Annotated in this window: 52 protein-coding genes and 1 tRNA gene; 3 read left to right on the top strand and 50 right to left on the bottom strand. The window is 71.8% G+C overall.

Annotation, left to right across the window (positions count from 1 at the left end; genetic code table 11):
- The 5 genes from ABEB16_RS00500 to ABEB16_RS00520 all read right to left on the bottom strand — a co-directional run.
- Positions 1-537: GNAT family N-acetyltransferase (locus ABEB16_RS00500; protein ID WP_345710323.1), on the bottom strand; the 537-nt coding region annotated here is incomplete at its 3' end.
- Positions 538-592: 55 nt separating this feature from the next.
- Positions 593-1,966 (bottom strand): phosphoglucosamine mutase, encoded by a 1,374-nt coding sequence (gene glmM, locus ABEB16_RS00505; RefSeq protein WP_345710324.1) that lies wholly within the window; start codon positions 1,964-1,966, stop codon positions 593-595.
- 141 nt (positions 1,967-2,107) lie between these two features.
- The gene (gene rpsI / locus ABEB16_RS00510; protein ID WP_345710325.1) at positions 2,108-2,608 is read right to left on the bottom strand and encodes a 30S ribosomal protein S9; all 501 of its coding nucleotides are present in this window, start codon (positions 2,606-2,608) and stop codon (positions 2,108-2,110) included.
- Positions 2,609-2,646: 38 nt separating this feature from the next.
- Positions 2,647-3,090: a 50S ribosomal protein L13 gene (gene rplM / locus ABEB16_RS00515; RefSeq protein WP_345710326.1), complete on the bottom strand. Its 444-nt coding sequence runs from the start codon at positions 3,088-3,090 to the stop codon at positions 2,647-2,649.
- Positions 3,091-3,248: 158 nt separating this feature from the next.
- Entirely contained in the window at positions 3,249-4,931 is a 1,683-nt protein-coding gene (locus ABEB16_RS00520; RefSeq protein ID WP_345710327.1) for an ABC-F family ATP-binding cassette domain-containing protein, read from the bottom strand.
- Between the two features lie 247 nt (positions 4,932-5,178).
- On the opposite strand from ABEB16_RS00520, the gene rsgA reads away from it, so the two are divergent.
- Complete coding sequence (gene rsgA, locus ABEB16_RS00525; RefSeq protein ID WP_345710328.1) at positions 5,179-6,324, top strand: ribosome small subunit-dependent GTPase A; 1,146 nt, start codon at positions 5,179-5,181, stop codon at positions 6,322-6,324.
- Positions 6,325-6,373: 49 nt separating this feature from the next.
- On the opposite strand, the gene ABEB16_RS00530 is transcribed toward rsgA, so the two are convergent.
- The 45 genes from ABEB16_RS00530 to ABEB16_RS00750 all read right to left on the bottom strand — a co-directional run bounded on the left by ABEB16_RS00530 (position 6,374) and on the right by ABEB16_RS00750 (position 40,952).
- Positions 6,374-6,847 (bottom strand): SixA phosphatase family protein, encoded by a 474-nt coding sequence (locus ABEB16_RS00530; RefSeq protein WP_345710329.1) that lies wholly within the window; start codon positions 6,845-6,847, stop codon positions 6,374-6,376.
- 40 nt (positions 6,848-6,887) lie between these two features.
- Entirely contained in the window at positions 6,888-7,754 is an 867-nt protein-coding gene (gene truA / locus ABEB16_RS00535) for a tRNA pseudouridine(38-40) synthase TruA (protein WP_345710330.1), read from the bottom strand.
- Between the two features lie 68 nt (positions 7,755-7,822).
- Entirely contained in the window at positions 7,823-8,419 is a 597-nt protein-coding gene (gene rplQ / locus ABEB16_RS00540) for a 50S ribosomal protein L17 (RefSeq protein WP_345710331.1), read from the bottom strand.
- A 65-nt stretch (positions 8,420-8,484) separates the two neighbouring features.
- Positions 8,485-9,498, bottom strand: coding sequence for a DNA-directed RNA polymerase subunit alpha (locus ABEB16_RS00545; protein ID WP_345710332.1), 1,014 nt, complete (start codon positions 9,496-9,498; stop codon positions 8,485-8,487).
- Positions 9,499-9,673: 175 nt separating this feature from the next.
- The gene (rpsK, locus tag ABEB16_RS00550) at positions 9,674-10,081 is read right to left on the bottom strand and encodes a 30S ribosomal protein S11 (RefSeq protein ID WP_345710333.1); all 408 of its coding nucleotides are present in this window, start codon (positions 10,079-10,081) and stop codon (positions 9,674-9,676) included.
- A gap of 115 nt (positions 10,082-10,196) precedes the next feature.
- Complete coding sequence (gene rpsM, locus ABEB16_RS00555; protein ID WP_345710334.1) at positions 10,197-10,577, bottom strand: 30S ribosomal protein S13; 381 nt, start codon at positions 10,575-10,577, stop codon at positions 10,197-10,199.
- Between the two features lie 167 nt (positions 10,578-10,744).
- Positions 10,745-10,858, bottom strand: a complete 114-nt coding sequence (gene rpmJ / locus ABEB16_RS00560; protein ID WP_009740505.1) for a 50S ribosomal protein L36 — start codon at positions 10,856-10,858, stop codon at positions 10,745-10,747.
- A 70-nt stretch (positions 10,859-10,928) separates the two neighbouring features.
- Entirely contained in the window at positions 10,929-11,150 is a 222-nt protein-coding gene (infA, locus tag ABEB16_RS00565) for a translation initiation factor IF-1 (RefSeq protein ID WP_012084955.1), read from the bottom strand.
- Between the two features lie 162 nt (positions 11,151-11,312).
- Entirely contained in the window at positions 11,313-12,143 is an 831-nt protein-coding gene (gene map / locus ABEB16_RS00570; protein WP_345710335.1) for a type I methionyl aminopeptidase, read from the bottom strand.
- A 46-nt stretch (positions 12,144-12,189) separates the two neighbouring features.
- Positions 12,190-12,765 (bottom strand): adenylate kinase, encoded by a 576-nt coding sequence (locus tag ABEB16_RS00575; protein WP_345710336.1) that lies wholly within the window; start codon positions 12,763-12,765, stop codon positions 12,190-12,192.
- Positions 12,762-14,063: a preprotein translocase subunit SecY gene (secY, locus tag ABEB16_RS00580; RefSeq protein ID WP_345710337.1), complete on the bottom strand. Its 1,302-nt coding sequence runs from the start codon at positions 14,061-14,063 to the stop codon at positions 12,762-12,764. The genes ABEB16_RS00575 and secY overlap by 4 nt, the downstream gene beginning before the upstream one ends.
- 184 nt (positions 14,064-14,247) lie before the next feature.
- Positions 14,248-14,700, bottom strand: coding sequence for a 50S ribosomal protein L15 (rplO, locus tag ABEB16_RS00585; RefSeq protein WP_345710338.1), 453 nt, complete (start codon positions 14,698-14,700; stop codon positions 14,248-14,250).
- 2 nt (positions 14,701-14,702) lie between these two features.
- A complete protein-coding gene (gene rpmD, locus ABEB16_RS00590) occupies positions 14,703-14,885 on the bottom strand; it encodes a 50S ribosomal protein L30 (protein WP_345710339.1) in 183 nt (60 codons plus the stop codon).
- Positions 14,885-15,517 (bottom strand): 30S ribosomal protein S5, encoded by a 633-nt coding sequence (rpsE, locus tag ABEB16_RS00595; RefSeq protein WP_345710340.1) that lies wholly within the window; start codon positions 15,515-15,517, stop codon positions 14,885-14,887. The genes rpmD and rpsE overlap by 1 nt, the downstream gene beginning before the upstream one ends.
- 28 nt (positions 15,518-15,545) lie before the next feature.
- The gene (gene rplR, locus ABEB16_RS00600; RefSeq protein WP_345710341.1) at positions 15,546-15,923 is read right to left on the bottom strand and encodes a 50S ribosomal protein L18; all 378 of its coding nucleotides are present in this window, start codon (positions 15,921-15,923) and stop codon (positions 15,546-15,548) included.
- 3 nt (positions 15,924-15,926) lie between these two features.
- Positions 15,927-16,466, bottom strand: coding sequence for a 50S ribosomal protein L6 (gene rplF / locus ABEB16_RS00605; protein ID WP_345710342.1), 540 nt, complete (start codon positions 16,464-16,466; stop codon positions 15,927-15,929).
- A 13-nt stretch (positions 16,467-16,479) separates the two neighbouring features.
- Positions 16,480-16,878 (bottom strand): 30S ribosomal protein S8, encoded by a 399-nt coding sequence (rpsH, locus tag ABEB16_RS00610; protein WP_345710370.1) that lies wholly within the window; start codon positions 16,876-16,878, stop codon positions 16,480-16,482.
- Between the two features lie 97 nt (positions 16,879-16,975).
- Positions 16,976-17,161, bottom strand: coding sequence for a type Z 30S ribosomal protein S14 (locus ABEB16_RS00615; RefSeq protein ID WP_345710343.1), 186 nt, complete (start codon positions 17,159-17,161; stop codon positions 16,976-16,978).
- A 2-nt stretch (positions 17,162-17,163) separates the two neighbouring features.
- Positions 17,164-17,736 (bottom strand): 50S ribosomal protein L5, encoded by a 573-nt coding sequence (gene rplE, locus ABEB16_RS00620; protein ID WP_345710344.1) that lies wholly within the window; start codon positions 17,734-17,736, stop codon positions 17,164-17,166.
- Position 17,737: 1 nt separating this feature from the next.
- A complete protein-coding gene (gene rplX, locus ABEB16_RS00625) occupies positions 17,738-18,115 on the bottom strand; it encodes a 50S ribosomal protein L24 (protein WP_345710345.1) in 378 nt (125 codons plus the stop codon).
- A 1-nt stretch (position 18,116) separates the two neighbouring features.
- Positions 18,117-18,485, bottom strand: coding sequence for a 50S ribosomal protein L14 (gene rplN, locus ABEB16_RS00630; protein WP_345710346.1), 369 nt, complete (start codon positions 18,483-18,485; stop codon positions 18,117-18,119).
- 109 nt (positions 18,486-18,594) lie between these two features.
- Positions 18,595-18,888 carry a 30S ribosomal protein S17 gene (rpsQ, locus tag ABEB16_RS00635; protein WP_345710347.1) on the bottom strand — a complete coding sequence of 98 codons (294 nt, stop codon included), beginning with the start codon at positions 18,886-18,888 and terminating at the stop codon, positions 18,595-18,597.
- The gene (gene rpmC / locus ABEB16_RS00640) at positions 18,885-19,139 is read right to left on the bottom strand and encodes a 50S ribosomal protein L29 (RefSeq protein WP_345710348.1); all 255 of its coding nucleotides are present in this window, start codon (positions 19,137-19,139) and stop codon (positions 18,885-18,887) included. Before rpmC ends, rpsQ begins: the two co-directional genes overlap by 4 nt.
- Positions 19,139-19,558 (bottom strand): 50S ribosomal protein L16, encoded by a 420-nt coding sequence (gene rplP, locus ABEB16_RS00645; protein WP_345710349.1) that lies wholly within the window; start codon positions 19,556-19,558, stop codon positions 19,139-19,141. Before rplP ends, rpmC begins: the two co-directional genes overlap by 1 nt.
- 2 nt (positions 19,559-19,560) lie before the next feature.
- Complete coding sequence (rpsC, locus tag ABEB16_RS00650; RefSeq protein ID WP_345710350.1) at positions 19,561-20,412, bottom strand: 30S ribosomal protein S3; 852 nt, start codon at positions 20,410-20,412, stop codon at positions 19,561-19,563.
- On the bottom strand, positions 20,412-20,792 hold the full coding sequence (gene rplV, locus ABEB16_RS00655) for a 50S ribosomal protein L22 (RefSeq protein ID WP_345710351.1): 381 nt from the start codon (positions 20,790-20,792) through the stop codon (positions 20,412-20,414). Before rplV ends, rpsC begins: the two co-directional genes overlap by 1 nt.
- Before the next feature lie 94 nt (positions 20,793-20,886).
- Positions 20,887-21,168, bottom strand: coding sequence for a 30S ribosomal protein S19 (gene rpsS / locus ABEB16_RS00660; RefSeq protein WP_345710352.1), 282 nt, complete (start codon positions 21,166-21,168; stop codon positions 20,887-20,889).
- A gap of 16 nt (positions 21,169-21,184) precedes the next feature.
- Positions 21,185-22,021 carry a 50S ribosomal protein L2 gene (gene rplB / locus ABEB16_RS00665; protein ID WP_345710353.1) on the bottom strand — a complete coding sequence of 279 codons (837 nt, stop codon included), beginning with the start codon at positions 22,019-22,021 and terminating at the stop codon, positions 21,185-21,187.
- 42 nt (positions 22,022-22,063) lie between these two features.
- Positions 22,064-22,375 carry a 50S ribosomal protein L23 gene (gene rplW, locus ABEB16_RS00670; protein ID WP_345710354.1) on the bottom strand — a complete coding sequence of 104 codons (312 nt, stop codon included), beginning with the start codon at positions 22,373-22,375 and terminating at the stop codon, positions 22,064-22,066.
- A complete protein-coding gene (gene rplD / locus ABEB16_RS00675; protein WP_345710355.1) occupies positions 22,372-23,100 on the bottom strand; it encodes a 50S ribosomal protein L4 in 729 nt (242 codons plus the stop codon). The genes rplW and rplD overlap by 4 nt, the downstream gene beginning before the upstream one ends.
- Positions 23,101-23,104: 4 nt before the next feature.
- On the bottom strand, positions 23,105-23,764 hold the full coding sequence (rplC, locus tag ABEB16_RS00680; RefSeq protein ID WP_345710356.1) for a 50S ribosomal protein L3: 660 nt from the start codon (positions 23,762-23,764) through the stop codon (positions 23,105-23,107).
- 13 nt (positions 23,765-23,777) lie between these two features.
- Positions 23,778-24,086, bottom strand: coding sequence for a 30S ribosomal protein S10 (rpsJ, locus tag ABEB16_RS00685; protein ID WP_012084982.1), 309 nt, complete (start codon positions 24,084-24,086; stop codon positions 23,778-23,780).
- Positions 24,087-24,452: 366 nt separating this feature from the next.
- Entirely contained in the window at positions 24,453-25,646 is a 1,194-nt protein-coding gene (tuf, locus tag ABEB16_RS00690; RefSeq protein ID WP_345710357.1) for an elongation factor Tu, read from the bottom strand.
- Between the two features lie 115 nt (positions 25,647-25,761).
- The gene (gene fusA / locus ABEB16_RS00695) at positions 25,762-27,864 is read right to left on the bottom strand and encodes an elongation factor G (RefSeq protein ID WP_345710358.1); all 2,103 of its coding nucleotides are present in this window, start codon (positions 27,862-27,864) and stop codon (positions 25,762-25,764) included.
- 77 nt (positions 27,865-27,941) lie between these two features.
- On the bottom strand, positions 27,942-28,412 hold the full coding sequence (rpsG, locus tag ABEB16_RS00700) for a 30S ribosomal protein S7 (protein ID WP_345710359.1): 471 nt from the start codon (positions 28,410-28,412) through the stop codon (positions 27,942-27,944).
- Positions 28,412-28,786 carry a 30S ribosomal protein S12 gene (gene rpsL, locus ABEB16_RS00705; RefSeq protein WP_345710360.1) on the bottom strand — a complete coding sequence of 125 codons (375 nt, stop codon included), beginning with the start codon at positions 28,784-28,786 and terminating at the stop codon, positions 28,412-28,414. Before rpsL ends, rpsG begins: the two co-directional genes overlap by 1 nt.
- A gap of 271 nt (positions 28,787-29,057) precedes the next feature.
- A complete protein-coding gene (locus ABEB16_RS00710; RefSeq protein WP_345710361.1) occupies positions 29,058-32,945 on the bottom strand; it encodes a DNA-directed RNA polymerase subunit beta' in 3,888 nt (1,295 codons plus the stop codon).
- A 93-nt stretch (positions 32,946-33,038) separates the two neighbouring features.
- The gene (gene rpoB / locus ABEB16_RS00715) at positions 33,039-36,524 is read right to left on the bottom strand and encodes a DNA-directed RNA polymerase subunit beta (RefSeq protein ID WP_345710362.1); all 3,486 of its coding nucleotides are present in this window, start codon (positions 36,522-36,524) and stop codon (positions 33,039-33,041) included.
- 406 nt (positions 36,525-36,930) lie between these two features.
- Complete coding sequence (rplL, locus tag ABEB16_RS00720) at positions 36,931-37,320, bottom strand: 50S ribosomal protein L7/L12 (RefSeq protein WP_345710363.1); 390 nt, start codon at positions 37,318-37,320, stop codon at positions 36,931-36,933.
- 96 nt (positions 37,321-37,416) lie between these two features.
- Positions 37,417-37,971, bottom strand: coding sequence for a 50S ribosomal protein L10 (gene rplJ / locus ABEB16_RS00725; RefSeq protein ID WP_345710364.1), 555 nt, complete (start codon positions 37,969-37,971; stop codon positions 37,417-37,419).
- 326 nt (positions 37,972-38,297) lie between these two features.
- Positions 38,298-39,014: a 50S ribosomal protein L1 gene (rplA, locus tag ABEB16_RS00730; RefSeq protein ID WP_345710365.1), complete on the bottom strand. Its 717-nt coding sequence runs from the start codon at positions 39,012-39,014 to the stop codon at positions 38,298-38,300.
- Between the two features lie 94 nt (positions 39,015-39,108).
- Positions 39,109-39,540 carry a 50S ribosomal protein L11 gene (gene rplK, locus ABEB16_RS00735; protein WP_345710366.1) on the bottom strand — a complete coding sequence of 144 codons (432 nt, stop codon included), beginning with the start codon at positions 39,538-39,540 and terminating at the stop codon, positions 39,109-39,111.
- A gap of 121 nt (positions 39,541-39,661) precedes the next feature.
- Positions 39,662-40,555, bottom strand: coding sequence for a transcription termination/antitermination protein NusG (gene nusG, locus ABEB16_RS00740; protein WP_345710367.1), 894 nt, complete (start codon positions 40,553-40,555; stop codon positions 39,662-39,664).
- A gap of 41 nt (positions 40,556-40,596) precedes the next feature.
- The gene (gene secE, locus ABEB16_RS00745) at positions 40,597-40,833 is read right to left on the bottom strand and encodes a preprotein translocase subunit SecE (protein WP_425560064.1); all 237 of its coding nucleotides are present in this window, start codon (positions 40,831-40,833) and stop codon (positions 40,597-40,599) included.
- A gap of 46 nt (positions 40,834-40,879) precedes the next feature.
- A tRNA-Trp gene (locus ABEB16_RS00750) sits at positions 40,880-40,952 on the bottom strand.
- A gap of 144 nt (positions 40,953-41,096) precedes the next feature.
- Between ABEB16_RS00750 and ABEB16_RS00755 the strand changes: the two genes are divergently transcribed.
- Together ABEB16_RS00755 and ABEB16_RS00760 are read left to right on the top strand one after the other, a co-directional pair.
- Positions 41,097-42,323, top strand: coding sequence for a pyridoxal phosphate-dependent aminotransferase (locus ABEB16_RS00755; protein WP_345710368.1), 1,227 nt, complete (start codon positions 41,097-41,099; stop codon positions 42,321-42,323).
- Between the two features lie 106 nt (positions 42,324-42,429).
- Positions 42,430-43,395: an ABC transporter ATP-binding protein gene (locus ABEB16_RS00760; protein ID WP_345710369.1), complete on the top strand. Its 966-nt coding sequence runs from the start codon at positions 42,430-42,432 to the stop codon at positions 43,393-43,395.
- Positions 43,396-43,427 lie beyond the last annotated feature (32 nt).

The raw sequence follows: 43,427 nt of genomic DNA on the forward strand, positions 1-43,427 counted from the left end.
CTGGCGGCGCGCCTCCACGAGCGCGACGGGCAGTCCCCAGCGCTCCGCGGCGAGCGCGCCGGGCGGGGTCCCCTCGACCTCCACGGGGTGGGCCACGCCCACCCGCAGCCGGGTGCGGCCCTCGGCGCGGGCCAGCTCGCAGGCGCGGCGCACGAGGGCGCTGCCCGCGCCGCGGCGGCGGTGGGCGGGGGCCACGGCCACCTCCAGGTCGGCGACGTGGGTGTTGTCGACGAGCTGGAGGTCGAGGCGGGCGGCTCCCACGGCCTCACCCGCGGGGCCGAGGGCGAGCAGCAGGTGGGTGGCGGTGAGGCCGTCGTCGCTGTGCAGCTCCGCCTCGGCCTCGTCGCGGCTGTCGAGCCCCGGGTCGGGCCGGCCGGCCGAGGACCCCGCCACGTGCTCGGCCCACCACGTGCCGAACCAGCGGGCCGTCCACGCCTGAAACCCCGGCGAGCCGGTGCGGGCGGTGACGACCTCGCGGACGAGGGACCCCGGCGGGGCCGTGGCGGCGGTGGCGGCGCTCGGCGCCGAGGTGCTCACCGCTCCAGTACGGCACCGCGCGCCCGGGCCCCGCCACGGGTTTTCGGTGCGGGCCTCAGCCGACGCGCTGCAGGCCCAGGCGGTGCCGGACGACGTCGGCGAGCCGGTCGGCGACGTGCTGGGCGTGCTCGGGGTCCGCGGCCTCCACCATGACCCGCACCAGCGGCTCGGTGCCCGAGGGGCGCAGCAGGACGCGGCCGGTGGCGCCCAGCTCCGCCTCGGCGTCGCGCACGGCCGCCAGCACCCCGGGGTCGGAGGCGGCGCGGCCCTTGTCGACGCCGGAGACGTTGACGAGGACCTGCGGCAGGCGCTGCACGACGGCGGCGAGGTCCTCCAGCGAGCGGCCGGTGCCGGCCATCCGGCCCAGCAGCTGCACCGCCGTCAGCAGGCCGTCGCCGGTGGTGGCGTGCGCGGGCAGCACGACGTGCCCGGACTGCTCGCCGCCGATGCTGTAGCCGCCCTCGCTGATGGCCTCGAGGACGTAGCGGTCGCCCACGGCGGTCTCCACCAGGTGCACGCCCTCGCGCTCCATCGCCAGCCGCAGACCGAGGTTGCTCATCACGGTCGCGACGAGGGTGCGGTCGGTGAGGGTGCCCGCCTCGAGCATGCCGAGGGCCAGCACCGCCATGATCTGGTCGCCGTCGACGACCTGCCCGCGGGCGTCCACGGCCAGGCAGCGGTCCGCATCCCCGTCGTGGGCGATGCCGGCGTCCGCGCCGAGGCCGACCACGGCCTCCTGCAGCGCACCCAGGTGGGTGGAGCCGCAGTCCTCGTTGATGTTGTAGCCGTCCGGTGCCGCGGACAGCGCCGTGACGCGCGCCCCCGCGGCCCGCAGCACGCGGGGGGCGACCTCGCTGGCGGCGCCGTTGGCGCAGTCCACGACGACGTGCAGGCCCTCGAGGCGGCCGGGCAGGGTGGCCAGCACGTGCGCGGCGTAGGTGTCGGCGGCGGCGCGCTCGACGTCGCCGCCGCGGGCGACCCTGCCGACGCCCGCCGCGGTGGGCCGCGCACCGGGGCCGGTGCCCAGCCGGCGCTCGATCTCGTCCTCGACGCTGTCGGGCAGCTTCGCCCCGCCGCGCGCGAAGAACTTGATGCCGTTGTCCGGCATGGGGTTGTGGGAGGCGGAGAGCACGGCCCCGAAGTGGGCGCCGCGGGCGGCGACGAGGTGGGCGACCGCCGGCGTGGGCAGGACGCCGACGTCCTCGACGTCCACGCCGGCGCTGGCCAGGCCCGCGACGACGGCGGCGGACAGGAACTCCCCCGAGGCCCGGGGGTCGCGCCCCACCACCGCGCGGGGACGTCCCCGGCGCGCCGGGTCCCCGGGCGCGAGGACGCCGGCGGCCGCCACGGCCAGCCCCAGCGCCAGTTCGGCGGTCAGGTCCACGTTCGCCAGGCCCCGCACGCCGTCGGTGCCGAACAGTCGGCCCACGCCGTCCTCCTCCGTCTCGGTGTGCAACGACGACGAACGGCCCCGGGTAGCCCCCGGGGCCGTTCGTCGTCTCGCGGCTCGGCCGCGGGCACCGCCCGGCTCTGGGCGGTCGTGCCGGTCCGTCGGGACCGGCACGGTGGATCAGCGCTTGCTGTACTGCGGCGCCTTGCGGGCCTTCTTCAGACCGGCCTTCTTGCGCTCCTTGACCCGGGCGTCGCGGGTGAGGAAACCGGCCTTCTTCAGCGACGGGCGGTTGGCCTCGACGTCGATCTCGTTGAGGGCGCGGGCCACGCCGAGGCGCAGGGCGCCGGCCTGGCCGGACGCGCCACCGCCGTGGATGCGCGCGATGACGTCGAAGGAGGCCTCGAGCTCGGTGACCCGGAACGGCTCGTTGACGAGCTGCTGGTGCACCTTGTTCGGGAAGTACGACTCCAGGTCGCGGCCGTTGATCGACCAGCGGCCGGTGCCCGGCACGATGCGCACGCGGGCGATGGCCTCCTTGCGGCGGCCGGTGGCCGCGCCGGGGGCGATGATGCTCGAACCACCGGTGCGCGGCTGGACCGACTCGGTGGTGTAGGTGCCGGTGAAGTCGTCGGACTCGGTGATGTCCTCAGCGACGTCGTCGGTCGTGATCTCGGACACGGTTCTCCTCAGTCAGTTCGCAGCGGGCGCGGAGTGGCTCACTGCGCGACCTGGGTCAACTCGTACGGCTGCGGCTTCTGCGCAGAGTGCGGGTGCTCCGGACCGGCGTAGACCTTCAGGTTCTTGAGGATCTGACGGCCCAGCGCGTTCTTCGGCAGCATCCCCCGGATCGCCTTCTCGACGGCCTTCTCCGGGCTCTTCTCCAGCAGCTCCGTGTACCGGGTGGCCTTGAGGCCACCGGGGTACTGGGAGTGGCGGTACGCCAGCTTCTGGTCGCGCTTGGAGCCGGTCAGGGCCACCTTGCCCGCGTTGACGATGATGACGAAGTCGCCACCGTCGACGTGGGGCGCGAACGTCGGCTTGTGCTTGCCGCGCAGGAGGATGGCGCTCTGCGACGCCAGGCGGCCGAGCACGACGTCTTCCGCGTCGATGACGTGCCAGCGACGCTCGACGTCGCCGGGCTTCGGGGTGTACGTGCGCACAGGCCTGGCCTTCGTTCTCGATGCGGTCATCGGGGGCGCCCGGCGGGAACCTGGGGTTCCACACCTGTGGGCACAACGACATCCGACGATACCCGCCGCGTGCACCGGGGGTCAAAACGCGCGACCGCGGGGGGCGCTCGCGCGGGCGGGCGGGCACCTCAGCGGGCGCGCACCACCCGGCGCTCGTCCCAGACCGGCTCGGGCGCCTCCCGGACCACGCCGTCGGCGCCGAAGACGAGGAAGCGGTCGAAGCCGCGGGCGAACCAGCGGTCGTGCGTGACGGCCACCACGGTGCCCTCGAAGCGCTCCAGCGCGGCCTCCAGCGCCTCCGCGGAGTGCAGGTCGAGGTTGTCCGTGGGCTCGTCGAGCAGCAGCAGCGTCGCGCCGGACAGCTCCAGCAGCAGGATCTGCAACCGGGCCTGCTGGCCGCCGGACAGCTGCTCGAAGCGCCGCTCGGCCGCCGCCGCCAGCCCGTAGCGGTCCAGCGCCCGCGCCGCGGCCTCCTGCCCCATGCCGGCGCGGTGCTCGTCGCCGCGGTGCAGGACGTCCAGCAGCGTCCGCCCGCTCAGGTGGGGCTGCTCGTGCGTCTGGGCGAACCAGCCCGGCCGCACCCGGGCACCGAGGCGCGCGCTGCCCCGGTGCGCGACCGGCGCCACCTCCACCCCCGCCACCGGGCGGTGCCCGGTGTCCGGGTCGCTGCCGCCGGCGGCCAGCAGCCGCAGGAAGTGCGACTTGCCCGACCCGTTGGAGCCGAGCACCGCCACGCGGTCGCCCAGCCACAGCTCGGCGTCGAAGGGGCGCATCAGCCCGGTCAGCTCCAGCCGCTCGCAGACGACCGCCCGCTTGCCGGTGCGCCCGCCGTGCAGGCGCATCCGCACGTCCTGCGCGGCCGGCGGCGCCTGGGGCGGGCCGGCCTCCTCGAAGCGCTGCAGCCGGGTCTGGGCGGCCGCGTAGCGGGAGGCCATCCCGTCGTTGAACTTCGACCGCTCGCGCAGGGTGACGACGAGGGTGCGCAGCTTGACGCGCTCCTCGTCCCAGCGCCGGCGCAGCTCCTCCATCCGCTCCCCCCGTGCGGTGCGGGCCGCCGCGTAGGTCGCGAACGAACCGCCGTGCACCCACGCCGTCGCCCCCAGCGCGCCGGGCTCGAGGGTGGCGATGCGGTCGGCGGCCGCGGCCAGCAGCTCCCGGTCGTGGCTGACGAGCAGCACGGCCTTCGCCGTGGCCCGCAGCTGCTCCTCCAGCCAGCGCTTGCCGGGGACGTCGAGGTAGTTGTCGGGCTCGTCGAGCAGCAGCACCTCGTCGTCCCCGCGCAGCAGCGCCTCCAGCACCAGCCGCTTCTGCTCCCCGCCGGACAGGGTCCGCACGAGCCGGTGCTGGCAGCGCTCGAACGGCACGCCGAGGGCCGCCGTCGTGCACTCGTCCCAGCGCACCTCCGCGTCGTAGCCGCCGGCGTCGGCGAAGTCGGCGAGCGCCTGCGCGTAGCGCAGCTGCTCGCGCTCCTCGTCGCGCTCGAGCATCGCCAGCTCGGCGGCCTCGACGGCCTCGGCCGCCGCCCGCAGCGGGGGCGGGGCCACGGAGACGAGCAGCTCCCGCACGCTCGTGGCGTCGCGCACGGATCCCACGAACTGGCGCATGACGCCCAGGCCGCCGGAGCGGACGACCGAGCCCGCCTGCAGCGGCTCGTCGCCCGCCACCAGCCGCAGCAGGGTCGTCTTGCCGGTGCCGTTGGGGCCGACGAGCGCGGTCGTCGTGCCCTCCGCGACCCGGAAGGACACCTCGTGCAGCAGCGGACGGGAATCGGGCAGCTCGTGGCTGACCGCCTGGATGTCGACGTGGCCCACCCCGGGAGTGTGTCGGGCGGCGGGCGCGCGCCGCACCGGGGTTGCGATCCGCGGGGCAGCGCCGGGGGGACCGGCGGAAAACCAGCTGACGGACGGGTGGTGCGCGTCCTAGCGTCGGCGGGGTCCGGGACCGCCGGGCGTCCGGAGCGAGGGGGTGGCAGCCATGACCGTCGTCGTGCTCGACCGCGCCCCCGAACCGCCCGCCCGCCGCTGAGACCGCGGCGGGCCCCACCTCCCGGAGCCCACCGTGCAGTTCCCGCAGACCTCCAGCGCTTCCCGCACCACCAGCACCTCCAGCGCCCTCGGCGCTCCCCGCGCTCCCGGCACCGAGCCGCCCGCGGCCGTCGAGCTCGCCCGCTACGGCTGGGACGAGGCCCGCCGCGAGGAGCTGAGCGCCCTCGCCCCGCCGCCGGGGGTCGTCCCCGGTCGCGTCGTGCGCCTGGACCGGGGCCGCTGCGAGGTGGTCACCGCCGCCGGCGCCGTGCGCGCCGAGGTGCCCGCCGCCCTCGCACCGGACCCGGTGAGCGCCCCCGCCACCGGCGACTGGGTCCTCCTCGACCCCGGCGCCGGCCCCCGCGTCACGGCCGTCCTGCCCCGGCGCGCCGTCCTCGTCCGCGCCGCGACCGCCGGGCACTCCCACGGGCAGGTGCTGGCCGCCAACGTCGACGACGTCGTCGTGGTCGCCCCGCTCGACGAGCGGCTGCGGCCCGGACGCCTGGAGCGGCTGCTGGCGCTGGCGTGGGAGAGCGGTGCCCGCCCGCTCGTCGTGCTCACCAAGGCCGACGTCGCGGCCGACCCCGAGGCCGCGGTCGCCGAGGCCGCGCTCACCGCACCGGGTGCCGAGGTGCTCGCCGTCAGCGCCACCACCGGCGCCGGCACCGGCGAACTGGCGAGGCGGCTGCGGGGCACCGCGGTGCTGATCGGGCCCTCCGGCGCCGGCAAGTCCAGCCTGGCCAACGCCCTCCTCGGCCACGAGGCGCTCGCCGTCGGGGCGGTGCGCGAGGGCGACCGCCGCGGCCGGCACACCAGCGTGCGGCGCGAGCTCGTGCCGCTGCCCGGCGGCGGCGCGCTCGTCGACACCCCCGGACTGCGCTCGGTGGGGTTGCAGGAGGCCGCCGCCGGCCTGCAGCGGGTCTTCGCCGACGTGGAGGAGTTCAGCGCGGACTGCCGCTTCTCGGACTGCGGGCACGCCGGTGAGCCCGGCTGCGCGGTCCTCGCGGCCGTGGACGCCGACGTCCTGCCCCGGCGACGGCTCGACAGCTACCTCGCCCTGCAGCGGGAGGAGGCCCGGGCCAGCGCCCGCACCGACCAGCGGCTGCGGGCCGAGGAGCGGCGCCGGCACCGGGTCCTGGCGCGCGAGCAGCGCCGCCTCCGCACCGAGCGGGGGCGCTGACCGCCCGGCACCCGGGCCGGGCGGTGGACCGGTCGGCGGGCGGCGGGGCTCAGGCGCGGGCGGTGTGCACCGCGACGAGCTCCGCTTCCCGCGGCCCGGCGTCGGCCCAGTCCGAGGGCACCGCGACGACGGCGATACCCGCGGTGCGCAGCTCCAGCACGTGGTCCGTGAGGTCCTCCACGAGGGCGCTCAGGCCGGGGTTGTGCCCCACGAGCACCACCGGCCGCGGCTCGTCCAGGCCGCGCACCACGTGCAGGAGGTCGCCGAGGGACGCCTCGTAGATCCGCTCCTCGTCGACCACGGGCGGCACCTCGTCCCACTCGCCGACGAGCCCGGCGGTGGTCTCCTGCGCACGCCGGGCCGGGGAGGTCACGAGCAGGCCGGGCGCATCGACGTTGTCGCGGAGCCACGCACCGGCGGCCGCCGCGTCGCGGCGGCCGCGCTCGGACAGCGGCCGGGCGACGTCGGGGACGCCGGGCGGGTTCTGGGCCTGCGCGTGGCGCACGACGACGAGGGTGGGCACGGCACCAGCCTGCCGCATCCGCCGTCCCGGTGGAGCGGTCTCAGGTGCTCTCGCGCGCCGGGCCGCCCCCGCCGCCGGTGGGCGGCAGGAGCCGCACCGCGCGCGCCTGCCGCGCGCGGGCGGCCAGCTCCGACCCGACCGGGTAGTCCACCCGCTGCAGGCACAGCCCGTGGGCGGCCACGACGGCGACGGCGGGGTCGCGGCGGCGCGCCGCCAGCACCCGCGCGGGCCACCCGGTGTCGCGGCGGCCCTCCCCCACGGGCAGCAGCGCCCCCACGAGGGCCCGGACCATCGAGTGGCAGAAGGCGTCGGCCCGGACCTCGGCGACGAGCAGGCCGTCGTCCGCGCGCCGCCAGGAGTAGTGCAGCAGGGTGCGGATGGTCGTGGCCCCCTCGCGGGGCCTGCAGAAGGCCGCGAAGTCGTGCAGGCCGACGAGCGCGGCCGCGGCGGCGTCCATGGCTGCGGCGTCGAGGGGGCGCCGGTGGGCCAGCACGTCGTGGCGGCGCAGCGGTGGTGCGCCCGCGGGGTGGTCGCTGACGCGGTAGGCGTAGTGGCGGCGCAGCGCGGAGAAGCGGGCGTCGAAGCCGGCGGGGGCCTCCGCCGCGGCCTGCACGCGGACGTCGGGGGGCAGCACACCCGCCAGCCGCCGCACGAGGGCGTCGGCCGGGGTGCGCTCGGAGCGGCCCGGCACGGCCTGCCAGCTCGCCGCGGGCACGTCGGCGTGCACCACCTGCCCGGTGGCGTGCACGCCGGCGTCGGTGCGGCCGGCGACGACGAGCCGCACCGGCTCGGGCAGCCGCAGCACCCGCTGGAGGCCGTCGGTGAGGACGCCCTCGACGGTGCGCAGCCCGGGCTGGGCGGCCCACCCCGCGAAGGCGGTGCCGTCGTAGCCGAGGTCCAGGCGCACGCGGACGAGCCCGCCGCTCCCCGGGCTGGGGAGGGCGGGCTCGCCGGGGTGCTGCTCGGCGGGGCTGCTCAGGCCTTGCCCTCGCCGTCCTCGGGCAGGGTGTCGGGCTGCGCGACGCCACCCGCCTCGGCGTCCGCACCGGGCTCGGTGTCGGCCGTCGTGACGGTGCCGGTGTCCTCGCCGACCTCGTCACCGGGCGAGGCCGCGGTGCTCGGCTCGGTGGCCTGCCCGCCGCTCTCCTCGGCGGGGGTGACCGCCGAGGCGGTGGCGCGCTCGGCCTCGCGCACGGTGGCCTGCTTCGCGCTCAGGGGCTCCAGGACGAGCTGGATGACCGCCATGGGCGCGTTGTCGCCCTTGCGGGTGCCGATCTTCACGATGCGGGTGTAGCCACCCTCGCGCTGCGCCACGGTGGGGGCGATCTCCGTGAACAGCTCGTGGACGACGCCCTTGTCGCGGATGGTCCGCATGACACGGCGGCGGGAGGCCAGGTCACCGCGCTTGGCGTGCGTGATCAGGCGCTCCGCGAAGGGGCGCAGGCGCTTGGCCTTGGCCTCCGTCGTGGTGATGCTGCGGTGCTCGAACAGCTGGGTCGCCAGGTTGGCGAGGATGAGCCGCTCGTGCGCCGGCCCGCCGCCGAGCCGCGGACCCTTCGTGGGGGTGGGCATGGTTGTCGATCTCCTCGGGTGCTTCCGGCTGCGCCCGGGTCAGGCGCCTCCAGCTGGGCGGACGGTCAGAGCTGCTCGTCCTCGGCGAAGGACGTGTCGTCCTCGTCGAAGTCGTTGACGACGGCGCTCGGGTCGAACCCGGGCGGGCTGTCCTTCAGGTGCAGGCCCATCCCGGCGAGCTTGGCCTTGACCTCGTCGATGGACTTCTGCCCGAAGTTGCGGATGTCGAGCAGGTCGGCCTCGCTGCGCGAGACGAGCTCCCCGACGCTGTGGATGCCCTCGCGCTTGAGGCAGTTGTAGGACCGGACGGTGAGGTCCAGCGCCTCGATCTCCAGCGCGAGGTCGGCGGCCAGCGCCGCGTCGGTCGGCGAGGGCCCCATGTCGATGCCCTCGGCGTCGACGTTGAGCTCCCGGGCGAGGCCGAACAGCTCGGTGAGGGTCTTGCCGGCCGAGGCGACGGCGTCGCGGGGGGCGATGGAGCGCTTGGTCTCCACGTCGACGACGAGGCGGTCGAAGTCGGTGCGCTGCTCGACGCGGGTGGCCTCGACCTTGTACGTCACCTTGAGCACCGGGGAGTAGATGGAGTCGACCGGGATGCGGCCGATCTCCTGCTCACCGGACTTGTTCTGCTGCGCCGAGACGTAGCCGCGACCGCGCTCGACGGTCAGCTCCAGCTCGAGCTTGCCCTTGGCGTTGAGCGTGGCGATGTGCAGCTCGGGGTTGTGGACCTCCACGCCGGCGGGCGGGGCGATGTCCGCGGCGGTGACGGCGCCCGGACCCTGCTTGCGCAGGTACATCACGACCGGCTCGTCGTGCTCGCTGGAGACCACGAGGTTCTTGATGTTGAGGACGAGCTCGGTGACGTCCTCCTTGACCCCGGGGACGCTGGTGAACTCGTGGAGCACGCCGTCGATGCGGATGCTCGTGACCGCGGCACCCGGGATGGACGACAGCAGCGTGCGGCGCAGCGAGTTGCCCAGGGTGTAGCCGAAGCCCGGCTCCAGCGGCTCGATGACGAACCGGGAGCGGTAGTCACCGATGACGTCCTCGGTGAGCGTGGGGCGCTGTGCGATCAGCACGGCAGTTCCTTCCCGCGGACGTCCGCCATATGACGTCCCGCGAACCCGCACGGCATCGGTCCACCGGCGGGGTACTGCAACGCGGCAGGGGGTCGCCCGGCTGGGCGACCCCGACTGCGCAGCGGGACGGCGGGCACCGGTCCGGGCCCGACGACGCCCCGCTGCGCGGTGCGCCTCAGACGCGGCGGCGCTTGGGCGGGCGGCAGCCGTTGTGCGGGCTCGGCGTGACGTCCTGGATGGCGCCGACCTCCAGGCCGGTGGCCTGCAGCGAGCGGATCGCGGTCTCGCGGCCGGAGCCCGGCCCCTTCACGAAGACGTCGACCTTGCGCATGCCGTGCTCCTGCGCACGGCGCGCGGCGGCCTCGGCGGCCATCTGCGCGGCGAAGGGCGTCGACTTGCGCGAGCCCTTGAACCCGACCTGGCCGGCGGAGGCCCAGGCGATGACGGCACCCGTCGGGTCGGTGATGGAGACGATGGTGTTGTTGAACGTGCTCTTGATGTGGGCGTGGCCGTGGGAGACGTTCTTCTTCTCCTTGCGGCGCGGCTTGCGCGCGCCGGAGGCCGTGCGGGTCTTGGGGGGCATGCGATGTACTCCAGGGGAACGACGTGGCAGGTCCGCGCGGTCGGCGTGACCTCGGGTCGGCGAGCACCGGGCTCGGCGCCCGGGTCTCGGAGGAGGCGGCAGCAGCCGCCCGCTGCTACTTGCGGCCCGCCTTCTTCTTGCCGGCCACGGTGCGCTTGGGGCCCTTGCGGGTGCGTGCGTTGGTCTTGGTGCGCTGCCCGCGCACCGGCAGACCGCGGCGGTGGCGCAGGCCCTCGTAGCTGCCGATCTCGACCTTGCGGCGGATGTCGGCGGCCACCTCGCGGCGCAGGTCGCCCTCGACGCGGTAGTTGGCCTCGATGTGGTCGCGCAGCCTGACCAGGTCGTCGTCCCCGAGGTCGCGCACGCGCGTGTCCGGGCTGACGCCGGTCGCGGCGAGCGTCTCCTTCGCGCGGGTGCGCCCGACGCCGAAGATGTAGGTGAGCGCGATCTCCGCCCGCTTCTCGCGGGGCAGGTCCACGCCGACGAGACGTGCCATGTGGGTTCCTCTTCCATCACGGAGGTCTGCCGCAGCACCGCTCCCGCCCTCGTCCGGCGGGTCCCCGGCCTCCGACCGGGGGTGTCACCCGACCTGCCGGTCGGGTGGGTGCTGCGCTCTGGTGGTGCTGGACCGTCAGCGGTCCGCTGCCGCGGTCCGCTGCGGCGTCAGCCCTGGCGCTGCTTGTGGCGCAGGTTCTCGCAGATGACCATGACGCGCCCGTGGCGGCGGATCACCTTGCACTTGTCGCAGATCTTCTTGACGCTGGGCTTGACCTTCATCACGTCTCCGGTCGTGCCACCGCCCCGCTCCGCCCGGGTCGGGGCGTGCGGGGGGAGGCGGCCAGTGGGGTCACTTGTAGCGGTAGACGATGCGCCCGCGGGACAGGTCGTAGGGGCTGAGCTCGACGACGACCCTGTCCTCGGGGAGGATGCGGATGTAGTGCTGACGCATCTTCCCGGAGATGTGGGCGAGCACCTTGTGGCCGTTGCTCAGCTCGACGCGGAACATCGCGTTCGGCAGGGCCTCGATCACGGTGCCTTCGATCTCGATGACGCCGTCCTTCTTCGGCATGTCCTCCGCTTTTCCGTCGGGTTCCTCAGGTGCTCTGTCTGGACTCGCACCCGTGCCGAGGAGCAGGCGAACCGTTCGAGCGGCAGACAGGGCGGACCGAGGATCTAGTCTAGGGGACGCGCGACGAGAGGCGAAATCGCAGCCGGACGGCGGTGCGGCGGATCAGCCGGCGCCGGCCAGGGACGCGATGCGGACACCGCGGGCCGCCAGCTCCGCCGCACCGCCGTCCGGCGCGGTGAGCACCCACAGACCGTCCTCCAGGACGGCCACCGTGTGCTCCCAGTGCGCCGCCCGGGACCCGTCGGCCGTCACGACGGTCCAGTCGTCGGCGAGGACCTCGGTGTCCTCCGACCCGCGCGTGCACATCGGCTCCACCGCCACGCAGAGCCCCGGCTTGACGCGGGGCCCGCGCTCGCGCACCCGGTAGTTGAGGACCTCCGGGGCCTGGTGCATCGCCGTGCCGATGCCGTGACCGGTGTAGCCGTCCACGATGCCCAGGCGTCCGCCGACGGCGTCCTCGACCGCCGCACCGACGTCCCCGAGCCGGCCGCGGCCGTCGAGCGCCGCGATGCCGGCCCACAACGCGCCGCGGGTGATCTCCACGAGCTCCGCGTCGGCGTCCTGCAGCGGCTCACCGACGATGGCGGTGAAGGCGGAGTCGCCGTGCCAGCCGCCGACGATCGCGCCGCAGTCCACGGAGACGACGTCGCCCTCGGCGACCACCCGGGAACCAGGGATGCCGTGCACCACGACCTCGTTGACCGAGACGCACAGCGTCGCCGGATAGCCGTGGTAACCGAGGAACGACGGCTCGCCGCCGCCGTCACGGATGACGGCGGCGGCGACGGCGTCGAGGTCGGCGGTGGTCACCCCGGGGCGCAGCGCCGAGCGCACGGCCTCCAGCGCCGCGGCGGTGAGCAGCCCCGCCCGGCGCATCAGCAGCACCTGCTCCGGCGTCTTCCACTCGATGCGCTCGCGGGAGAAGACGCTCACCGGCGCACCCCCACCACCGCGGTGCCCGCGCTCGCCGCGACGGGGTTCAGGACTCCCCCTCGCCGAGGGAGTCGACCAGTCGCCGGGTCACCTCGTCGACGCTGCCGAGGCCGTCGACCCTGCGCAGCAGACCGCGCTCGGCGTAGACGTGCACGAGCGGGGCCGTCTGCTGCAGGTACAGCTCCTGGCGGGTGCGGATGACGTCCTCGGTGTCGTCGCTGCGGCCCTGCACGGTCGCCCGGTGCACGAGTCGGCGCACGAGCTCGTCGGCGTCCGCGGTGATCTCCACCACGGCCCGCAGCGCGCTGTCGGAGGCGGCGAGCATGTCGTCGAGCTCGCGGACCTGGTCCGTGGTGCGGGGGTAGCCGTCGAGGATGAAGCCGTCCGCGACGTCCGGCTCGGCCAGGCGGGAGCGGACCATGGCGTTGGTGACGGAGTCCGGCACGTACTTGCCCGCGTCGATGTACTCCTTGGCCGCGACGCCGAGCTCGGTCTTGCGGGCCACGTTGGCCCGGAAGATGTCCCCGGTGGAGATGGCCGGGACGCCGAGCCGCTCGGCGAGGCGGGCCGCCTGGGTGCCCTTGCCGGCACCTGGCGGACCGAGGAGGACGAGACGCGTCATCGCAAGAACCCTTCGTAGTTCCGTTGCTGCAACTGGGACTCGATCTGCTTCACCGTCTCCAGCCCCACGCCGACGACGATGAGGATCGACGTCCCACCGAAGGGGAAGTTCTGGTCCGCCTGGAAGAGCACCAGGGCGATCAGGGGCACCAGGGAGATGAGGCCCAGGTAGAGCGCACCGGGCAGGGTGATGCGGGTGAGGATGTAGTCGAGGTACTCGGCGGTCGGCTTGCCCGCGCGCACACCCGGGATGAAGCCGCCGTACTTTCGCATGTTCTCTGCCACCTCGTCCGGGTTGAACGTGATGGCGACGTAGAAGTACGCGAAGAAGATGATCAGGCCGAAGTACACGGCCATGTAGAGCGGGTGGTCCCCGCGCACCAGGTACGTCTGCACCCAGCGCACCCAGCCCTCGCTGGGGTCGCTGAACTGCGAGACGAGCGCCGGCAGGTAGAGCAGCGACGACGCGAAGATCACCGGGATGACCCCGGCCATGTTGACCTTCAGCGGGATGTAGGTGCTGGTGCCCCCGTACATGCGCCGGCCGACCATGCGCTTGGCGTATTGCACCGGCACCCGCCGCTGGGACTGCTCGACGGCGACCACGGCGGCCACGATGAAGAGGCCGATCAGGATCACCGCGGCCATGATGCCGTAGCCGTTCTGCTGCCCGATCGCCCAGATCGAGGTGGGGAAGGTCGCCGCGATGGAGGTGAAGATCAGCAGCGACATGCCGTTGCCGACGCCGCGCTCGGTGATCAGCTCGCCCAGCCACATGACCAGGCCGGTGCCGGCGGTCATGGTGAGCACCATGAGGGCCAGGACGTGCACCCGCTGGTCGGGCACGACCTGCGCGCTGCACTGCGTGCCGAAGAGGCGGGAGGGGTCCCGGGCGATGGAGACGTAGGTCGTGGACTGCAGGATCGCCAGGGCGATGGTGAGGTACCGCGTGTACTGCGTGAGCTTCGCGGTGCCGGTCTGCCCCTCCTTCTTCAGCTCCTCGAAGCGCGGGATGACCACCGTGAGCAGCTGGATGATGATGCTCGCGGTGATGTAGGGCATGATCCCGAGCGCGAAGACCGACAGCTGGAGCAGGGCACCCCCGCTGAAGAGGTTGACCAGCCCCAGCAGGCTGTTGCCCGTCTGCGCCAGCGTCAGGCACTGCTGCACGGCGCTGTAGCTGACCCCTGGCGTGGGGATGAACGAACCCAGCCGGAAGAGCACGATGATGGCGAGCGTGAAGAGCAGCTTCCGGCGCAGGTCCGGCGTGCGGAACGCGCGGGCCAAAGCGGTGAGCACGTGACCTCCTGCACCGCCGTGACGGCGGAGAGCTGACGCTGGTGGGTGGCGCTTCGGGCGTGGCACGGGTGCCGGGCCCCGGAGGGTGCTCCTCCGGGGCCACGACCCTACCGCCCCAGAACAGTAACGCGGCGGCTACCGACAGCCCCGTGAGGTGTCCGTAGCCGCCGCGTCGGGCTGCCTGTCAGAGCTGGGTCGTGGACCCGCCGGCAGAGGCGATCTTCTGCTCCGCGCTCGCGGAGAAGCGGTGGGCGCTCACCTGCAGCGCCACCGAGACCTCACCCGTGCCGAGCACCTTGACCGGGTGACCGGCGCGCACGGCGCCCTTGGCCACGAGGTCCTCGACGGTCACCGCGCCCCCCTGGGGGTACAGCGCCGCGAGGCGGTCCAGGTTCACGACCTGGTACTCGACGCGGAACGGGTTCTTGAAGCCGCGGAGCTTGGGCAGCCGCATGTGCAGCGGCATCTGCCCACCCTCGAAGGCCTCCGGCACGGCGTAGCGCGCCTTGGTGCCCTTCGTACCGCGACCAGCGGTCTTGCCCTTGCTGGCCTCACCGCGGCCCACGCGCGTCTTCGCCGTCTTGGCTCCGGGCGCGGGGCGCAGGTGGTGCACCTTCAGGACGGAGTCGTTCGCCATCGTCACTCGACCTCCTCGACGGTGACCAGGTGGGCCACCGCGCGGACCATGCCGCGGAACTCGGGACGGTCGTCCTTGATGACGACGTCGCCGATGCGGTGCAGCCCGAGGCTGCGCAGCGTGTCCCGCTGGTTCTGCTTGCCACCGATCTCCGAGCGGACCTGGGTGACCTTGAGCTGAGCCATCAGGCAGCCCCCTCCGCCCGGGCCCGCAGCAGCGCCGCCGGGGCGACGGCGTCCACGGGCAGCCCGCGACGGGCCGCGACCTGCTCCGGGCGCTCCAGGCCGCGCAGCGCCTCCACCGTCGCGTGGACGATGTTGATGGCGTTGTCGCTGCCCAGGGACTTGCTGAGCACGTCGTGGATGCCGGCGCACTCGAGCACCGCGCGCACCGGACCACCGGCGATCACGCCGGTACCGGGGGACGCCGGGCGCAGCATGACCACGCCCGCGGCCTTCTCGCCCTGCACGGGGTGCGGGATGGTGCCCTGGATGCGGGGCACCTTGAAGAAGTTCTTCTTGGCCTCCTCGACGCCCTTGGCGATGGCCGCGGGCACCTCCTTGGCCTTGCCGTAGCCGACGCCGACGGTCCCGTCGGAGTCGCCCACGACGACGAGGGCGGTGAAGCTGAAGCGACGACCGCCCTTGACGACCTTCGCCACGCGGTTGATGGTCACCACGCGCTCGACGAAGTTGCTGCGGTCCGAGCTGTCGCCGCGACGGTTGTCGCGGCCGCCGTCGCGACGGCCGTCGCGGCGGTTGTTGTCGCCGCCACCGGCCGCACCGGCGCCGGCGCCGCGGCGCTGGGGTCCAGGCATCAGGCGTTCCTCATCTCTCGCAGGGTGCTCACAGGGCCAGGCCGGCTTCGCGGGCGCCGTCGGCGATGGCTGCCACACGACCGGCGTAGCGGTTGCCGCCGCGGTCGAAGACCACGGCCTCGATGCCGGCAGCCTTGGCGCGCTCGCCCACGAGGAGGCCGACGCGGTGGGCCTTGGCCGACTTGGCGTCCTCGGAGGCGCGCAGGTCGGCCTCCATGGTGGAGGCCGAGACGATGGTCCTGCCGACGGTGTCGTCGATGACCTGCACGAAGACGTGCCGCGCCGAACGGGTCACGACGAGGCGGGGGCGCTCGGTGGTGCCGACGACCTTCTTGCGCACGCGCAGGTGCCGGCGACCGCGAGCGGCCGCGCTGCCCTTCTGGGTCCGCTTCACAGCAAGCGACATGACTTACTTACCAGCCTTCCCGACCTTGCGGCGGATCGTCTCGCCGGCGATGCGCACGCCCTTGCCCTTGTACGGGTCCGGCTTGCGCAGCTTGCGGATGTTGGCGGCCACCTCGCCGACCAGCTGCTTGTCGATGCCCTGCACCGAGAAGCGGGTCTGGTTCTCCACCGCGAAGGTGATGCCGGCGGGCGGGCGCACGACGACGGGGTGGCTGAAGCCGAGGGCGAACTCGAGGTCCGGCCCCTTGGCGGTGACGCGGTACCCGGTGCCGTGGATCTCCAGGCGCTTGACGTAGCCCTCGGTCACACCCAGCACCATGTTGTTGATCAGGGTGCGGGTCAGGCCGTGGCGCTCCTTGGCGGTGCGCTCGTCGTTGGGGCGGGCGACCTGGATGGTCCCGTCCTCACCGCGCTCGACGGTGATGGGCTCTGCGACGACGTGCGTGAGGGACCCCTTGGGGCCCTTGACCGTGACCGAGCTGCCGTCGATGGTCACATCCACGCCGGCAGGCACGGGCACGGGGAGTCGGCCGATGCGCGACATGTTCTCTCCCCTCTCACCAGACGTAGGCGAGGACTTCCCCACCCACGCCCTTCTTGGCCGCCTGCTTGTCCGTGAGCAGGCCCGACGACGTGGACAGGATCGCCACGCCCAGGCCGCCGAGCACCCGCGGCAGGTTGGTGGACTTCGCGTACACGCGCAGGCCGGGCTTGGAGACCCGGCGCACACCTGCGATCGACCGCTCCCGGTTGGGGCCGAACTTGAGGCTGATGATCAGCTTCTTGCCGACCTCGGCGTCCTCGACCTTCCAGGCGTCGATGTAGCCCTCCTGCTGGAGGATCTCCGCGATGTGGGACTTCAGCTTGCTGTACGGCATGGTGACGCTGTCGTGGTACGCCGAGTTGGCGTTGCGCAGACGCGTCAGCATGTCCGCGATGGGGTCGGTCATCGTCATCGGGCTCGCCCGCCCTTCCTCGCCGGGGTTTCCGCACCGCACTGCGCGGTGTGGACCTGCGGCGTCGTCACGTCGAGGTGGTTCAGCAGCACCGGTGTCACCAGCTGCTCTTGGTCACACCGGGCAGCTCGCCACGGTGTGCCATCTCCCGCAGGCAGATGCGGCAGATGCCGAACTTGCGGAAGACCGAGTGCGGCCGGCCGCACCGCTGGCACCGGGTGTAGGCGCGCACCGCGAACTTCGGCTTGCGGGCCGCCTTGTTGACAAGAGCCGTCTTCGCCACGGTCAGTTCTCCTTGAAGGGGAAGCCCAGGAGACGCAGCAGCGCCCGGCCCTCCTCATCGCTCTTGGCTGTGGTCACGACCGTGATGTCCATGCCGCGGACGCGGTCGATCCGGTCCTGGTCGATCTCGTGGAACATCGACTGCTCCGTGAGGCCGAACGTGTAGTTGCCGTTGCCGTCGAACTGCTTCGGCGAGAGGCCGCGGAAGTCGCGGATGCGCGGCAGCGCCAGGGCCAGCAGGCGGTCCAGGAACTCCCACATCCGGTCACCGCGCAGCGTGGTGTGCGCACCGATGGGCATGCCCTCGCGCAGCTTGAACTGTGCGATGGACTTGCGGGCGCGGGTCACCTGCGGCTTCTGCCCGGTGATGACCGTGAGGTCCCGGACGGCGCCGTCGATGAGCTTCGAGTCGCGAGCGGCCTCGCCGACGCCCATGTTGACCACGACCTTCACCAGGCCGGGGATCAGCATGACGTTGGGGTAGCCGAACTGCTCCTGGAGGGCGCTGCGGATCTCCTCGCGGTAGCGCTGCTTGAGGCGCGGCAGCGTGCGCGCGGTCTCGATCGTCTCAGTCATCTCAGATGTCCTTACCCGAGCGCTTGGCGACGCGGATGCGCCGGACGCGCGTGGCGCCGTCCGCCTCCGCGGTCTCGGTGCGGATGCCGACGCGGGTCGGCTTGTTCGTCTCCGGGTCGACCAGCTGCACGTTGCTGACGTGGATCGGGGCCTCGCGCACGACGATGCCGCCGGCGCCCTGGTTGCCCGGGCCCGCCTTGGTGTGCCGCTTGATCTGGTTGACGCCCTCGACCAGGACCCGCTGGGTCTCCGGGAAGACGTCCAGCACCTTGCCCTGCTTGCCGAGGTCGGAGGTCTTGGTGCCGTCGGCGTTGCGGCGACCGCGGACGCGGGTGATGACCTGCACGAGGTCACCCTTCTTGATCCGCATCTTCCCCATCTCAGAGCACCTCCGGAGCCAGCGAGATGATCCGCATGAACCGCTTCTCGCGCAGCTCGCGGCCCACGGGACCGAAGATGCGGGTGCCGCGCGGGTCGCCGTCGTTGCGGAGGATCACCGCGGCGTTTTCGTCGAAGCGGATGTAGGAGCCGTCCGCGCGACGGCGCTCCTTGGTGGTGCGGACGACGACGGCCTTGACCACGTCGCCCTTCTTGACGTTGCCACCGGGGATGGCGTCCTTCACGGTGGCGACGATGACGTCGCCGATACCCGCGTAGCGGCGGCCCGAGCCGCCGAGCACGCGGATGCAGAGGATCTCCTTGGCACCCGTGTTGTCGGCGACCTTGAGCCGCGACTCCTGCTGAATCACTCTCTACTCCTTCGTCGCGCTGGTTCTCGTGCCCCGACTGGGCCGACGGGGCGCGAGCCTGGCCGAACTGATGTGGACGGAGTGCCGGCGGCCCGGGGGCCGCCGACGATCACTTGGCGCGCTCGATGACCTCGACGACGCGCCAGCGCTTGGTCGCGGACAGCGGCCGGGTCTCGGCGATCAGCACGAGGTCGCCGACACCGGCGGTGTTGACCTCGTCGTGCGCCTTCACCTTGCTCGTGCGACGCAGCACCTTGCCGTACAGCGGGTGCTTGACGCGGTCCTCGACCTCGACCACGACCGTCTTCTGCATCTTGTCGCTGACCACGTAGCCACGACGCGTCTTGCGGTAGCCGCGCGCCGGGGCGGTGGTCGCGGCCTCCTGCGACGTGTTCTCGCTCACTTGGCCCCCTCCGTCTCCTGGGTGGCGGGCGCCTCGGTGATCCCGAGCTCGCGCTCCCGCATGGTCGTGTAGATCCGCGCGATGTCGCGCTTGACGGCCCGCAGGCGGCTGTTGTTCTCCAGCTGCCCGGTCGCGGACTGGAAGCGGAGGTTGAACAGCTCCTCCTTGGCCTTGCGCAGCTCCTCGACCAGGCGCGCGTCGTCGAAGTCGCGCAGCTGCTCGGGGGCCAGGCCCTTCGTGCCGACTGCCATCACGCCTCACCACTCTCGCGCCGGACGATCCGGCACTTCACCGGCAGCTTGTGGATGGCGCGGGTCAGCGCCTCCGAAGCGACCTTCTCGTTGGGGAACGACAGCTCGAACATGACGCGTCCGGGCTTGATGTTGGCGATCCACCACTCCGGCGAGCCCTTGCCGGAGCCCATGCGGGTCTCGGCGGGCTTCTTCGTGAGGGGCCGGTCCGGGTAGATGTTGATCCAGACCTTGCCACCACGGCGGATGTGACGGGTGATCGCGATACGAGCCGACTCGATCTGCCGGTTCGTGATGTAGCCGCCCTCGACCGCCTGGATCCCGTACTCACCGAAGGTGACGCGGGTGCCGCCGGTCGCCGCGCCGGTGCGGCGCGGGTGGTGCTGCTTGCGGTGCTTGACGCGACGTGGGATCAGCACGGTCAGGCCTCCGTCGAGTTCGGGCTCTTGCCGGTGGCCGGCTGCTCGGTCACGACACCGGCCTCGCCACCGCCGGCGGTCGCCTCGGCGACGGGCGCGGTGGTGGGCTCGCTCCCCTGGGTGCGCGGGCGGCGACCGCCGCCGCGGGGACCCTCGCTGCGCTCACCGCGGCGGGGGGCGCGCGGGGCGGTGGCCTGCTCGCGAGCGAGCTCGCGGCTGGTCACGTCGCCCTGGTAGATCCACACCTTCACGCCGATGCGGCCGAAGGTGGTGCGGGCCTCGTAGAAGCCGTAGTCGATGTTCGCGCGGAGGGTGTGCAGCGGCACGCGACCCTCGCGGTAGAACTCCGAGCGGCTCATCTCAGCGCCGCCGAGGCGGCCGGAGCACTGCACCCGGATGCCCTTGGCGCCGGAGCGCAGCGAGGTCTGCATCCCCTTGCGCATGGCGCGTCGGAAGGAGACGCGGCTGGCGAGCTGCTCGGCGATGCCCTGCGCGACGAGCTGGGCGTCCACCTCGGGGTTCTTGACCTCGAGGATGTTGAGCTGCACCTGCTTGCCGGTCAGCTTCTCGAGCTCGCCGCGGATGCGGTCGGCCTCCGCGCCGCGCCGCCCGATGACGATGCCCGGGCGGGCGGTGTGGATGTCGACGCGCACGCGGTCGCGGGTGCGCTCGATCTCGACCTTGGAGATGCCGGCCCGCTCCATGCCCTTGGACATGAGGCGGCGGATCGCGACGTCCTCCTTGACGTAGTCCGAGTACCGCTGCCCCGGACGCGTCGAGTCGGCGAACCACCGGCTCTTGTGGTCGGTGGTGATGCCCAGTCGGAACCCGTGCGGGTTGACCTTCTGTCCCACTAGCGGGTCCTCCTCGTCTTCTTGGCGCCGTCGGCCGGCGGGGCCACGACCACCGTGATGTGGCTGGTGCGCTTCAGGATCCGGCCGGCGCGGCCCTGGGCGCGGGGGCGGAAGCGCTTCATCGTCGGTCCCTCGTCCACGTAGGCCGTCTGCACGACCAGGTCGCGCTCGTCGAAGGCCTGCGAGTGCTTGTCCGCCAGGAACCGGGCGTTCGCGATCGCGCTCTCCACGAGCTTGCGCACCGGCTCCGCCGCCGCCTGGGGGGCGAACTGGAGCACGGCGACCGCCTCGGTGGCCTGCTTGCCCCGGATCAGGTCGACGACTCGGCGCGCCTTCTGGGGCGTGACGCGGAGGTACCGCGTCTGCGCCTTGGCTTCCATCCCTGTCCTGCCTTCTTCTTCGAGTCTCAACGTGGTGGGCTGCCAGCGTCTTCCGCCGGCGCCCGCCCGGACGGGCCGGGCGGGTTCGCTCGGCTCAGCGGCGACGGCCCTTGCGGTCGTCCTTCTCGTGACCGCGGAAGGTGCGCGTGGGCGCGAACTCGCCGAGCTTGTGCCCGACCATCGCTTCGGTGACGAACACGGGCACGTGCTTGCGCCCGTCGTGCACCGCGATCGTGTGGCCGAGGAAGTCCGGCGTGATCATGGAGCGTCGCGACCACGTGCGGATGACGGTGTGCGTACCCTTCTCGTTCTGGTCGTCCACCTTCTTCTGCAGGTGGTCGTCGACGAAGGGGCCCTTCTTCAGGCTGCGAGGCATGGTGGCCGTGCTCCTATCAGCGCTTCTTGCCGGTGCGGCGGCGGCGGACGATGAGCTTGTCGCTCTCCTTGCCCGGACGCCGCGTGCGGCCCTCAGGCTGGCCCCACGGGCTCACGGGGTGGCGACCGCCGGACGTCTTGCCCTCACCACCACCGTGCGGGTGGTCGATCGGGTTCATGGCGACGCCGCGGACGGTGGGCCGGCGGCCCTTCCAGCGCAGGCGCCCGGCCTTGCCCCAGTTGATGTTGGACTGCTCGGCGTTGCCGACCTCGCCGATGGTGGCGCGGCAGCGGACGTCGACGTTGCGGATCTCACCGGAGGGCATCCGCAGCTGGGCGAACTGTCCCTCGCGGGCCACGAGCTGGACGCTCGCGCCGGCCGAGCGGGCGATCTTCGCGCCGCCGCCGGGCCGCAGCTCGATGGCGTGGACGACCGTGCCGACGGGGATGTTGCGCAGCGGCAGGTTGTTGCCGGGCTTGATGTCGGCCGTGGGGCCGTTCTCGATGCGGTCACCCTGCTTGAGCCGGTGCGGCGCGATGATGTAGCGCTTCTCGCCGTCGACGTAGTGCAGCAGGGCGATGCGGGCGGTGCGGTTGGGGTCGTACTCGATGTGAGCGACCTTCGCCGGCACGCCGTCCTTGTCGTGGCGACGGAAGTCGATCACCCGGTAGGCGCGCTTGTGGCCGCCACCGTGGTGGCGCGTCGTGACCCGGCCGGAGCTGTTGCGACCGCCGCTCTTGGTGAGGGGACGCACGAGCGACTTCTCCGGCTGCGCGCGCGTGACCTCGACGAAGTCGGCGACGCTGGCGCCGCGCCGGCCCGGCGTCGTCGGCTTGTACTTGCGGATTCCCATGGTGAGTTCGTCTCCGACTCGTAGGTCCTGCGATCGGCCGCGTCAGGCGGCCGAACCGCCGAAGATGTCGATGGTGCCCTCGCGCAACGTCACGATGGCCCGCTTGGTGTCCTTGCGCCGGCCGATGCCGAACTTGGTGCGGCGGCGCTTGCCCTGGCGGTTCGCGGTGTTGACGGAGGCCACCTTCACGCCGAAGACGCGCTCGACGGCGACCTTGATCTCCGTCTTGTTCGCCGACGGGTCGACGAGGAAGGTGTACTTGCCCTCGTCGAGCAGCCCGTAGCTCTTCTCGGAGACGACCGGCGCGAGCAGGATGTCGCGCGGGTCCTTCTGGACGTTGCCGACGATGCTCACTGGGCGCTCCCCTCGGCGGCCGCGAGCGAGGCGGCCTCGGACTCGGTCGCCACGGCGGTGGCGCCGCGGCCCTTGGCCGGACCCGCCACGAAGGCCTCGAGGGCGGCCCGGGTGAACACGACGTCGTCGGAGACGAGCACGTCGTAGGTGTTCAGCTGGTCGGCCGGCAGCAGGTGCACGCGCTCGACGTTGCGCAGGCTCTTGCGGGCCAGCTCGTCGCCGCGGGCGAGCACCACGAGCACGTGGCGGCGCTGGCTGACCTCGGCCAGCAGGTTCACCGCGGTCCTCGTCGAGGGCACCTCACCGACGGCGAAGCCGTCGACGACGTGCACGCGGCCGTGGCGGGCGCGGTCGGAGAGCGCACCGCGCAGGGCGGCGGCCTTCATCTTCTTGGGGGTGCGCTGCACGTAGCTGCGCGGCGTCGGCCCGTGGACCGTGCCACCGCCGGTGAACTGCGGGGCGCGCAGCGAGCCCTGGCGGGCGCGGCCGGTGCCCTTCTGCTTGTAGGGCTTCTTGCCGCCGCCGCTGATCTCACCGCGGTTCTTGGTGTCGTGGGTGCCCTGCCGCGCGGCGGCGAGCTGGGCCACGACCACCTGGTGGATCAGGGGGATGTTGGTCTGGACGCCGAAGTGCTCGGCCGGCAGCTCGACGGTGCCGGCGGTGCCGCCACCGGCGGTCCGCACGTCGACGGTGATGGGCGCAGCGGCCTCAGTCGTCGCGGTCATGAGCTCAGGCCTCCCTGACGCGCGCCTTGGCGGCGTTCTTCACGAGGACCACGCCGCCGCGGGGACCGGGGACGGCGCCCGCGATGAGCAGCAGACCCTTCTCCGCGTCGACGGCGTGCACCTTCAGGTTCTGGGTCGTCTGCCGGGCGGCGCCCATGCGGCCGGCCATGCGCAGGCCCTTGAAGACGCGGCCGGGCGTCGAGCAGCCGCCGATGGAGCCGGGCTTGCGGTGGTTGCGGTGCGCACCGTGGGAGGCGCTGACACCGGCGAAGCCGTGACGCTTCATGACACCGGCGGTGCCCTTGCCGCGCGTGGTGCCGACGACGTCGACGGTCTGGCCGGCCGCGAAGATCTCGACGGTGACCTCCTGCCCGGGCGTGTAGCTCGCCGCGTCGGTCGTGCGCAGCTCGACCAGGTGGCGCCGCGGCGCCACCCCGGCCTTGGCGAAGTGCCCGGACGCGGGCTGGTTCGCCTTGCGCGGGTCGATGGTCCCGAAGGCCAGCTGCACGGCCTGGTAGCCGTCGGTCTCGGTGGTGCGGACCTGGGTGACGACGTTCGGCGCGGCCTGCACCACGGTGACCGGCACGAGGCGGTTGGCCTCGTCCCACACCTGGGTCATACCGAGCTTGGTGCCGAGCACCCCTCGCACTTGCCTGTCGCTCATCGTGTGCTGTCCCTCAGAGCTTGATCTCGATGTCGACACCCGCGGGCAGGTCGAGACGCATCAGCGAGTCGACCGTCTTCGGCGTGGGGTCGATGATGTCGATGAGGCGCTTGTGGGTGCGCATCTCGAAGTGCTCGCGGCTGTCCTTGTACTTGTGCGGCGAGCGGATCACGCAGTAGACGTTCTTCTCCGTCGGCAGCGGCACGGGCCCGGCGACAGAGGCGCCCGTCCGGGTCACCGTGTCGACGATCTTGCGCGCCGAGCTGTCGATGACCTCGTGGTCATAGGCCTTGAGCCGGATGCGGATCTTCTGTCCCGCCATGGCGTCGTCTGACTCTCTCTCTTCGTACCGCTACTGACTCGTGCGCGGTGCGGGACTGGTCTCCCAGCCCCGACCCCCGAGGTCGGGCGTGTCGCGCCCGCGAGGCGCGATCCACCCGTGTCGGTTGCCCGGTGTGGTCTTGTTCCGATCGTGACCGGCGCAGCCCCTGGGACTGGCTCCGGTACCCGCTCACCTGGCGTTGGGCAGAACCCACCGCATCGACGGCGCGCAGCAACCGGACCAGTCTGCCAGACGGAGGGCGGCTTGGCCAATTCGGCGATCTCCAACGGCCCCCTCAGCGGAACGGGGTGGACCGTTGGCGGTCCACCCCGTTCACTGGCCCCTCAGCGGCTCGCGCCGCTCAGGTCACTTGAGGATCTTCGTGACCCGGCCGGCGCCGACGGTGCGGCCACCCTCGCGGATCGCGAACTTGAGGCCCTCTTCCATGGCGATCGGCTGGATGAGCTGGACGGTCATCTCGGTGTTGTCACCGGGCATGACCATCTCGGTGCCCTCGGGCAGGCTGACGACACCCGTCACGTCCGTGGTCCGGAAGTAGAACTGCGGACGGTAGTTGTTGTAGAACGGCGTGTGCCGGCCACCCTCGTCCTTGGACAGGATGTAGGAGTTCGCCTCGAACTCCGTGTGCGGGGTGATCGAGCCGGTCTTGCACACGACCTGACCGCGCTCGACGTCCTCGCGCTTGAGGCCGCGGAGCAGGAGGCCGACGTTCTCGCCGGCCTGGCCCTCGTCGAGCAGCTTGCGGAACATCTCGATGCCGGTGACGGTCGTCGACTGCGACTTCTCGCGGATGCCGACGATCTCGACCGTCTCGTTGACCTTGAGGATGCCGCGCTCGATGCGACCGGTGACGACGGTGCCACGACCAGTGATCGTGAAGACGTCCTCGATCGGCATGAGGAAGGGCTGGTCGACGGCGCGCTCGGGCTCGGGGATCGCGGTGTCGACCGCGTTCATGAGCTCCATGAGCCGCTCGCCCCACTCGGCGTCGCCCTCGAGGGCCTTCAGCGCCGAGACGCGCACGACGGGGACGTCGTCGCCGGGGAACTCGTACTGGGAGAGGAGCTCGCGCACCTCCATCTCGACGAGCTCGAGGAGCTCCTCGTCCTCGACCATGTCGGCCTTGTTGAGCGCCACGACGATGTAGGGGACGCCGACCTGGCGGGCCAGGATGACGTGCTCCTTGGTCTGCGGCATCGGGCCGTCGGTGGCCGCGACCACGAGGATGGCGCCGTCCATCTGCGCCGCACCCGTGATCATGTTCTTGATGTAGTCCGCGTGACCCGGGCAGTCGACGTGGGCGTAGTGGCGCGCCTCGGTCTGGTACTCGACGTGCGCGATCGAGATGGTGATACCGCGCTGGCGCTCCTCCGGAGCCTTGTCGATCTGGTCGAACGCCGATGCCTGGTTCAGGTCCGGGTACTTGTCGTGCAGCACGCGGGTGATCGCCGCGGTGAGCGTCGTCTTCCCGTGGTCGATGTGACCAATCGTGCCGATGTTGACGTGCGGCTTAGTCCGCTCGAACTTCGCCTTCGCCACTGGGGGTCCTCCTCGGGACTGGTGTCTTCCCCGACCCGGTGGATCGGGCGGGTGGCCGTTGGGGCCCGTCTGATCCAGGGTGCCAGACGGGCCGTCGTGCGGCTCGGTCGGGGGACTACTCCCCGCGGACCTTCTTGACGATCTCCTCGGCGACGTTCCGCGGAACCTCGTCGTAGGAGTGGAACTGCATGGAGTAGACGGCGCGGCCCTGGGTCTTGGACCGCAGGTCCCCGACGTAGCCGAACATCTCCGACAGCGGGACGAGCGCGCGGACGACCTTGGCTCCGCTGGCGTCCTCCATGGCCTGGATCTGGCCGCGGCGGGAGTTGAGGTCACCGATGACGTCACCCATGTACGTCTCCGGGGTGCGCACCTCGACGCCCATGACGGGCTCCAGCAGGACCGGGTCCGCCTTGCGGACGGCCTCCTTGAGCACCATCGAGCCGGCGATCTTGAACGCCATCTCCGAGGAGTCGACGTCGTGCGCCGCGCCGTCCACCAGCGTCGCCTTCACGCCGACGAGCGGGTAGCCCGCGACCACGCCCTGCTGCATCGCGTCCTGGATGCCGGCGTCGACGCTGGGGATGTACTCGCGCGGCACGCGGCCACCGGTCACCGCGTTGGTGAACTGGTAGAGGTCGCCCTCGGCCGTGTCCAGGGGCTCGATGGTGACCTGGACCTTCGCGAACTGGCCCGATCCACCCGTCTGCTTCTTGTGGGTGTAGTCGACCTTCTCCACCTTGCGGCGGATGGTCTCGCGGTAGGCGACCTGGGGCTTGCCGACGTTGGCGTCGACCTTGAACTCCCGGCGCATGCGGTCCACCAGGATGTCGAGGTGCAGCTCGCCCATGCCGGAGATGACCGTTTGGCCGGTCTCCTCGTCGAGGCGGACCTGGAAGGTCGGGTCCTCCTCGGCCAGCTTCTGGATCGCCGTGCCCAGCTTCTCCTGGTCGGCCTTGGTCTTGGGCTCGATCGCGACGTGGATGACCGGCTCGGGGAAGGTCATCGACTCCAGCACGACCTGCGACTGCGGGTCGGAGAGCGTGTCGCCCGTCGTCGTGTCCTTCAGCCCGATCATCGCGTAGATGTGGCCCGCGCGGGCCTCGTCGACCGGGTTCTCCTTGTTGGAGTGCATCTGGAAGAGCTTCCCGATGCGCTCCTTCTTGCCCTTGGTCGAGTTCACGACCTGCGAGCCGGAGGCGACGCGGCCGGAGTACACCCGGACGTAGGTGAGCTTGCCGAAGAAGGGGTGCGAGGCGATCTTGAAAGCGAGCGCGGAGAACGGGGCCCCGGCGTCGGCCTCGCGCGTGATGTGCTCCTCCTCCTTGCCCACCGCGTGGCCCTCGACGGCCGGCACGTCCAGCGGGGACGGCAGGTAGTCGATGACGGCGTCGAGCATGGGCTGCACGCCCTTGTTCTTGAACGCCGAGCCGCAGAAGACGGGGTACACCTCGCTGGCGATCGTCAGCTTGCGGACGGCGCCCTTGATCTCCTCCGGGGTCAGCTCCTCGCCGCCCAGGTACTTCTCCAGCAGCGCCTCGTCGGACTCGGCGACGCGCTCGATGAGCTTGTGCCGGTACTCCTCGACCTTCTCCGCGAGGTCCGCCGGCACCTCCTCGATCGTGTAGTCCTCGCCCTTCTTGACCTCGCCGCGCCAGGTGAGGGCGCGGTTGTGGACCAGGTCGATGACGCCGGTGAAGGAGTTCTCCGCACCGATCGGCAGCTGCATGACCAGGGGCTCGGCGCCCAGGCGCTCCACGATGGTCTGGACCGTGAAGTAGAAGTCGGCGCCCAGCTTGTCCATCTTGTTGACGAAGCAGATGCGGGGGACGTCGTACTTGTCCGCCTGCCGCCACACCGTCTCCGACTGGGGCTCGACGCCCTCCTTGCCGTCGAAGACCGCCACGGCACCGTCGAGGACGCGCAGCGAGCGCTCCACCTCGACCGTGAAGTCGACGTGGCCCGGGGTGTCGATGATGTTGATCTGGTTGTCGTTCCAGAAGCAGGTGGTGGCCGCCGAGGTGATCGTGATCCCCCGCTCCTGCTCCTGCTCCATCCAGTCCATCGTGGCGGCGCCCTCGTGGACCTCGCCGATCTTGTAGTTGATCCCGGTGTAGAACAGGATCCGCTCGGTCGTCGTGGTCTTGCCGGCGTCGATGTGCGCCATGATGCCGATGTTGCGGACCTTGTGGAGGTCGGTCAGCACGTCGAGTGCCACGTTCTACTGCCTCTTCCCTGGGCTAGACGGGGTCGCGTCCGGGAAGGCCGGACCGCACGGCGCGCTCGGCGCTGGGATCACCAGCGGTAGTGCGCGAAGGCCTTGTTCGACTCGGCCATCTTGTGGGTGTCCTCGCGGCGCTTCACCGCAGCACCGAGGCCGTTGCTCGCGTCGAGGATCTCGTTCATGAGGCGCTCGGTCATCGTCTTCTCGCGGCGCTGGCGGGAGTAGCTCACGAGCCAGCGCAGGGCGAGGGTCGTGGAGCGGCTGGGCCGCACCTCGATCGGCACCTGGTACGTCGAGCCGCCGACGCGCCGGGAGCGCACCTCGAGGGCCGGCTTGACGTTGTCGAGCGCGCGCTTGAGCGTCACGACCGGGTCGTTGCCCGACTTGGCGCGAGCACCCTCGAGCGCGCCGTAGACGATGCTCTCGGCGACGGACTTCTTGCCGTCGAGGAGCACCTTGTTGACGAGCTGGGTCACCAGCGGGGACTGGTAGACCGGGTCGACCACGAGGGGACGCTTGGGGGCGGGGCCCTTGCGCGGCATCAGCTCTTCTCCTTCTTCGCGCCGTAGCGGCTGCGAGCCTGCTTGCGGTTCTTCACGCCCTGGGTGTCCAGCGACCCCCGGACGATCTTGTAGCGCACACCGGGGAGGTCCTTCACGCGGCCGCCGCGGACGAGCACGATCGAGTGCTCCTGGAGGTTGTGGCCGACACCGGGGATGTAGGCGGTGACCTCGATCTGGCTGGTCAGGCGGACGCGGGCCACCTTGCGCAGCGCGGAGTTCGGCTTCTTGGGGGTGGTGGTGTAGACGCGGGTGCACACGCCGCGCCGTTGCGGGCTGCCCTTGAGCGCCGGCGTCTTGGTCTTGGCGACCTTGTCCTGCCGACCCTTGCGGACCAGCTGCTGGATCGTGGGCACCCTGTCTCCATGTTCGTTCAGTCGGAATATCGGCTGTCGCTCGCCGCCGTGGCGGGCGCTGCGGTAGCCACCGCCGACCCACGAGGTCGGGCGTGTCACGCGGGACGGACTCCGTTGCCCTCCACCGGTCGATGGGCGCAGCAGGCAGGCTCGTCCCGAGCACCATCGAGGCTACCCGTTGAGCTGAGGGGGGTCAAAACGGCCCCCCGGGGCTGGGCACGCGGCGGGAGGGCCCCCGCGAGGGGACCCTCCCGCCGCACGCGGTGCGGCGTCAGCGGTAGTCGCTGCTGCCGTAGTCGAACTCCTCCAGCGGGACCGCCTGCCCGCTGCCGAGGCCGAACTGGGCGTAGTCGACGTCGTCGTAACCCGGCACCGAGTACATCGTCGCCTTCGCCTCCTCGGTCGGCTCCACCCGGATGTTGCGGTACTGGGCCAGGCCCGTGCCCGCCGGGATGAGCTTGCCGATGATGACGTTCTCCTTCAGGCCCAGCAGCGGGTCGCTGCGGCCCTCCATGGCGGCGTTCGTCAGCACCCGGGTGGTCTCCTGGAAGGAGGCCGCCGACAGCCACGAGTCCGTCGCGAGCGACGCCTTCGTGATGCCCATGAGCTCCGGGCGACCCGAGGCCGGCTGCCCGCCCTCGGCCACCACGCGCCGGTTCTCCTCCTCGAAGCGCGCACGCTCCGCGAGCTCGCCGGGCAGCAGCTCGGCGTCACCGGACTCGATGATCGTCACCCGCTTGAGCATCTGGCGGACGATGACCTCGATGTGCTTGTCGTGGATCGACACGCCCTGGCTGCGGTACACCTCCTGGACCTCGTCCACGAGGTGGATCTGCACCTGCCGGGGCCCGAGGATGCGCAGCACCTGCTTGGGGTCGATGGCGCCCTGGACGAGCTTCTCCCCCACCTCCACGTGCTGGCCGTCCTGGACGAGCAGGCGCGAGCGCTTGCTCACCGGGTAGGCGATCTCCTCCGAGCCGTCGTCCGGCGTGATGAGGAGGCGCCGGCCCTTGTCGGTCTCCTCGACGGCGACCCGGCCGGCCACCTCCGAGATCGGGGCCACACCCTTGGGGGTGCGCGCCTCGAAGAGCTCCACCACGCGCGGCAGGCCGTGCGTGATGTCACCGGACTCGCTCGCGGCACCACCGGTGTGGAAGGTGCGCATCGTGAGCTGGGTGCCCGGCTCGCCGATCGACTGGGCCGCGACGATGCCGACGGCCTCGCCGATGTCCACGAGCTTGCCGGTGGCCAGCGAGCGCCCGTAGCACTTGGCGCACGTGCCCACCCGCGACTCGCAGGTCAGCACCGAGCGCACCTTGATCGACTCCACGCCCTGGGTCACGAGGTGGTCGATGACCACGTCGCCGAGGTCCTCGCCCGCCCCCAGGACGACCTGGCCGTCCGCCTCGACGTCGGCGGCGAGCACGCGGGCGTACACGCTGGTCTCGACGTCGTCGTGGCGGCGCAGGGTGCCGTCGGCCCCCCGCACCGCGATGGGCATGACCAGGCCGCGCTCGGTGCCGCAGTCCGGCTCGCGGACGATGACGTCCTGGGAGACGTCGACCAGGCGCCGGGTGAGGTACCCGGAGTCCGCCGTCCGCAGCGCCGTGTCGGCCAGGCCCTTGCGGGCGCCGTGCGTGGTGATGAAGAACTCCAGCACGGACAGGCCCTCGCGGAAGCTGGCCTTGACCGGGCGCGGGATGATCTCGCCCTTCGGGTTGGCCATGAGGCCGCGCATGCCGGCGAGCTGGCGCATCTGCATCCAGTTGCCCCGCGCCCCCGACGACACCATCCGGTGGATGGTGTTGTGCGTGGGCATGGCGGCCTCGAGGTCCTTGGCCACCTCGTTGGTCGCCTGGGTCCAGATCTCGATGAGCTCCTGGCGCCGCTCGTCGTCGGTGATCAGGCCCCGCTCGTACTGCTGCTGGACCTTCTCCGCCTTCGCCTCGAAGCGCTCGAGGATCTCCTGCTTGTTGGGCGGGGAGACGACGTCGGCGATGGAGACGGTGGTCCCCGAGCGGGTGGCCCAGTGGAAGCCGGCCTCCTTCAGGGCGTCCAGCGTCGCGGCCACCTGGACCTTCGGGTAGCGCTCGGCGAGGTCGTTGACGATCGCCGACAGCCGCTTCTTGTCCACGACGGCGTTGACGAACGTGTAGTCCGCCGGCAGCGCCTCGTTGAGCAGGGCACGGCCGAGGGTCGTCGCCACGACCAGGTCGTCGCCCTGCTGCCAGTCCTCGGGCAGGCCCGCCGTCATGGCCTCGTCCGGCACCACCTGGGACAACCGGATCCGCACGGGGGCGTTGAGGTGCAGCTCCCGCGCGTCGAAGGCCATGATCGCCTCGGCGACCGAGGAGAAGGTCCGCCCCGCCCCGTGCACGTCCTCGCGCTCGGTCGTCAGGTGGTAGATCCCGATGATCATGTCCTGGGTGGGCATGGTCACGGGCCGCCCGTCGGCCGGCTTGAGGATGTTGTTGCTCGAGAGCATGAGGATGCGGGCCTCGGCCTGCGCCTCCGCGCTCAGCGGCACGTGCACGGCCATCTGGTCGCCGTCGAAGTCCGCGTTGAACGCGGTGCAGACGAGCGGGTGGATCTGGATGGCCTTGCCCTCGACGAGCTGCGGCTCGAAGGCCTGGATGCCGAGGCGGTGCAGCGTGGGCGCGCGGTTGAGCAGCACCGGGTGCTCGGTGATGACCTCGGACAGGACGTCCCAGACCACCGGGCGGGCGCGCTCGACCATGCGCTTGGCCGACTTGATGTTCTGCGCGTGGGAGAGGTCCACGAGCCGCTTCATGACGAACGGCTTGAAGAGCTCCAGCGCCATCTGCTTGGGCAGACCGCACTGGTGCAGCTTCAGCTGCGGGCCCACGACGATGACCGAGCGGCCGGAGTAGTCCACGCGCTTGCCGAGCAGGTTCTGCCGGAAGCGACCCTGCTTGCCCTTGAGCATGTCGGACAGCGACTTCAGCGGCCGGTTGCCCGGGCCGGTGACGGGGCGACCGCGGCGACCGTTGTCGAACAGCGCGTCGACGGCCTCCTGCAGCATCCGCTTCTCGTTGTTGACGATGATCTCCGGCGCCCCGAGGTCCAGGAGGCGCTTGAGGCGGTTGTTGCGGTTGATCACGCGGCGGTACAGGTCGTTGAGGTCGCTGGTGGCGAACCGGCCGCCGTCGAGCTGCACCATCGGGCGCAGGTCCGGCGGGATGACCGGGATGCAGTCCAGGACCATGCCCTGCGGGGAGTTGCGGGTGGTGAGGAAGGCCGAGACGACCTTCAGCCGCTTCAGCGCGCGCGTCTTGCGCTGCCCCTTGCCCGTCGCGATGGTCTCGCGCAGGCTCTCCGCCTCCGCGCCGAGGTCGAAGCTCTGCAGGCGCTTCTGCAGGGCCGCGGCCCCCATGCCGCCCTCGAAGTACATGCCGAAGCGCTCGCGCATGGCGCGGTAGAGCACCTCGTCACCCTCGAGGTCCTGCACCTTGAGGGTGCGGAAGCGGTCCCAGACGGTGGTGAGCCGGTCGATCTCGGTGTCGGCGCGCCGGCGGATCTGCGCCATCTCCCGCTCGGCGGACTCGCGCACCTTGCGGCGGACGTCGGACTTGGCGCCCTCGGCCTCCAGCTCCGCCAGGTCGCTCTCCAGCGTCTTGGCCCGGGCGTCGACGTCCGCGTCGCGGCGGTTCTCGATCTCGCGCTTCTCGACCTCGATCTGCGCCTCCAGGGAGGACATGTCGCGGTGGCGCGCCTCCTCGTCGACCCACGTGATCATGTAGGCGGCGAAGTAGATGACCTTCTCGAGGTCCTTCGGCGCCAGGTCGAGCAGGTACCCGAGCCGGCTCGGGACGCCCTTGAAGTACCAGATGTGCGTCACGGGAGCGGCGAGCTCGATGTGCCCCATCCGCTCGCGGCGCACCTTGGCGCGGGTCACCTCCACGCCGCAGCGCTCGCAGATGATGCCCTTGAAGCGCACCCGCTTGTACTTGCCGCAGTAGCACTCCCAGTCCCGGGTCGGACCGAAGATCTTCTCGCAGAAGAGCCCGTCCTTCTCCGGCTTCAGGGTGCGGTAGTTGATGGTCTCGGGCTTCTTGACCTCACCGTGCGACCACGTGCGGATGTCGTCCGCGGTGGCCAACCCGATGCGCAGCTCGTCGAAGAAGTTGACGTCGAGCAACGTGCCCTTCTCTCTTTCGGTGTCCTTGGTCTGACGGGGATGATCCGGCCGGCGGTCGCCGGGGCCCGCTCACGCGCGGGCCCCGGCGGTCCGTCAGACCTCTTCGACGCTGCTGGGCTCGCGCCGGGACAGGTCGATGCCCAGCTCCTCGGCGGCCCGGAAGACGTCCTCGTCGCTGTCGCGCATCTCGATGGACATGCCGTCGCTGGAGAGCACCTCCACGTTCAGGCACAGCGACTGCATCTCCTTGATGAGCACCTTGAAGGACTCGGGGATGCCCGGCTCGGGGATGTTCTCGCCCTTGACGATCGCCTCGTAGACCTTCACGCGGCCCAGGACGTCGTCGGACTTGATCGTCAGCAGCTCCTGCAGGGCGTAGGCGGCGCCGTAGGCCTCCAGGGCCCAGACCTCCATCTCGCCGAAGCGCTGGCCGCCGAACTGCGCCTTACCACCCAGCGGCTGCTGGGTGATCATGGAGTAGGGGCCGGTCGAACGGGCGTGGATCTTGTCGTCGACCAGGTGGTGCAGCTTCAGGATGTACATGTAGCCGACCGAGACCGGGTCGGGGAACGGCTCGCCGCTGCGCCCGTCGAACAGGCGGGCCTTGCCGTCGCCGCCGACCAGGCGCTGGCCGTCGCGGGTCTGGCGCGTCGAGGACAGCAGACCCGTGATCTCGTGCTCGCGGGCGCCGTCGAAGACCGGCGAGGCGACGCGGGTGCCGCCCGGCGCGCTGCGGATCTCCTCGGGGATGAGGCTCGCCCAGTCGGGCTGGTCCTCGATCTCCCAGCCCTGCGCCGCGACCCAGCCCAGGTGCAGCTCCAGGACCTGCCCGACGTTCATCCGGCTCGGCACGCCGAGGGGGTTGAGGATGACGTCGACCGGCGTGCCGTCCTCCAGGAACGGCATGTCCTCCACGGGCAGGATCTTGGAGATGACGCCCTTGTTGCCGTGCCGGCCGGCGAGCTTGTCACCGTCGGTGATCTTGCGCTTCTGCGCGACGTAGACGCGCACGAGCTGGTTGACGCCCGGGGGCAGCTCGTCGCCCTCGTCGCGGTCGAAGAGCTTCACGCCGATGACCGTGCCGGTCTCGCCGTGCGGCACCTTCAGGGAGGTGTCGCGCACCTCGCGCGCCTTCTCGCCGAAGATCGCGCGCAGCAGCCGCTCCTCGGGGGTCAGCTCGGTCTCGCCCTTGGGGGTCACCTTGCCGACGAGGATGTCGCCGGGGACGACCTCGGCGCCGATCCGGATGATCCCGCGCTCGTCGAGGTCGGCGAGCACCTCCTCCGCGACGTTGGGGATGTCGCGGGTGATTTCCTCCGGCCCCAGCTTCGTGTCGCGGGCGTCGACCTCGTGCTCCTCGATGTGGATCGAGGAGAGGACGTCGTCCTGCACGAGGCGCTGCGACAGGATGATCGCGTCCTCGTAGTTGTGGCCCTCCCACGGCATGAACGCCACGAGCAGGTTGCGCCCCAGCGCCATCTCGCCGCCGTCGGTGGACGGGCCGTCGGCCAGCACGGAGCCGACCTCGATGCGGTCGCCCTCGTCGACCAGGACGCGCTGGTTGTACGCGGTGCCCTGGTTGGAGCGGCGGAACTTCGCGACGCGGTAGACCGACGTCGTGCCGTCGTCGTTGGAGACGCTCACCAGGTCGGCGGAGACCTCCGTCGCGACACCGGCCTTCGTGGCGGTGATCACGTCACCGGCGTCCACGGCGGCGCGGAACTCCATGCCGGTGCCCACCAGCGGCGCCTCGGCCCGCACGAGCGGGACGGCCTGGCGCTGCATGTTGGAGCCCATGAGCGCACGGTTGGCGTCGTCGTGCTCGAGGAACGGGATCATCGCGGTGGCCACGGAGACCATCTGCCGGGCGGCGACGTCCATGTAGTCGACGTCCTCGCGCGGGACGAACTCCGCCTCGCCGCCCTTGGCGCGCACCAGCACGCGGGCCTCGGCGAAGCTGCCGTCCGCGGCCAGCGGCGCGTTGGCCTGGGCGATGACGAAGCCGTCCTCCTCGTCGGCGGTGAGGTAGTCCACCTCGTCGCTGACGATGCCGTCGACGACCTTGCGGTACGGCGTCTCGATGAAGCCGAACGGGTTGATGCGCCCGTAGGAGGACAGCGAGCCGATGAGGCCGATGTTCGGGCCCTCGGGGGTCTCGATCGGGCACATGCGGCCGTAGTGCGACGGGTGGACGTCGCGGACCTCCATGCCGGCGCGCTCGCGGGACAGACCACCGGGACCGAGGGCGGACAGGCGCCGCTTGTGCGTCAGGCCGGCCAGCGGGTTGGTCTGGTCCATGAACTGCGACAGCTGGCTCGTCCCGAAGAACTCCCGGATGGAGGCCACGACGGGACGGATGTTGATGAGCGTCTGCGGCGTGATGGCCTCGACGTCCTGGGTCGTCATCCGCTCGCGGACGACGCGCTCCATCCGGGACAGGCCGGTGCGGACCTGGTTCTGGATGAGCTCGCCGACGCTGCGCAGGCGGCGGTTGCCGAAGTGGTCGATGTCGTCGACCTCGACGCGCACCTCCACCGGCTCCCCGCTGCGGGTGCCGGGCATCGAGGTCTCCCCCGCGTGCAGCCGGACGAGGAACTTGATGGTGGAGACGATGTCCTCCACCGAGAGCACGCTGTTGGCCAGCGGGTGCTCCTGCCCGAGCTTCTTGTTCACCTTGTAGCGACCGACCTTGGCCAGGTCGTAGCGCTTGGGGTTGAAGTAGAGGTTGTCGAGCAGGTTGCGCGCGGCCTCCTGCGTCGGGGGCTCACCCGGGCGCAGCTTGCGGTAGATGTCGAGCAGCGCGTCCTCGACGCCGGAGGTGTGGTCCTTCTCCAGGGTGGAGATCATCGACTCGTAGTCGGCGAACTCCTCGCGGATCTGCGACTCGCTCCAGCCCAGCGCCTTGAGCAGGACGGTCACGGACTGCTTGCGCTTGCGGTCGATGCGGACACCGACCATGTCGCGCTTGTCGATCTCGAACTCGAGCCAGGCACCGCGGGAGGGGATGATCTTGGCGGTGTAGACGTCGCGGTCGGACGTCTTGTCGGCGATCCGCTCGAAGTAGATGCCGGGCGAGCGCACGAGCTGGGAGACGACGACGCGCTCCGTGCCGTTGATCACGAAGGTGCCGCGCTCGGTCATGAGCGGGAAGTCGCCCATGAACACGGTCTGGCTCTTGATCTCACCGGTCGTGGTGTTCATGAACTCCGCCGTGACGAACAGCGGAGCCGCGTACGTCATGTCCCGCTCCTTGCACTCGTCGAGCGAGTACTTGGGCGGCTCGAACCGGTGGTCGCGGAACGAGAGGGACATGGAGCCGGAGAAGTCCTCGATGGGGGAGATCTCCTCGAAGACCTCCTCCAGCCCCGAGGTGGTGGGCACGTCCAGCCCGCCGGAGCGGGAGGCCTCGACCCGGCGCTGCCAGCGCTCGTTGCCGAGGAGCCAGTCGAAGCTCTCGGTCTGCAGCGCCAGGAGGTCCGGGACCTCCAGCGGCTCGCGGATCTTGCCGAAGGAGTAACGACCGGAAGCGGTCAGGGCCGAAGCGGTGCCAGGTGCGGACGCTGTGCGCGAGGCGGCCAAAGAGGGGTCCTTCCACGGGCCTGCGAACGTTTCGAGCACTGTCCCGGCCCCACTCGGTCATCCGGTGACCGGCCATCTGGCTCTGGGCAGCGCAAATATGCATCATAGCCACAGAAGGCAGGACTGTCCACACCCCTCCGACGGGGTGCCACTGACGCTCCGGTCCCGGGGGCAGCGCTGCCTCCGGACGATCGAGCCGGTAGTGAGGATGGCCGTCACGGCCCCCGCCGTCAAGGTGGACCCGCCGTGACACACCGCCCGATCGCACCTCTCCCCGCCCACCCGGGTACCACCCGGGCACCGCCCGGACCGGGCGGACGCGACGGAGGGGCGTGCGAGCCGGTGCTCGCACGCCCCTCCGGGTGCGCTGCTGCGCGATCGACGCGGCGGCGGGCGCCGCGTCAGGTCACTTGAGGGTGACGGTGGCGCCGGCGCCCTCGAGGGCCGCCTTCGCCTTCTCCGCGGCCTCCTTGTTGACCTTCTCCAGGACCGGCTTGGGGGCGCCGTCCACCAGGTCCTTGGCCTCCTTCAGGCCGAGGCTGGTGAGGGCGCGCACCTCCTTGATGACGCCGATCTTCTTGTCACCGGCGGACTCGAGGATGACGTCGAACTCGTCCTTCTCCTCCTCGGCCGGGGCGTCGGCCCCGCCGCCGGCGACAGCGCCGCCGGCGATGGCCACGGGGGCGGCGGCGGTGACGTCGAAGGTCTCCTCGAACTGCTTCACGAACTCGGAGAGCTCGATCAGCGTCATCTCCTTGAACGCGTCGAGCAGCTCCGCGGTGCTGAGCTTCGCCATGGTGGCGGGTCCTTCCTCATCGTCGTCCGTGGCGGGAGCGCCACGGTCAGTCCTGGCTCGGGGACGGCTCGGTCGAGCAGCCCCTGGCGGGCGCCGTCAGGCGTCCGCGGGCTCCTCGGCGGCCGGGGCCGGAGCACCGGCGGCGACCTTCTCGCGCAGCGCGTCCACGGTGCGGACGGCCTTGGAGAGCGGAGCGTTGAAGAGGGCTGCGGCCTTGCTCTGCGACGCCTTGAGGACGCCGGCGACCTTGGCGAGCAGCACCTCGCGGGACTCGAGGTCCGCGAGCGCGGTGACGTCGGCGGCGCTGATGGCGCGCCCCTCGAGCATCCCGCCCTTGACGATCAGCTGGGGGTTGGTCTTCGCGAAGTCACGCAGCCCCTTCGCGGCCTCCACCGGGTCGCCCTTGACGAAGGCGATGGCGGTCGGGCCGACGAGCTGGCCCTCGAAGGCCGTGACACCGGCTTCCTTGGCAGCGATGGTGGTCAGCGTGTTCTTGAGCACCGCGTAGGTGGTCGTCCCACCCAGCGAGCGCCGCAGCGCGGTGAGCTGCGAGACGGTCAACCCCCGGTACTCGGTGAGCACCGCCGCGTTGGAGCTGCGCAGCAGGTCTGCGATCTCCTTGACGGCGGCTGCCTTGTCGGGCCGTGCCATGGGCCCTCCTTCCACTTCTCGGGGGAACCGGCCGGGCCCGGACACGCAGAACGCCCCGGCGCAGGCGCACGGGGCGTGGACCGGGACGACGGGGCGCACCGGTTCGAGCATCGTGCCTGCGCGGGTCGCCCTGAGGAACGGGACCTTCTGCCACCCGGAGGTGGCGACCGGCGGTCTTCGGCGCGTCCAGCATGCCACAGCCCTTCCCGCGCCGTGAAATCACGCCGTGCGGCCGGCGCCGCGCGGCTCCCCGCCGGGGGACGCCGGAGGGCGCGGACCGCGTGCGGTCCGCGCCCTCCGGGTCGAGCGCCTGCTGGTGGACGGCCTCAGGCCGGCGCACCCTCCTCGAGGAGGTTGCGCGTGGCGGTCGGGTCGAGCGGGATGCCCGGGCCCATGGTCGTCGCCAGGGTCGCCTTGCGCACGTAGCGCCCCTTGGCCGCGGACGGCTTCAGGCGCATCACCTCGTCGATGGCGGCGGCGTAGTTCGTGACGAGCTGCTCCTCGGTGAACGACGCCTTGCCGATGATGAAGTGCAGGTTGGCGTGCTTGTCGGTGCGGAACTCGATCTTGCCGCCCTTGATCTCCGTGACGGCCTTGGCGACGTCCATGGTCACCGTGCCCGTCTTGGGGTTGGGCATGAGGCCGCGGGGGCCGAGCACCTTGCCGAGGCGGCCGACCTTGCCCATGAGGTCGGGGGTCGCGACCGCCGCGTCGAAGTCGAGGCGGCCCTTGGCGACCTCGTCGATGAGCTCGTCGCCACCGACGATGTCGGCACCGGCGGCCTCGGCCTGCGCGGCCCGCTCGCCGACGGCGAAGACGAGGACGCGGGCCGTCTTGCCCGTGCCGTGCGGCAGGTTGACCGTGCCGCGGACCATCTGGTCCGCCTTGCGCGGGTCGACACCGAGGCGCAGGGCCACCTCGACGGTCGCGTCGTACTTCGTGGAGGCGGTCTCCCGCGCCAGGCGCACGGCCTGGAGGGGGCTGTAGAGGGCGTCGCGGTCGATCTTCTCGGCGGCCGCGCGGTATGCCTTGCTGCGCTTCACTGCTGCTCCTGCGGTGGGTGGGAGTCGTGGTCGTCGGGCCGCGCGCGGCCCTGCCACCGGGTCCCGGGACCGGGACCCGTCGTCGTGCGGGGGCTCAGCCCTCGACGGTGATGCCCATGGACCGGGCGGTGCCCGCGATGATCTTCGCGGCCTGCTCGACGTCCAGGGCGTTGAGGTCGGCCATCTTCGCCTCGGCGATCTCGCGCACCTGGGCCGAGGTCAGCTTGCCGACCTTGGTGGTGTGCGGGACGCCCGAGCCCTTGGGGACACCGGCCGCCTTCTTGATGAGCTCCGAGGCCGGCGGGGTCTTGGTGATGAAGGTGAAGGACCTGTCCTCCATGACCGTGATCTCGACGGGCACGATGCTGCCGCGCTGACCTTCGGTCTGGGCGTTGTAGGCCTTGCAGAACTCCATGATGTTCACGCCGTGCTGACCCAGCGCGGGGCCGATCGGCGGGGCCGGGGTCGCCTGGCCGGCCTTGATCTGCAGCTTGATGATCGCCGAGACCTTCTTCTTGGGGGGCATGATCGTGTCCTTCCAGGCAGGGCGGCCCTGTCGGTGCCCGCTTCTCGGGCGACGAGGGGTTGTGGCCGCGCGGGTCCAGTCTACGCGGCGCGGGACGGCGCACCGGCCGCGCCGGGACGCGTCAGATCTTGGCGACCTGGTTGAAGTTGAGCTCCACCGGCGTCTCGCGGCCGAAGATCGACACGAGGACCGTGAGCTTCTGCCGGTCGGCGTTGATCTCCGAGATGGTGGCCGGGAGGGTCTCGAAGGGGCCCTCCATGACCGTCACGGACTCCCCCACCTCGAAGTCGACGACCCTGACCTCGGCGGCGGCGGCCCTGGCGGCCGGCTTCTCCTTCGGCTGCAGCGCCGGGGCGAGCATGGAGAAGATCTCGTCGGTGGACAGCGGCACCGGCTGGTGGGTGTTGCCGACGAAGCCCGTGACGCCCGGGGTGTGGCGCACCGCACCCCACGACTCATCGGTGAGGTCCATGCGGACCAGGACGTAGCCGGGGATGCGCACGCGGCGGACCTGCTTGCGCTGGCCGTTCTTGACCTCGACGACCTCCTCCATGGGGACCTCCACCTGGTAGATGAAGTCCTCCATGTTGAGGCTGGTCATGCGCGTCTCGAGGTTCGCCTTCACGCGGTTCTCGTAACCGGCGTAGGAGTGGATGACGTACCAGTCGCCGGGCAGGCGGCGCAGCTTGGTGCGGAACTCCTCGACCTCGTCGACGTCGTCGCCCACCTCCTCGTCCGCGGGGGCCGGCTCCTCGTCGGCGTCCGCCGCGTCGTCCGCGCCCGCCTCGTCGGCGGCGAGCCCGAGCTCCTGCGGGCCGTCGGGGTCGTCCACCAGGGGCGGCTCGCTCGGCGCACCCCCCTGCTCGTCGTCGACGGCGGCCTGCTCCAGCACGGCCTCCGCGTCGGCCTCGACGTCGTCGGTGACGTCGGCCGCGTCGTACGTCTGCGCGACGGCGAAGGGGTCGTCGCTCGGCCGGGAGCGCTCACCGGACGACGGAACCCACTGCTCGGACACGGTGGCGACCTGCTTCCTTCGGGTGTCGGGTGGTCGGGACGTCAGGAGCCCGAGCCGAACACCAGCAGGACGAGCTTGCCGATGCCGTAGTCCAGCCCGGACACGAGGAGCATCATCGCCAGGACGAAGACGAGGACGACACCCGTGTAGGACAGCAGCTCCGAGCGGGTGGGCCAGACGACCTTGCGCAGCTCCGCGACGACCTGGCGCAGGAACAGGCGAGGACCGGGACGGCTGCCTGGCGCCTGGCGATCCGCGGCGGTCGACGTCTCGCTCAACTCGTCCTCGATCCGGGATGCTCGTCGGTTCCCTCGGGTCCTCTCGCAGGGCAGGAGGGACTCGAACCCCCAACCACCGGTTTTGGAGACCGGAGCGCTACCAATTGCGCCACTGCCCTGTGCGCGTCGGCGCACCGGGGGGCGCGCGTCAGCATGGCGGCCGCAACCGCCTCGGGCAGTCTAGGCGACGAGGCGAGCTGGCGTCGAACGGGGGTGCTGCGACCCCTCCCCGCGCGGGGCCCCGTCAGTGCCACGATGGGGCCGTGAGCCCGCGAACCGACGCCCCCGCCCGCCCCCGCGTCTCCGCCCGCGTCGCGGGCATCGCCGAGTCGGCGACCCTCGCCGTGGACGCCCGGGCGAAGTCGCTCAAGGCCGCCGGGCGGCCCGTCATCGGCTTCGGCGCCGGGGAACCGGACTTCCCCACCCCGCAGGCGATCGTCGAGGCCGCCGCCGCCGCCTGCACGGACCCCGCCAACCACCGCTACTCCCCCGCGGGCGGCCTGCCCGCGCTCAGGCGCGCGATCGCCGACAAGACGCTGCGCGACTCCGGGTTCGCCGTCGAGGCCGAGCAGGTCCTCGTGACCAACGGGGGCAAGCAGGCCGTCTACGAGGCCTTCGCGACGCTGCTGGACCCGGGCGACGAGGTGCTCGTGCCCAGCCCCTACTGGACCACCTACCCGGAGGCGATCCGCCTCGCCGGCGGCGTGCCCGTCGACGTCTTCGCCGGCGAGGACGCCGGCTACCGCGTCGGCGTCGAGCAGCTGGAGGCGGCCCGCACCGAGCGCACCAAGGTGCTGCTGTTCAACTCCCCCTCCAACCCCACCGGCGCGGTCTACCCGCCCGAGGAGGTCCGGGCGATCGGCCGCTGGGCGCACTCGCACGGCCTGTGGGTGGTCACCGACGAGATCTACGAGCACCTCACCTACGACGGCGTGCGCGCGGCCTCGATGCCCGTGGAGGTGCCCGAGCTGGCGGAGACGTGCGTCGTGCTCAACGGCGTCGCCAAGACCTACGCCATGACCGGCTGGCGGGTGGGCTGGCTCGTCGGCCCGCGTGACGTGGTCAAGGCGGCCACCAACCTGCAGTCCCACCTGTCCTCCAACGTCGCCAACGTCTCCCAGCAGGCCGCGGTGACCGCCCTGACCGGCGACCTCACCGCCGTCGCCGCCATGCGCGAGGCCTTCGACCGGCGCCGGCGCACCATCGTCGGGATGCTCAACGAGATCGACGGCGTCGAGTGCCCCCTGCCGGAGGGCGCCTTCTACGCCTACGCCAGCGTCAAGGGGCTCTTCGGCCGGACCGTGCGGGGGCGCACCATCACCTCCTCCGCCGACCTGGCCGCCCTGGCCCTCGACGAGGCGGAGGTCGCCGTCGTGCCCGGGGAGGCCTTCGGCCCCAGCGGTTACCTGCGGCTGTCCTACGCCCTCGGCGACGCCGACCTCGTCGAGGGCGTCGGGCGCCTGCAGCGGCTGCTGGCCGAGGCGCGGTGAGCAGCGGCGCCGGCACCGGTGGCGGCGCGGTGTCCACCGACCGGTGGACGCCGCGTCCCGCCCTCCGGTGGTGCCGGCCGGCGCCGGCGCACGTGATCGTGGAGCCATGACTACGACGACCACCGCTCCCGCCGTCCGGGTGCGCGGCCTGGTGAAGCGCTACGGCGAGCGCCTCGCCGTCGGCGGCCTCGACCTCGACGTGGCCCGCGGCGAGTGCTTCGCGCTGCTGGGCCCCAACGGCGCCGGCAAGACCACGACGGTGGAGGTGCTGGAGGGCTACCGCACCCGCGACGGCGGGGACGTCCTCGTGCTCGGCGAGGACCCCGCCACCGCCGGGCTCGGCTGGCGCGCGCGCCTGGGCATCGTGCTGCAGAGCACCACCGACGCCGCGGACCTCACCGTCGCCGAGGCGGTCCACCACTTCGCCCGCTACTACCCCGACCCCCACGACCCCGAGCAGGTCATCGCGGCCGTGGGGCTGACGGCGCAGCGGCGCACCAGGGCTCGGGCGCTCTCCGGCGGCCAGCGCCGCCGCCTCGACGTCGCCCTCGGGATCGTCGGCCGACCCGAGCTGCTCTTCCTCGACGAGCCCACCACCGGCTTCGACCCCGAGGCCCGCCGCCGGTTCTGGGAGCTGATCCGCTCCCTGCGCGCCGGCGGCACCACCATCCTGCTCACCACGCACTACCTCGACGAGGCGGCCCAGCTGGCCGACCGCGTCGGGGTCGTCGCCGCCGGGCGCCTCGTGGAGGTCAGCACCCCCGCGGCGCTGGGGGGCCGCCTCGACCTCGGCGCCACCGTCTCCTGGACCGAGCACGGCAGGACGCGCGAGGAGGTCACCGCGAACCCCACCGCCCTGCTGCGGCGGCTGCTGCAGCGCGAGGACCTGCTCGTGGACGGCGAGGTGCCCGGTCTGCAGATCCACCGGCCCACGCTGGAGGACGCCTACCTCGCCCTCGTCGACTCCGCCACGGCACCGGGCGCCGCACCACCCGACGGCGGGTCCGCACCCGACGGTGGGTCCGCAGCGACCGGCGCGGGCACGGCGGCGGCAGCGGCGGGTGCGCGGTGAGCGCCCTCGGCACCGCACCCGCGCAGCGGCAC

Source organism: Kineococcus glutinatus, from assembly GCF_039542765.1.
GTDB lineage: Bacteria > Actinomycetota > Actinomycetes > Actinomycetales > Kineococcaceae > Kineococcus_A > Kineococcus_A glutinatus.

Bases quoted from the DNA above. Each gene is read 5' to 3' on its own strand.
- rplQ (WP_345710331.1), bottom strand. From the start codon at position 8,419: ATGCCCACCCCCACGAAGGGTCCGCGGCTCGGCGGCGGGCCGGCGCAC.
- rpsK (WP_345710333.1), bottom strand. From the start codon at position 10,081: ATGCCCCCCAAGACCCGCACGGCCTCCGGCGCGCGCAAGCCGCGCCGC.
- rpsM (WP_345710334.1), bottom strand. From the start codon at position 10,577: ATGGCACGTCTCGTCGGCGTGGACCTGCCCCGCGAGAAGCGGGCGGAG.
- rpmJ (WP_009740505.1), bottom strand. From the start codon at position 10,858: ATGAAGGTCAAGCCCAGCGTCAAGAAGATCTGCGACAAGTGCAAGGTG.
- infA (WP_012084955.1), bottom strand. From the start codon at position 11,150: ATGCCGAAGAAGGACGGCGTCATCGAGATCGAAGGCACCGTGATCGAG.
- ABEB16_RS00575 (WP_345710336.1), bottom strand. From the start codon at position 12,765: ATGACGCGTCTCGTCCTCCTCGGTCCGCCAGGTGCCGGCAAGGGCACC.
- rplO (WP_345710338.1), bottom strand. From the start codon at position 14,700: ATGGCGAACGACTCCGTCCTGAAGGTGCACCACCTGCGCCCCGCGCCC.
- rpmD (WP_345710339.1), bottom strand. From the start codon at position 14,885: ATGGCTCAGCTCAAGGTCACCCAGGTCCGCTCGGAGATCGGTGGCAAG.
- rpsE (WP_345710340.1), bottom strand. From the start codon at position 15,517: ATGCCTGGACCCCAGCGCCGCGGCGCCGGCGCCGGTGCGGCCGGTGGC.
- rplR (WP_345710341.1), bottom strand. From the start codon at position 15,923: ATGTCGCTTGCTGTGAAGCGGACCCAGAAGGGCAGCGCGGCCGCTCGC.
- rplF (WP_345710342.1), bottom strand. From the start codon at position 16,466: ATGTCGCGCATCGGCCGACTCCCCGTGCCCGTGCCTGCCGGCGTGGAT.
- rpsH (WP_345710370.1), bottom strand. From the start codon at position 16,878: ATGACGATGACCGACCCCATCGCGGACATGCTGACGCGTCTGCGCAAC.
- rplE (WP_345710344.1), bottom strand. From the start codon at position 17,736: ATGACTGAGACGATCGAGACCGCGCGCACGCTGCCGCGCCTCAAGCAG.
- rplX (WP_345710345.1), bottom strand. From the start codon at position 18,115: ATGGGGAAGATGCGGATCAAGAAGGGTGACCTCGTGCAGGTCATCACC.
- rpmC (WP_345710348.1), bottom strand. From the start codon at position 19,139: ATGGCAGTCGGCACGAAGGGCCTGGCCCCCGAGCAGCTGCGCGACTTC.
- rplV (WP_345710351.1), bottom strand. From the start codon at position 20,792: ATGGAAGCCAAGGCGCAGACGCGGTACCTCCGCGTCACGCCCCAGAAG.
- rpsS (WP_345710352.1), bottom strand. From the start codon at position 21,168: ATGCCTCGCAGCCTGAAGAAGGGCCCCTTCGTCGACGACCACCTGCAG.
- rplB (WP_345710353.1), bottom strand. From the start codon at position 22,021: ATGGGAATCCGCAAGTACAAGCCGACGACGCCGGGCCGGCGCGGCGCC.
- rplD (WP_345710355.1), bottom strand. From the start codon at position 23,100: ATGACCGCGACGACTGAGGCCGCTGCGCCCATCACCGTCGACGTGCGG.
- rplC (WP_345710356.1), bottom strand. From the start codon at position 23,764: ATGAGCGACAGGCAAGTGCGAGGGGTGCTCGGCACCAAGCTCGGTATG.
- rpsJ (WP_012084982.1), bottom strand. From the start codon at position 24,086: ATGGCGGGACAGAAGATCCGCATCCGGCTCAAGGCCTATGACCACGAG.
- rpsG (WP_345710359.1), bottom strand. From the start codon at position 28,412: ATGCCGCGCAAGGGCCCCGCCCCCAAGCGTCCCCTCGTGGTCGACCCG.
- rplL (WP_345710363.1), bottom strand. From the start codon at position 37,320: ATGGCGAAGCTCAGCACCGCGGAGCTGCTCGACGCGTTCAAGGAGATG.
- rplJ (WP_345710364.1), bottom strand. From the start codon at position 37,971: ATGGCACGGCCCGACAAGGCAGCCGCCGTCAAGGAGATCGCAGACCTG.
- rplK (WP_345710366.1), bottom strand. From the start codon at position 39,540: ATGCCCCCCAAGAAGAAGGTCTCGGCGATCATCAAGCTGCAGATCAAG.
- ABEB16_RS00760 (WP_345710369.1), top strand. From the start codon at position 42,430: ATGACTACGACGACCACCGCTCCCGCCGTCCGGGTGCGCGGCCTGGTG.